General features: G+C 55.1%; 54 protein-coding genes (2 of these 54 running past the window's edge). 16 read left to right on the top strand and 38 right to left on the bottom strand.

The window, feature by feature from the left end; all coding sequences use genetic code 11:
* The 7 genes from ACR0DT_RS16115 to pobA form a co-directional block, all read right to left on the bottom strand.
* On the bottom strand, positions 1–29 hold the start of the coding sequence (locus ACR0DT_RS16115) for a 3-carboxy-cis,cis-muconate cycloisomerase (protein WP_480711739.1). It extends 1,027 nt beyond the left edge of the window; the window shows 29 of its 1,056 coding nt (coding positions 1–29); its start codon is at positions 27–29; its stop codon lies beyond the left edge, outside the window.
* 39 nt (positions 30–68) lie between these two features.
* A complete protein-coding gene (locus ACR0DT_RS16120) occupies positions 69–899 on the bottom strand; it encodes a 3-oxoadipate:acetyl-CoA acetyltransferase (RefSeq protein WP_480711740.1) in 831 nt (276 codons plus the stop codon).
* A gap of 66 nt (positions 900–965) precedes the next feature.
* Positions 966–1,586 (bottom strand): protocatechuate 3,4-dioxygenase subunit alpha, encoded by a 621-nt coding sequence (gene pcaG, locus ACR0DT_RS16125; protein WP_480711741.1) that lies wholly within the window; start codon positions 1,584–1,586, stop codon positions 966–968.
* A 4-nt stretch (positions 1,587–1,590) separates the two neighbouring features.
* The gene (pcaH, locus tag ACR0DT_RS16130) at positions 1,591–2,319 is read right to left on the bottom strand and encodes a protocatechuate 3,4-dioxygenase subunit beta (protein WP_480711742.1); all 729 of its coding nucleotides are present in this window, start codon (positions 2,317–2,319) and stop codon (positions 1,591–1,593) included.
* Positions 2,320–2,366: 47 nt separating this feature from the next.
* Positions 2,367–2,744 (bottom strand): 4-carboxymuconolactone decarboxylase, encoded by a 378-nt coding sequence (pcaC, locus tag ACR0DT_RS16135; RefSeq protein ID WP_480711743.1) that lies wholly within the window; start codon positions 2,742–2,744, stop codon positions 2,367–2,369.
* Positions 2,737–3,525, bottom strand: coding sequence for a 3-oxoadipate enol-lactonase (gene pcaD, locus ACR0DT_RS16140; RefSeq protein ID WP_480711744.1), 789 nt, complete (start codon positions 3,523–3,525; stop codon positions 2,737–2,739). The genes pcaC and pcaD overlap by 8 nt, the downstream gene beginning before the upstream one ends.
* A complete protein-coding gene (gene pobA, locus ACR0DT_RS16145; protein WP_480711745.1) occupies positions 3,525–4,694 on the bottom strand; it encodes a 4-hydroxybenzoate 3-monooxygenase in 1,170 nt (389 codons plus the stop codon). The genes pcaD and pobA overlap by 1 nt, the downstream gene beginning before the upstream one ends.
* Before the next feature lie 89 nt (positions 4,695–4,783).
* Between pobA and pcaQ the strand changes: the two genes are divergently transcribed.
* Positions 4,784–5,692 carry a pca operon transcription factor PcaQ gene (gene pcaQ, locus ACR0DT_RS16150; protein WP_480711746.1) on the top strand — a complete coding sequence of 303 codons (909 nt, stop codon included), beginning with the start codon at positions 4,784–4,786 and terminating at the stop codon, positions 5,690–5,692.
* 173 nt (positions 5,693–5,865) lie between these two features.
* Here pcaQ and ACR0DT_RS16155 read toward each other — a convergent pair whose 3' ends face one another.
* The 7 genes from ACR0DT_RS16155 to ACR0DT_RS16185 all read right to left on the bottom strand — a co-directional run bounded on the left by ACR0DT_RS16155 (position 5,866) and on the right by ACR0DT_RS16185 (position 14,347).
* Positions 5,866–6,267, bottom strand: coding sequence for a universal stress protein (locus ACR0DT_RS16155; protein WP_480711747.1), 402 nt, complete (start codon positions 6,265–6,267; stop codon positions 5,866–5,868).
* Positions 6,268–6,277: 10 nt separating this feature from the next.
* Complete coding sequence (locus ACR0DT_RS16160; RefSeq protein WP_480711748.1) at positions 6,278–7,585, bottom strand: TRAP transporter large permease; 1,308 nt, start codon at positions 7,583–7,585, stop codon at positions 6,278–6,280.
* Between the two features lie 154 nt (positions 7,586–7,739).
* Positions 7,740–8,789: a TRAP transporter substrate-binding protein gene (locus ACR0DT_RS16165; RefSeq protein WP_480711749.1), complete on the bottom strand. Its 1,050-nt coding sequence runs from the start codon at positions 8,787–8,789 to the stop codon at positions 7,740–7,742.
* 75 nt (positions 8,790–8,864) lie between these two features.
* Entirely contained in the window at positions 8,865–9,371 is a 507-nt protein-coding gene (locus ACR0DT_RS16170; RefSeq protein WP_480711750.1) for a TRAP transporter small permease subunit, read from the bottom strand.
* A 482-nt stretch (positions 9,372–9,853) separates the two neighbouring features.
* Positions 9,854–11,356: a CoA-acylating methylmalonate-semialdehyde dehydrogenase gene (locus ACR0DT_RS16175; protein WP_480711751.1), complete on the bottom strand. Its 1,503-nt coding sequence runs from the start codon at positions 11,354–11,356 to the stop codon at positions 9,854–9,856.
* A 180-nt stretch (positions 11,357–11,536) separates the two neighbouring features.
* On the bottom strand, positions 11,537–13,060 hold the full coding sequence (locus ACR0DT_RS16180; protein WP_480711752.1) for an aminotransferase-like domain-containing protein: 1,524 nt from the start codon (positions 13,058–13,060) through the stop codon (positions 11,537–11,539).
* A 417-nt stretch (positions 13,061–13,477) separates the two neighbouring features.
* A complete protein-coding gene (locus tag ACR0DT_RS16185) occupies positions 13,478–14,347 on the bottom strand; it encodes a LysR family transcriptional regulator (RefSeq protein WP_480711753.1) in 870 nt (289 codons plus the stop codon).
* Between the two features lie 129 nt (positions 14,348–14,476).
* Between ACR0DT_RS16185 and ACR0DT_RS16190 the strand changes: the two genes are divergently transcribed.
* Positions 14,477–15,337, top strand: a complete 861-nt coding sequence (locus tag ACR0DT_RS16190) for a HalD/BesD family halogenase (RefSeq protein ID WP_480711754.1) — start codon at positions 14,477–14,479, stop codon at positions 15,335–15,337.
* A 12-nt stretch (positions 15,338–15,349) separates the two neighbouring features.
* Positions 15,350–15,898, top strand: coding sequence for an isochorismatase family protein (locus tag ACR0DT_RS16195; protein WP_480711755.1), 549 nt, complete (start codon positions 15,350–15,352; stop codon positions 15,896–15,898).
* Positions 15,899–16,122: 224 nt separating this feature from the next.
* On the opposite strand, the gene ACR0DT_RS16200 is transcribed toward ACR0DT_RS16195, so the two are convergent.
* Positions 16,123–17,019, bottom strand: coding sequence for a LysR family transcriptional regulator (locus ACR0DT_RS16200; RefSeq protein ID WP_480711756.1), 897 nt, complete (start codon positions 17,017–17,019; stop codon positions 16,123–16,125).
* Positions 17,020–17,126: 107 nt separating this feature from the next.
* Between ACR0DT_RS16200 and ACR0DT_RS16205 the strand changes: the two genes are divergently transcribed.
* The 6 genes from ACR0DT_RS16205 (at position 17,127) to ACR0DT_RS16230 (ending at position 24,916) form a co-directional block, all read left to right on the top strand.
* Entirely contained in the window at positions 17,127–18,578 is a 1,452-nt protein-coding gene (locus ACR0DT_RS16205) for an aldehyde dehydrogenase family protein (protein ID WP_480711757.1), read from the top strand.
* On the top strand, positions 18,578–19,555 hold the full coding sequence (locus tag ACR0DT_RS16210; RefSeq protein ID WP_480711758.1) for a membrane dipeptidase: 978 nt from the start codon (positions 18,578–18,580) through the stop codon (positions 19,553–19,555). The genes ACR0DT_RS16205 and ACR0DT_RS16210 overlap by 1 nt, the downstream gene beginning before the upstream one ends.
* Positions 19,556–19,569: 14 nt before the next feature.
* Positions 19,570–21,261, top strand: a complete 1,692-nt coding sequence (locus tag ACR0DT_RS16215) for a hypothetical protein (RefSeq protein ID WP_480711759.1) — start codon at positions 19,570–19,572, stop codon at positions 21,259–21,261.
* Entirely contained in the window at positions 21,258–21,908 is a 651-nt protein-coding gene (locus tag ACR0DT_RS16220) for a DUF3726 domain-containing protein (protein WP_480711760.1), read from the top strand. Before ACR0DT_RS16215 ends, ACR0DT_RS16220 begins: the two co-directional genes overlap by 4 nt.
* A 51-nt stretch (positions 21,909–21,959) precedes the next feature.
* Complete coding sequence (locus ACR0DT_RS16225; protein WP_480711826.1) at positions 21,960–22,967, top strand: Ldh family oxidoreductase; 1,008 nt, start codon at positions 21,960–21,962, stop codon at positions 22,965–22,967.
* A gap of 122 nt (positions 22,968–23,089) precedes the next feature.
* Positions 23,090–24,916, top strand: a complete 1,827-nt coding sequence (locus ACR0DT_RS16230) for a BCCT family transporter (RefSeq protein ID WP_480711761.1) — start codon at positions 23,090–23,092, stop codon at positions 24,914–24,916.
* A 1,162-nt stretch (positions 24,917–26,078) separates the two neighbouring features.
* On the opposite strand, the gene ACR0DT_RS16235 is transcribed toward ACR0DT_RS16230, so the two are convergent.
* The 7 genes from ACR0DT_RS16235 to ACR0DT_RS16265 all read right to left on the bottom strand — a co-directional run bounded on the left by ACR0DT_RS16235 (position 26,079) and on the right by ACR0DT_RS16265 (position 31,503).
* Positions 26,079–26,633, bottom strand: a complete 555-nt coding sequence (locus ACR0DT_RS16235; RefSeq protein ID WP_480711762.1) for a redoxin family protein — start codon at positions 26,631–26,633, stop codon at positions 26,079–26,081.
* A 3-nt stretch (positions 26,634–26,636) separates the two neighbouring features.
* Positions 26,637–27,461 carry a formate/nitrite transporter family protein gene (locus ACR0DT_RS16240; RefSeq protein WP_480711763.1) on the bottom strand — a complete coding sequence of 275 codons (825 nt, stop codon included), beginning with the start codon at positions 27,459–27,461 and terminating at the stop codon, positions 26,637–26,639.
* 14 nt (positions 27,462–27,475) lie between these two features.
* Entirely contained in the window at positions 27,476–28,840 is a 1,365-nt protein-coding gene (locus ACR0DT_RS16245) for a TRAP transporter large permease (protein ID WP_480711764.1), read from the bottom strand.
* A 29-nt stretch (positions 28,841–28,869) separates the two neighbouring features.
* Entirely contained in the window at positions 28,870–29,472 is a 603-nt protein-coding gene (locus ACR0DT_RS16250) for a TRAP transporter small permease subunit (RefSeq protein ID WP_480711765.1), read from the bottom strand.
* Positions 29,473–29,531: 59 nt separating this feature from the next.
* Positions 29,532–30,581, bottom strand: coding sequence for a TRAP transporter substrate-binding protein (locus tag ACR0DT_RS16255; RefSeq protein WP_480711766.1), 1,050 nt, complete (start codon positions 30,579–30,581; stop codon positions 29,532–29,534).
* Positions 30,582–30,667: 86 nt separating this feature from the next.
* Positions 30,668–31,009: a ferredoxin FdxA gene (fdxA, locus tag ACR0DT_RS16260; protein ID WP_480711767.1), complete on the bottom strand. Its 342-nt coding sequence runs from the start codon at positions 31,007–31,009 to the stop codon at positions 30,668–30,670.
* Between the two features lie 71 nt (positions 31,010–31,080).
* Entirely contained in the window at positions 31,081–31,503 is a 423-nt protein-coding gene (locus ACR0DT_RS16265; protein WP_480711768.1) for a cupin domain-containing protein, read from the bottom strand.
* A 300-nt stretch (positions 31,504–31,803) separates the two neighbouring features.
* Here ACR0DT_RS16265 and ACR0DT_RS16270 point away from each other — a divergent pair, with 300 nt between their 5' ends.
* From ACR0DT_RS16270 to pcaF, 3 genes are all read left to right on the top strand, one after another.
* A complete protein-coding gene (locus ACR0DT_RS16270) occupies positions 31,804–32,466 on the top strand; it encodes a helix-turn-helix domain-containing protein (RefSeq protein WP_480711769.1) in 663 nt (220 codons plus the stop codon).
* Positions 32,467–32,490: 24 nt separating this feature from the next.
* The gene (locus tag ACR0DT_RS16275) at positions 32,491–33,120 is read left to right on the top strand and encodes a DJ-1/PfpI family protein (RefSeq protein ID WP_480711770.1); all 630 of its coding nucleotides are present in this window, start codon (positions 32,491–32,493) and stop codon (positions 33,118–33,120) included.
* Positions 33,121–33,475: 355 nt separating this feature from the next.
* Entirely contained in the window at positions 33,476–34,678 is a 1,203-nt protein-coding gene (pcaF, locus tag ACR0DT_RS16280; protein ID WP_480711771.1) for a 3-oxoadipyl-CoA thiolase, read from the top strand.
* A gap of 90 nt (positions 34,679–34,768) precedes the next feature.
* Here pcaF and ACR0DT_RS16285 read toward each other — a convergent pair whose 3' ends face one another.
* The 13 genes from ACR0DT_RS16285 to ACR0DT_RS16345 form a co-directional block, all read right to left on the bottom strand.
* Positions 34,769–35,989 carry a pyridoxal phosphate-dependent aminotransferase gene (locus tag ACR0DT_RS16285; RefSeq protein ID WP_480711772.1) on the bottom strand — a complete coding sequence of 407 codons (1,221 nt, stop codon included), beginning with the start codon at positions 35,987–35,989 and terminating at the stop codon, positions 34,769–34,771.
* Positions 35,990–36,006: 17 nt separating this feature from the next.
* Positions 36,007–37,428, bottom strand: a complete 1,422-nt coding sequence (locus tag ACR0DT_RS16290) for an FAD-binding oxidoreductase (RefSeq protein WP_480711773.1) — start codon at positions 37,426–37,428, stop codon at positions 36,007–36,009.
* Positions 37,429–37,430: 2 nt separating this feature from the next.
* Positions 37,431–38,819: a 2-oxoadipate dioxygenase/decarboxylase HglS gene (gene hglS, locus ACR0DT_RS16295; RefSeq protein WP_480711774.1), complete on the bottom strand. Its 1,389-nt coding sequence runs from the start codon at positions 38,817–38,819 to the stop codon at positions 37,431–37,433.
* A 92-nt stretch (positions 38,820–38,911) separates the two neighbouring features.
* On the bottom strand, positions 38,912–39,820 hold the full coding sequence (locus ACR0DT_RS16300; RefSeq protein ID WP_480711775.1) for a LysR substrate-binding domain-containing protein: 909 nt from the start codon (positions 39,818–39,820) through the stop codon (positions 38,912–38,914).
* A gap of 23 nt (positions 39,821–39,843) precedes the next feature.
* Positions 39,844–40,668, bottom strand: a complete 825-nt coding sequence (locus ACR0DT_RS16305; RefSeq protein WP_480711776.1) for a sulfite exporter TauE/SafE family protein — start codon at positions 40,666–40,668, stop codon at positions 39,844–39,846.
* 29 nt (positions 40,669–40,697) lie between these two features.
* A complete protein-coding gene (locus tag ACR0DT_RS16310) occupies positions 40,698–41,738 on the bottom strand; it encodes a 2-dehydropantoate 2-reductase (RefSeq protein WP_480711777.1) in 1,041 nt (346 codons plus the stop codon).
* Positions 41,735–43,267, bottom strand: a complete 1,533-nt coding sequence (locus ACR0DT_RS16315) for an acyl--CoA ligase (RefSeq protein WP_480711778.1) — start codon at positions 43,265–43,267, stop codon at positions 41,735–41,737. Before ACR0DT_RS16315 ends, ACR0DT_RS16310 begins: the two co-directional genes overlap by 4 nt.
* 22 nt (positions 43,268–43,289) lie before the next feature.
* Complete coding sequence (locus ACR0DT_RS16320) at positions 43,290–44,033, bottom strand: maleate cis-trans isomerase family protein (protein ID WP_480711779.1); 744 nt, start codon at positions 44,031–44,033, stop codon at positions 43,290–43,292.
* Between the two features lie 4 nt (positions 44,034–44,037).
* The gene (locus ACR0DT_RS16325; protein ID WP_480711780.1) at positions 44,038–44,466 is read right to left on the bottom strand and encodes a universal stress protein; all 429 of its coding nucleotides are present in this window, start codon (positions 44,464–44,466) and stop codon (positions 44,038–44,040) included.
* Between the two features lie 16 nt (positions 44,467–44,482).
* Positions 44,483–45,790 carry a TRAP transporter large permease gene (locus tag ACR0DT_RS16330; protein WP_480711781.1) on the bottom strand — a complete coding sequence of 436 codons (1,308 nt, stop codon included), beginning with the start codon at positions 45,788–45,790 and terminating at the stop codon, positions 44,483–44,485.
* A 9-nt stretch (positions 45,791–45,799) separates the two neighbouring features.
* Positions 45,800–46,330 carry a TRAP transporter small permease gene (locus tag ACR0DT_RS16335; RefSeq protein ID WP_480711782.1) on the bottom strand — a complete coding sequence of 177 codons (531 nt, stop codon included), beginning with the start codon at positions 46,328–46,330 and terminating at the stop codon, positions 45,800–45,802.
* 66 nt (positions 46,331–46,396) lie between these two features.
* Positions 46,397–47,362 carry a TRAP transporter substrate-binding protein gene (locus tag ACR0DT_RS16340; RefSeq protein WP_480711783.1) on the bottom strand — a complete coding sequence of 322 codons (966 nt, stop codon included), beginning with the start codon at positions 47,360–47,362 and terminating at the stop codon, positions 46,397–46,399.
* A gap of 22 nt (positions 47,363–47,384) precedes the next feature.
* Positions 47,385–48,584, bottom strand: coding sequence for a M24 family metallopeptidase (locus ACR0DT_RS16345; RefSeq protein WP_480711784.1), 1,200 nt, complete (start codon positions 48,582–48,584; stop codon positions 47,385–47,387).
* Between the two features lie 123 nt (positions 48,585–48,707).
* Here ACR0DT_RS16345 and ACR0DT_RS16350 point away from each other — a divergent pair, with 123 nt between their 5' ends.
* From ACR0DT_RS16350 to ACR0DT_RS16365, 4 genes are all read left to right on the top strand, one after another.
* Complete coding sequence (locus ACR0DT_RS16350; RefSeq protein ID WP_480711785.1) at positions 48,708–49,625, top strand: LysR substrate-binding domain-containing protein; 918 nt, start codon at positions 48,708–48,710, stop codon at positions 49,623–49,625.
* Between the two features lie 114 nt (positions 49,626–49,739).
* A complete protein-coding gene (locus tag ACR0DT_RS16355) occupies positions 49,740–51,134 on the top strand; it encodes an aminotransferase (protein WP_480711786.1) in 1,395 nt (464 codons plus the stop codon).
* A gap of 12 nt (positions 51,135–51,146) precedes the next feature.
* Positions 51,147–52,580 (top strand): aldehyde dehydrogenase family protein, encoded by a 1,434-nt coding sequence (locus ACR0DT_RS16360; protein WP_480711787.1) that lies wholly within the window; start codon positions 51,147–51,149, stop codon positions 52,578–52,580.
* 7 nt (positions 52,581–52,587) lie between these two features.
* The gene (locus ACR0DT_RS16365) at positions 52,588–54,426 is read left to right on the top strand and encodes a gamma-glutamyltransferase family protein (RefSeq protein WP_480711788.1); all 1,839 of its coding nucleotides are present in this window, start codon (positions 52,588–52,590) and stop codon (positions 54,424–54,426) included.
* Positions 54,427–54,523: 97 nt separating this feature from the next.
* Here the strand turns inward: ACR0DT_RS16365 and tcuB are convergent, their stop codons facing one another.
* The 3 genes in view from tcuB to ACR0DT_RS16380 are tightly spaced (at most 11 nt apart) and all read right to left on the bottom strand, a layout consistent with a single transcriptional unit that may run on beyond the window.
* Positions 54,524–55,639, bottom strand: coding sequence for a tricarballylate utilization 4Fe-4S protein TcuB (gene tcuB / locus ACR0DT_RS16370; protein ID WP_480711789.1), 1,116 nt, complete (start codon positions 55,637–55,639; stop codon positions 54,524–54,526).
* A complete protein-coding gene (gene tcuA, locus ACR0DT_RS16375; RefSeq protein WP_480711790.1) occupies positions 55,629–57,023 on the bottom strand; it encodes an FAD-dependent tricarballylate dehydrogenase TcuA in 1,395 nt (464 codons plus the stop codon). Before tcuA ends, tcuB begins: the two co-directional genes overlap by 11 nt.
* Before the next feature lie 11 nt (positions 57,024–57,034).
* A protein-coding gene (locus ACR0DT_RS16380; RefSeq protein ID WP_480711791.1) for a GntR family transcriptional regulator crosses the window boundary here: on the bottom strand, positions 57,035–57,671 show its 3' portion. It continues 44 nt past the right edge of the window; only the last 637 of its 681 coding nucleotides appear in the window; the start codon falls outside the window, past its right edge; the stop codon is at positions 57,035–57,037.

Raw genomic sequence — 57,671 nt, forward strand, 5'->3', positions numbered from 1 at the left:
AGCCAGGGGTGATCGAAAACGTCACTCATACTTCACCCGGCACGAAATTGGCGGTCATCAATCCCTCCTCAGGCAGCACCTAACCCTAGGATTTTACGGGCCTCACTGGGATTGGCAACGGGTCGCTCGTATTTGTCGCACAGGTCCACCGCTCGTTTCACCAGCGCGGCATTCGAGGGGGCTAGCGTGGTTTGATCCATCCTGACGTTGTCTTCCAGCCCAGTGCGGGTATGCCCGCCCGCCGCGATAGCCCATTCATTGACGACGATCTGGTTCGGGCCGATGCCGGCGGCACACCACTCGGCTTCTGGTGCTCTGTCTTGCATGGATTTGACGTAGAAATCAAAAACGGCCTTATCGGCAGGCATGGCGTTTTTTACACCCATCACGAATTGAACATACAGTTTGGCAGACAGTTTGCCGTCTTCGTGCATACGGATCGCCTGAAGGATGTGGGATAGGTCAAACGCCTCAATCTCAGGCATCACGCCATAGGTTTGCATCTCAGACGCCAGCCAATTCACGAGGTCAGGAGCGTTTTCGTACACCCGTGTCGGGAAGTTGTTCGATCCAACGGAAAGGGATGCCATGTCAGGCCGAAGCGGCAACATCCCGCCCCGTTCCTTTCCCGACCCTGACCGACCGCCAGTCGACAGCTGGATAATCATGCCCGGGCAGTGTTCCTTTAGCCCTTCGATCAGCTTGGCAAACCGCTCCGGATCGCTGGTTGGCGTGCCATCATCATTGCGGACATGGCAATGGGCGATCGAGGCCCCCGCCTCAAAGGCTTCATGCGTACTTTCAACCTGCTCTTCGATGCTGATTGGAACAGCGGGGTTGTTCGCCTTGGTCGGCAAGGAGCCAGTAATGGCGACACAGAGGATGCATGGTTTGTTCATGACGCACTCTTTCCGATTAGCTTGCCTGCCCCAAAGCCTGGAAAGGGTTAGGGACTGAGCGAAAGCTCAGATATCAAAAAACACGGTCTCGTTTTCGCCCTGAAGACGAACGTCAAACCGATAAACAGCTTGACCATCCCGTTCGCTACGCTGAGCTATCAATGTTTGGCGGCGGCTTTCCCATTCTATCAGGTTGATGACCGGATCAGCGGCGTTGGCCGCTTTTTCGTCACTGAAATAGAGGCGTGTATTGAGGCCAACATTGATGCCCCGCGCTACGATCCACAGGTTGATATGAGGGGCCATTATCGTGCCCGATCGACCGGGAACCGTGCCGGGTTTTATCGTATCAAATCCCCATTCGCCGGTTTCGAAATCGGTGATCACACGGCCCCAGCCGCGAAACCCGTCCTCGACGTCACCAGCATGTTCCGGGTGTGCGTAATTGCCATCGGCATTGGCTTGCCACGCCTCGATCAGCACATCCTTGATCGGGTTTCCCGTCCCGTCGATGACCAGACCTTCGATCCGAATGCGCTCACCTTTGGCATTGGGACCGGAAATGTCCCAGCCCAACTCGTTTTCATAGATGTCGAACCCGGCCGCGCCAGGGGCAAGACCAATATGTACGAATGGGCCAGCGGTCTGAAACGGGGTTTCCTTGAGATAGTTTAGCTTTTGAGGCATCGGATCAGTTCCCCTCCAGTCGGTTCTCGAACAGGGTGGACCGGCGCCCCCGCAGCACGATGTCAAACTTATAGGCAATGGTATCGAGAGGGATCGTCGCGTTCATATCCAGTGCCGCAATCAGTTGCTCAATCGCATTTGGATCGGGAATGGTTTGCACGATGGGGCAAAGGTCGATCAACGGATCCCCCTCAAAATAGCATTGCGTGATCAGACGTTGTGCAAAGGCCGTGCCAAAGACGGAAAAATGAACATGCGCGGGACGCCAGTTGTTGACCCAGTTGCGCCAGGGGTAGGCGCCAGGTTTCACGGTGCGGAAATAATAATATCCGTTCTCATCCGTGATCGCGCGTCCGCAACCGCCAAAATTCGGATCGATAGGGGCAAGATAAGTGTCTTTCTTATGGCGATAACGCCCACCGGCATTTGCCTGCCACATTTCCACAAGCGTGTTAGGCACTGGGCGGCTGTTTTCATCCAGAACCCGTCCGTGCAGAATGATCCGCTCGCCAATCGGGCTTTCGCCGGGTTTGGCATAATTCGACAGCAAATCCTTATCTATCGGATCAACATCTTCATGACCAAAAACCGGTCCAGTGATCTCGCTCATTGAGTTTTGCAAGCTTATCAACGCTTGTTTTGGCGAACGGGACACCGAGGTCTTATATCCTTGAACATAAGCGGGGGGATGCCAGTCACGGTCACGCTGGTAGAATTCGCCGGGTTTCACCATGTCGACATTTTCCTTTTTGCTACGGAAACGTTCGCGCGTCTCTCGTGTCAGTCCTGTTCCATTTCTTCATAGGTCTGTTTAGCAAGCTTCAGCGCATGGTTGGCGCGCGGAACACCTGCGTAAACGGCTACGTGTTGAAAGGCCTCCAAAACGTCTTGTTTGCTTGTACCCGTATTGACGGTGGCGCGAATATGCATCGGGATTTCCTCAAAATTACCAAGTGCGGCCAACAGCGCTAGTGTCAGCATCGAGCGTTCCCGATCCGAAATCCCGTCCGACGCCCAAACCGTTCCCCAGGCCCCTTCGGTAATCAAGGTCTGAAACGGCTCATCAAAGGATGTTTTGCAACCCTCGGCATGATCGACATGGGTATCACCTAAAATCGATCGCCTCACGTCCATGCCTTGTTGATAACGGTCAGCCATTCAATGTCTCCTCGATAAAATCGCCGATCAAAGTGGCAAATTGTTCCGGGGCTTCGACACATGGTAAGTGTCCTGCGCCCTGTATTTCTTTGTATTGCGCGCCGGGTATCAGGGCAGCTGTGTTGCGCACCAGTTCAGGAGGGCTGGCCAGATCTTCCGAACCGCCAATAGCCAGAACCCGAAGGCGCAAGCCCGCGTTAGTGGTGCTCAGATCAGTGTCGGCGATGGCGGCGCAACAACCGATATATCCGTCCGAGGGTGTTCTGTTCAGCATGTTGCGCCAAGCCGTCAGTTCCGCAGATTCCTGGAATGCTGCGCTGAACCAGCGCTCTAGAATGGGTTCAGCCAAAGCTGCAATTCCACCCGCGCGCACAGCGTTGATCCGATCTTGCCACATCTCGGCCTCGCCCATTTTCGCAGCCGTGTTTGACAAAACAAGCGCATGTACAAGATCAGGACGGCGCGCGGCCAGAGACTGCCCAATCATACCACCGATTGACAGACCAACAAAAACGCAATCGGAAACGCCAAGATGATCAAGCAGACCTTCGGCATCGCGCGACAAATCTTCTATTGAGTAAGGCGCGGGAGGGCAGGAAGACAGGCCGTGTCCACGTTTGTCAAACCGGATCAGCCGAACACCATTCGGCATCAGCGGAATGATCTTATCCCACACCCGTAAATCCGTTCCCAGTGAATTGGCGAACACAACCGGAAATCCGTCCGGGTCCCCATCTTCGCGCCAATGCAGGCTTGCGTTATCCAACTGGGTCATCCGCATCAGTAGGGCAGGCCAACATAGTTCTGCGCAAAGACTGATTGAGCCTCTCGATTTTCTCTAAGGAAATCGACGTCGGCTTGCTGCATTTTAAGATCAAACTCATTCTGTTTTGGAAAACGATGCAACAGGTTGGTTGTTGCCCAACTGAAGCGTTCGGCTTTCCAAATACGCGCCAATGCTTTTTCCGAATATCGGTCGATACCTTCGCTGTCGCCTTCCTCGAAATATTGCACTAGCCCGTTGTAAAGATAGTGAATATCGCTGGCGGCCGTATTCAGGCCCTTGGCCCCAGTCGGCGGAACAATATGGGCAGCGTCACCGCACAAAAACAGCCGCCCCCAACGCATTGGCTCGGTCACGAAAGACCGCAGCGGTGCGATGGATTTCTCAATCGAAGGCCCTGTCACCAGCTTTTCGGCGAACTCCTCGGGAATGCGACGTTTCAGTTCCCGCCAAAACGCGTCGTCGGTCCAGTCTTCGGGTGAGTCCGACAGCGAGCACTGGATATAATAACGGCTCAGGTTTTCGTTGCGCATCGAGCACAAAGCAAACCCTCTATCCGAGCCCGAATAGATAAGTTCGTCATGGACCGGAGGGGTCTCCGACAGAACGCCCAGCCAGCCGAACGGATAAAGCTTTTCGTATTCCTTGCGGATCGTCAGCGGAATGGTCTGGCGGCTGACGCCGTGGAACCCGTCACACCCAGCGACAAAATCACAGCCGATCCGGTGTGTCGTGCCGTCCACCGAATAGGTTACATAAGGCGCGTCGCTGTCGGCATCGTAAATTGTTACATCTTCGGTGTTGAAGATAATTTTCCCACCCATCGCCTCGCGCGCTTCGTATAGATCACGCGTGACTTCGGTCTGGCCGTATACGACCACATGACTGCCAGTATGTTCTTTGAAGTTAATCTCGAACAGAGTGTCGCCATACGAGATGATGGTGCCGTCATGTACAAAACACTCTTCGTCCATTCGTCCGGCAACGCCGGCCTCGCGCATCAAATTCACAAAGCCCGTTTCGAGGATGCCAGCCCGGATACGCCCAAGGACATACTCCTTAGTCTTTCGTTCCAGCACGATGCTATCGATGCCTTTTCGGTGCAATAGCTGGCCAAGCAGTAAACCCGATGGGCCACCGCCAATAATAAGAACTTTTGTTTTCATACTGGGGTCTCCTGCCTGCAGATTGATGTATTGAAACTGAAATGTAAAATGAGTTATCGGTTGGTTTAGTTGCCTAGAGAGATAAGAAAATGATCGACCGACGCATCAAATTCCGCCACATTCAATCATTTGTGGAAATCGCGCGGGAAAAGAGCCTGAAACGCGCCGCAGCCAAGCTGTTTCTGACCCAGCCAGCGATTTCAAAGACGCTCAAGGAACTTGAAGAGATTGTCGAAGCCCCTTTGATGACGCGCAGCCGTTCGGGCGTGGCACTGACCGAGGAAGGACAGGTTTTCCTGCATTTTGCACAGATGTCTCTGGCCAGCCTTCAGCAAGGTCTGGACGGGGTGGAACGTGCCGGTCGAAAAGAAAAGGAAAAGCTTACAATTGGTGCGCTCCCCAGCGTCGCCGCCTGGATAATGCCCAAAGTCGTCAGAGAGTTTGATGCGCTTGCCCCTGATGCAGCCCTGCAGATCGTCGACGGGCCACATGGGTATTTGGTAGATCGGCTGCGTCTTGGGGAACTTGACATGGTTATAGGACGGCTAGGGCGTCCTGAAACGATGCAGGGTATTTCATTTACGCAACTCTACAACGAGCAGGTGGAATTCGTGGTTCGACCAGGCCACCCAATGCTGACAGATCCTAATCTGCACAGGATTGCCGACTGGCAGGTCATATTCCCGCCGGAAGGGTCCGCAATTCGTCCACTGGTGGAGCGCTTTCTGATTGCCTGTGGTGTTGGAGAGATTCCCAATCGGCTGGAAACAGTTTCGGGTGCTTTTGGTCGCGTCTATACCCGCCAAACCGATGCGATCTGGATCATCTCCGGTGGTGTGGTTGCAAATGAAATTGCCGATGGGCGGCTGGTCAAGCTGCCAATCAATACCGAGTTAACGCAGGGGCCAGTGGGTTTGATGACACGGCCAGATATCACGCCAACACCAATTCAGCAGGTCTTTCGACTTGCGATACAGAATGTGACTAAATCCGCATAGGGAATATTATGGTAAAATGTTCTTTCTAGATTAACGCACTTCGTCGATCCTTACGGGTGACCTGACTATGATATGACGAGAGTTCCGGTCATCTTCGACCCTTGTCGTCGAAGATGAACCAAAACCCTTTAGTTTTTAATAAGCCCAATTGCCAAGCTTGCTAGGTTTAGAGCTTATCTCAGGACCACGACACTGCAATTTGAGTGCCGTACGACTCTGGCAGCCGTAGACCCCAACAGCAGATCAGACAGCCCAGGGCGGTGCGATGAAACGACAACGCAATCTGCCTTGTGCTTTTCCTGCCAGTTAAGGATCGCGTTTGTCGTGTGTCCGGACACCACATGGATATCGACGTCCGATCCGAATTCTTCCTTCAAAGTGCCCGACAATTCCTCGCCAGCCTTCTTAAACTGATCTTTGGGAAAGTAAGAGACCATGTAAGAAGGTAGTTCTTCCATAATGGACAGGACTGAAATCCGACCACCTTCCGCCAAAAGTTTACGTGCGGCTTCGATGGATGCCGAATATTCCTTTTCGTGCCCGGGTGCGACTGGAACAAGTATGTGTTTGAACATTTGATATCCTCTATTTCAGCGCATTGGGCAGCCAAGTGGCGATTTCCGGGAATATGAAGATCAAGGTCAGGCCGACAAATTGCAGGACAACGAAGGGTCCAACCGAGTTATACACATCTCCCATGCTTACGTCCTTGGGTAGCACACCCTTAATCCAGAACAGAACGAAACCGAACGGAGGGGTCAGATATGCGATCTGGATGTTCACGATGAACAGGGCACCGAACCACAGTTTGTCGATCCCCAGCTCGTCAATGATCGGAATGAACAGAGGCGTGCAGAGCAGGATGATGGCCCAGTCATCCATGACCATACCCAGGATCAGGATAATCAGCATCATCATCAGCAGTATACCGGTGCTGCCACCAGGCATAGAAAGAACCAGATTGGTCAGAAGGTCCTGGCTGCCCAATGTGTTGAAAACGTTGAGATAGACGGTCGCGCCAATCAGGATCCACAGACCCATACCGCTGAGTTTCACTGTCGACACCAGAGATTCAACCAGAACAGCCTTGGTCAGCTTGCCATAGATAAAGTTGATGACGAACGCACCGGCGGCACCAAAGGCAGCTGCCTCTGCGGGCGTGGCGATGCCACCCCAGATAACGCCCAGCACGATCACGATCAAAAGCGCGAAAGGCCAGATGCTCAGAACGGCGCTGAGCTTTTCCCCAGCCGTGAATTTCTGATCTGACGGCAGAGCGGGCCCAAGTTCCGGCTGAATGCGGCAACGGACGCCGATGTAGATGGTGTAGAACATGGCGAGCATCAGGCCCGGCATCAGACCAGCCATGAACAGGTCGCCAATGGATACTTTTGCCAACAGACCATAGAAAATAAACGGAACGCTTGGCGGGATCAGCGCACCCAAGGCACCGCCTGCTGCGATACAGCCGATGGCGATCTTGCGGTCATAGTTATACCGCATCATGGATGGGTATGCGATCTGTCCCATGGTCGTGGTCGCGGGCGGTGTGATGCCTGTAATGGCAGCGAAAACGGTACAAACCTGAACCGTGCCCATCGCCAATCCGCCGTGAACATGCCCAATCAGCTTATAAACAGCGTCATAGGCGGCTTCGGCTATTCCGGAAAATCGTATCAAGGACCCCATGAAGAGGAAGAGCGGTACTGTTACCAGGATCGAACTCCACGGAGTCGAATAGAATGCACTGGGCACCGACAACAGAGCGCGGGGTTCAATGATCAGCGCGAACAAAACAGCTGTACCGCCAAGGCCAAACGAGACCGGCAAACCCATGAAAAGAATGGCGAATAGCACTATGAAGTACAGCGCTGTGATAAGTTCAAGGCTCATTTTTTGTCTTTCCTTAGCACGTGGCAGCCTGAGAACGTCGGCGTATGCGCGGTTCCAAATGCCATATCGTTGGCGGCATTTTTCGGTGTGCCGCTGGCTCGAGAAACGAGCCAGCGGTCATTTTTTGCGTCACGTATGACGAATTTTGGGTGGATTAGTTCCCTGCAGCTTTATCTTCGAGGAACTTCTTGTAGATTTCGACGCCCTTGGCGTTTCCTTTCGACGCGGCAGCAACTTGCGGCCAAACTTCAGCGATGGATTTTTCGCGCATTCTTGCAACTTCTTCGTCGCTCAGCATGATCACTTCGCCACCGGCATCGCGGAGGATTTGCAGCGCTTCTTCAACGCCTTCCGCGTGCATGCGGCTGGTTTCGAAGTATGTTTCTTCGAAAATTCCGTCGATTTGCTCACGCTGCCAGTCTGTCAGGGCATTCCAGCTTTGCAGGTTGATGAAGATTTCCTGATGCTGTGCAGGGTTCCAACCGGGCATGATCGCGTAGTCGATCACTTCCTGGAAGGACATGTCGTCGATCCCACCGGTATCCCAGTAGGTGCCTTCGATCGTTCCAAGTTTGATGGCGGTATAGATTTCACCACCGTTCATGGAAACCGGTGCACCGCCCATGGTCGAGTGGAAGATCGCCTGAGGACCACCTGCGCGCATTTTGTGGCCTTCCAGGTCTTCCATTTTTTCGACCCGGAATTTGGTGAACATTGCGTTCGGACCCTGGTTGGTCCAGCCAGCCCAGTGCAGGTTACGCGCATGTGCAGCTTCCTGAACAATATCGCCAACGCGATAATCAGGGTTACCCCACATCACTTCCCATGCTTCTTCGGTGTTGTTGGCACCCATTGCCATACCGAACGCCAGCATACCTTCAGGCATGTCACCGCCATAAACGGATCCCCAACCGGCATAGCCGTCGGTTTGACCAGCAGCTGCAGCGGCAAAAGCCTCGGCGCCGCTAACCAGTGCACCCGCAGGCTCAACACGGATTTTGACAGTACCCTGAGTTGCTTCTTCTACAGCTTCGACCCATGGGATCAGACCGTTGTCCCAACCGGCGTCGGTTTGGTCAAATGCTGGCTGGAAAACCCATTCGGTAACCTCGTCTGGCGGGCCGTCCGCAGCAAAGGCAACACTTGCGCTGGTGGCAAGAGCACCGGCCCAAAAGGCTGTCTTTATGGATTTATCTAGTTTCATTTGTATCCTCCTTGTTTACAGAGATGATTTTTATGTTTTGAACTTGTTAGGATGAAGACGAAGCCGGATTCCGGCTTACGCCTCATCGGGTTCGCCGCCGAAGATTGTTTGCAGATCCACCAAAAGCTTCTTTATGACGATCAGAAGAACAAAGAAGCCACTGAGGGGGATCGCAAATTTGATGGGATAGATCGGGATCGGAACCGATGTCGGCGTCCACTGGTTGAGCATCAGCGAAAGTGCGCCCGCTTCATACCCCTTCCAGATAAGCGTAACCAGAAAGAGGATTGCAATCGGCGCGGTCAGAACGTCCAGGATCGCCTTTTTCCGCGTCGTTGCATTTGCGTAGAAGAGATCGAGCTTCACAAAACTATCATGCTGAAGCGAGTAGATGCCGCCCACACATGCCAACAGCACCATTGCTGCCTGCAATGTTGTGCCAATCCACTGCGATGGGTTGTTAAGCAGGTAACGCATGAAAACGTCTGAGACGCCAAACGCCATGCAATACAAAATCAGAAACCATCCGATCCAACCCGCGAATTCGGATATGCCCCTGGTTAGAGCATCTAGTCCTCGCATCAGCACGCTGTGTCCTCCCCGTGAAAATGCCTATTTTGAACAAGGCGCTACAACGCTTCCGCAGGCCCGGCTCTGTCCTCCTAGAAGGAATATGATGCGTTCCATACGTGAGCAGGCGCAACCCCTCATTTCGCAGAAGGCTTGCATCGTCCCCCTTGCGTCAAGTTAAGTTTATGCGGGGTTGCAAACGAAAGGCACAGATCGATGAAAATATGGGCACAGATCAATGTAACAATTAAGATTATGATAAATAGAGAAAAAACATGTTTTTGAATTGGTATCAAGCTGATAATTCAAGTGTTGATAGGTACAGATGAACGACAAACCATTGCCGGCGACCAATAACACTTTCCAGCAATGTTTGTCTTGAGCCGTACTCACGTGCAATATCAACATCGGCGTAAAATACTAATTTTACACCAATTTCTTATAGGTTAGTTTCTGGTAATTTGCCGAAAGCGCCGGGTCGACTAACGTTTGAATCAGGTGTCTTTGCCAGCGGTAAAGTTAAACTCTGCCCCAGTGCGAATTCCAGATGGCCAACTGGTGGTTATGGTCTTGAGACGGGTGTTGAATCGCACCCCTTCCATACCGTGAATGTGATGATCGCCGAACAGAGACCGCTTCCACCCGCCAAAGGAATGGTAGGCCACTGGAACTGGGATTGAAACGTTTACACCGACCATACCTATGCGCGCCCGCGCCCAAAAATCCCGCGCTGTGTCGCCATCGCGAGTGAAAATTGCCGTGCCGTTTCCATATTCATGATCGTTAATCAGGCTGACCGCGTCTTCGTAGTTTGCAGCGCGAACCACGGAAAGAACCGGGCCAAAGATCTCATCCTTGTAGATAGGCATATCCGGCGTCACGCGATCAAAAAGGCATCCGCCGATGAAATAACCTTCTTCGTAGCCCTGCAACGAGATATCCCGCCCGTCGACAACAAGCTGCGCGCCTTTTTCAATGCCCTGCTCTATATAGGAATGGATGCGCTCGTAACTTTGCTTGCTAATCACAGGACCAAGTTCCGAAGACGGATCGGTAAATGGAGCGGCTTTCAATGCTCGTACTCTGGGCTCCAGGGTTTCGACCAAACGGTCTGCGGTGTCTTCACCTACGGGTACGGCAACGGAAATCGCCATACATCGCTCACCCGCAGAGCCATAGGCCGAGCCAATAAGAGCATCCGTGACCTGTTCGATATCCGCATCCGGCATGACCACAAGATGATTTTTTGCACCACACAACGCCTGAACACGTTTCCCGTTCGCTGAGCCACGCTTGTATATGTACTGGCCAATCGCAGTGGAGCCGACGAAGCTGACCGCTTCGACAAGAGGATGATCCAGAAGCGCGTCGACAGCGACGTTGTCTCCGTTTACAACATTGAACACACCCGGTGGCATTCCGGCCTGTGCCAGCAATTCAGCGATGCGCATTACAACGGACGGATCTTTTTCTGAAGGTTTCAAAACGAATGTGTTCCCACAGGCAATGGAAACCGGATACATCCATAATGGAACCATCGCGGGAAAATTAAATGGGGTTATTCCAGCGACAACTCCCAAAGGCTGTCTGACAGAAAAACTATCAACATTTGTTGCAACAGATTCTGAGTACTCGCCCTTCAGAAGTTGGGGAATCCCGCAAGCAAATTCCACAACCTCAATACCACGCGCAATCTCACCTTTTGCATCCGGCAGTGTCTTGCCATGCTCAGACGACAACAGCTCAGCCAGTTCATTGGTATGACTTTTAAGAAGGTCACGAAACTCGAACATTATCGTTGCGCGCTTAGCAGGTGGTGTGGAAGCCCAGGACGGAGCCGCCTCGGCCGCCGCTTTAACGATGGTGTCCACATCTTCTAAGGATGCGAGGGCTGTCTTTCCCGTCACTGCACCGGTGGCCGGGTTTATAATTTCAGAAATCCGGTCGCTAACACCTGGCCAAAATTCGTTCGATACAAAGTGCCCCAGAATATTCATCAGTCACCTCTCTCATTTCAACCTGACAGACCTTTGGGCACGGTGAGTCAAAACAGAAAGGAACTTGCTTTCGCGGGGGCAAGTGACTTGATCAGACCAGCCCGATTGGTCTTGCCCACCAATTAGGGTGAAATTGTTGAACTGTTGGATAGATACAGATGAGTTTATTTGTGGGCACAGCTAGAGTGCATCAATGGCACTGCGCAAGGTGCGAAGTCCCTGTTCGATTTGACCTGCTGGAACGGCGGATACGCCAAGCCGGAATGTAATTTCGCCCTTGTTTTTATCAGAAAAACAGACGCTCGACGGCTCGATTATTACACCCCTTTGACGCGCGGCTTCAGCGATCTGGTGCGCGCTAAGCCCCTGCGTACTGCAGAAAAAAAAGTTCGTACTGCCATATTCATATTGCAACTCAAAGTCAGGGAACAGCTCCTGAATGACCTGTGATGTAACGTGCCAGCGTTCGTTGAAAATCTGATGTAACTTTGCCCGATGAGTCTCGTGATGGCCAAAACGCAGGAATAGAGATGCGGTATGTTGAATCACGTGCGGGGGATGGCGGATCATCATGCCACGCAGGGCGCGCGCTTCCTGAACCAAAGATTCCTGAGCAACCAGATAACCCAGCCGCAAACCCGGAGCCAGGCTTTTGGATAGGCTGCCAGTATAGATGACACGCCCCTGAGAATGGCCGCTATACAGCGGAAGCAGACTGTTCTCATCAAAGTCCATATCCCCTTCGTAATCGTCTTCGATAATCAGAAAATCTTCTTTCTTTGCCATTTCCAGCAGTTGACGTTTTCGCGTCTGGGACATGGACAGCACTGTCGGCATTTGACGGTTTGGCGTCACATAGACCAGATCGCATCCGGCCAGCCGGTCATCCACGACAAGGCCCTCGCTATCGACGGGTATGTACCTGACTTCGTCGAAAGTCTGCTCGAATATATTGCGCGCATCCGCGTACCCCGGATCTTCGATAGCAACTACGCGGCCAAAGCCCCGAAGCAAGGCTGCCACAATATAGATGGCCTGCTGGGCGCCCATGGTTACCAGCACGTTTTCAGGTTTCGCGACGATCCCTCTTTGCGGCAATAATCGACTGCAAATTTGCTCTATAAAGGTATCGGAATCCCGATACTGGTTGTCACCCGTCCAATTGCTCAGATCACGCATGTTCAGTGCAAGACGGGAACATTCGCGCCATTCTGCTAAGGGAAATCTGTTCGAAGCGGCTTGGTTACACACAAACGGAAACTGGTAATCCGGCCAGTCCGCAGGCCGTGTGATACACCCCGCTTCTGATGGCAATCGCCTTCTGGTTATTCTCTCGACGATGTTTGGAAATTCCGCGCTGCTTTCCCGATCCGCTGTGGTCTGGGTTCGGTTCAGATTGAGCGAGACGTAGTAGCCAGATTTAGGCTTCGAAATGATCGTGCCTTCGTCAACCAACCGGGAATATGCGCCCAATACAGAATTCACCGAAACACTGAGATCCCGCGCAAGCGCCCTGCAGGACGGTAATTTCGCCCCGTTTTGCAGCACACCGCTTGAAATCAAATAGGCCAATTCCGCACGTATCTGATCACGAATACCAAGTGTGTCATCGCGGTCGATGTTCATCACGTTGACCAGGGTTGACGCTGGGCGCTGTGTTTCAAGCGTCTCTGGGCGACTTTTTATGGAGAGTTTCTTGCTCATCATGAACTGGCCGTTTGGTAACACACTGGTCCCACTATCAAAGCGACACCGGATCTACGTGAATTGTGCACGGATCCTGGAATAAGGGAAATCTTTGGGCTATCCATTCTCATCACCGACACCTGATGGGGATAAAGCGCTGCTGCTTTACCTTGCAACTTTCAGCACCATTGATTTTGGCCGCCTTAGACAAGGAAAGGCACGGCGTCAAATCAGCCGTTTTGCTTCCCCAGAAATTTGGAGATAGCCTGAGATCGCCTTGGCACATGAACGCCCCTCGATTGCATGTTGGCTCGGACTTTACCCCGATCGTCTCACGCTATCATCTACGGGGCAAGAATTGACCTCCTAAAGATCAGTGGGAAAACACGGGGATTGTCCCAATGTTTTATCAATCTCTGCATTTGGGCTCAAAACTCAGAATTGTTGCCGAAGCCACGACTTGAAGGCATCGACTTGCGGGCGATTGGCTGCGCAATGTTCTTTGCGGAGAAGGTAGTGTGATTGCTCCAGGGCCACTGCCTCACCGACGATACAAATGTTCTGCCCGGTCTCAATCGCCTGCTGCGCAAACCGTTCAATAACTACGGCACTGCCCAACCCGGCAGCAACCATCCCGATTGCAGCGGTCGACGTGTCGGTGACCAACCGCACCGCAGGGTTTTTCGGTTCCAGTGAGAATGTGGACAGGTAGCGCGTCCAGTGATCGTCAAAACCTAGAATATGAATTGAAGGGTGCTGCAACAAATCTTCAGGGCGCTTTGTCTCGATGTCGGATGTGGCATTGAAAATCGGCACGATTGCTTCTTCGGAAAGCGGCTCATGGTTAGCGCCTGCATAATCTTTGGATGCCAATATGATATCGACATCGACCGGGTGTATATCCGATGAATCCTTCCAGATTGAGGTCATTAGTTTGACGCCGGTATTGGGATGATCGCGCAAAAATCCGTCCAACCGTGGAGAGATCCACATGATGAAGGCCATTGAGGCCCGTACTGTAATCGTTACCGCCTTTCGGGGGCCGAACAGGCCGGTGGTCGACATTTCAATCGTGCTCAGGGCCTCGCGGACAGACAGCAGATAGGCTTTACCCACATCGGTCAGTTGCAGGCTTTTGGGGCGACGCACAAATAGCTTGTCACCAAGCTGTGCCTCCAATGCTTTGATATGCTGGCTTACGGCGGTCTGGGTCAGGCCAACTTCGTGGCTCGCCGATGTAAAGCTCTGCAATCGCGCGGCAGCTTCGAAGCTTCGCAGCCAGTTAAGGTTCAAGTTGTGGCGCATTCACTTTCCATAAATTTTTTATGTTCATGGGGGCATATTCTTTCGTTTTATCTGACCCTGAAGTCTCTGCATAGTATCGGGTTAGGTCACTGCCCATTGACCGGTCGTGTTTTCTTGAAGGAGGTCATCATGAATGACGCCAGCCAAACCCAACGGGATGTTGCACTGGATTTCATAGACCTCGACCGTTACCCGTTAGCCGATCTGGAAAATGATCCGGGCGCAGCGTTTCTGGCCGAATGTCAGCGCAGCATCGAAACCAATGGCTGGTGTAATCTGAAAGGTTTTCTGCGCACTGATGCTTTGCGTAAGGTAAACGCAGAAGCGAATGCGCTGCTGCCGACCGCTGAAGTCCTGCATGTAAAGCGAAATATCTATCAAGGTGCGATCGACCCTTCGCTGCCTGATAATGATCCACGCCGGAAGGAGTTCATCCATAGCGCGGTGCAGCTTGCAGATGATCAGATACCGGCGGAGACAGGCCTCAAGCAGCTTTACCATTCGGATCTTTTGACCGAGTTTGTGCGGCGAGTGCAGATGAAAGATCAGCTGTATCGCTGCGCTGACGAGTTCCAAGCGCTCAACGTCGTCGCCCTGCAACCCGGAAGCGGTCACGCCTGGCATTATGATACGAGCGAGTGCACGGTGACATTGCTGTTGCAAACCGCCGAAAAAGGAGGCGAGTTCACCTTTCTTCCGAACTCCCGAACAGATGAGGACGAAGACCGTGAGGCCGTAGACCGGTTGCTGGACGGCGACATGTCCCATGCGCAGTCATTCTCGCGCGGGGCGGGGACATTGACTTTGTTCCGCGGTGGATACTCGTTGCATGGTGTGACCAAAGTTGAAGGCAAGCACCCGCGCATTACAGCCACCATGACTTATGACGAACAGCCTGGCACTGTCATCGACGACGAGATCAGCATTCGTATTTATGGCAAGCGGGTGGAAGACATACTGGCCAGCCGCAAGGCTGCAACAACAGGTTAAGGACGGGTAAATATGAAAACCGCACTTCTGGTGATTGATGTACAGATGGCGCTTGCGCATGAGGATGCATCGGGTGCGGAACGGTCTTGCCCCGAAGCAGAAAGCAACATTGCTCAGCTGCTGGAAAAATTTCGCAGTGACGGCAACACAGTCGTTCATGTGCACCATCATGGTACAGATCCCGACGATCTGTTTCACCCCGACGCCCCGGGATGTGCCGCTCAACCGTTCGCGGCTCCGGCTACAAACGAGCCGACTGTCGTTAAAACGGGAAGCAGTGGGTTTGTGGGAACTCCATTGCAGACAATTCTGCAAGACGCTGGAATCGAGCGCGTCGTGCTCTGCGGCGCGACCGCCAATCATTGTGTTGAATCGACCACGCGCAGTGCGGCTGATCTTGGGTATCAACCCATCTATGCGGCCGATGCGGTCTGGACCTACGGGCTTACCGGACCGGATGGGCAGTCCCACAGCGCGAGCAAGGTTCACTCGGTCAGTATGGCAACGCTTGAAGGCGAGATCGCGGATGTGAAATCTACAAAAGACGTTCTGGCCTTGTAATATCCGCTGCTGTGGCAAGCGCAATTTGGCTCACAGTTGCGCGACAAAGCCCGATGCGGACCTCTTTTGAAAAACAGTGTAATTTTAGCCCCTTTTTTGATCTATGAAGTGTTGCCTTTGTTCATTCGGAACACTCCGATGCCACAGACAGCCCCTTACCCTCAGCTATCCATGTCGCTTGACGTCTTGGTAGCTGTGTTTCTCTGAAGGCTTCTGGCTGACCGTCAATATTGATGCTCTCGCGTCAATGCCTCAACCGTTTCAATAATATCATTCTCCAGTTTGCGTGCTGCGGGTGACAATGCCGAACCCGCTTTGCGCAAGAGGTGAATTTGGCGTTTCGCGATCTCATCTGCCAATGGGCGGAACACAAGCTCGCTTGGACCAAATGAGATTGCGGCCATTTCAGGCAGAATTGTTACGCCAATACCGGCCCGGACCATCCCCAGAATAGACGTAAGGTTGTGGGCCGAAATGCGCGATTTGGCATGCAGGTTTTCTGCTTCTTGGCCCGGTATGCTTTCTGAAAGGCTGTTGGCAATCAGACGTTCTCCTTCCAGCGCGCGCCAATCAACGGGGCCGGTGTCTTTCGCCAGCGGATGATCAGGGGCAACCAGAACGCCGAACCGGTCTGTCAACAGAAGTCGGCTGTGCAGGCTTGACCCGTTAACACTCAGTGTTGCGATTCCGATATCAATTCGCCCGCGCGACAATTCATGCAGGACAGATTTGGAGTCCATATCCCGCAGGTCAATTCGGACTTTGTCATAAGTTTCTATTTTACGGGCAAAAACCTGTGGAATGATCGTACCGGCCACTGAGGGCACCGTTGCAATTCGAACATGACCCAGGCTGGCGTCGGCGAAGTTTTCGATAGAACGAACCGTATTGTCGAAATGCTGAACCTCTTGCTCGGATTGCTCGAGCACGAACTCTCCCAACGCAGTGAGTTTGTTTTTCCGGTCCGTTTCGAACAGCGGTTCTCCAAGATGGGTTTCCAGTTGCTTCATCATCATCGACACGGCTGACGGGGTCCGTTTCAGGACCAAAGCCGCGTCTGTCAGGTTTCCACAACGTGCGACTGCAACAAATCCGCGAAGCATTTCGATTTTAAGCGTCATCCGACCATTTCAATTCAACTGAAGTAATGTTCAATAATTTTAGTTTGATTGATAGCTCCAAAGAGGTCCATACCTAATCAACACTTTCTGAATGAGGCGACACAGCTATGGCTGACATCCAAAAGAACCTGATCGCTGGCGAATGGCTGACAGGTGAAAGCGAAATCGAGAACCGCAATCCATCTGATCTGAGCGACCTGGTTGGCATGTTTGCGCAAGCCAGCGCCGATCAGCTTGAGGCAACGCTGGATCAGGCGCGCGTGGCGCAGGCGGAATGGGCCGCATATGGGCTTGAGCGTAAGCAGGCGGTTCTGAACGCAATCGGCAACGAGTTGATGGCCCGTACCGAGGAACTGGGCACCCTGCTCAGCCGGGAAGAGGGCAAACCGCTGGCTGAAGGTAAGGGCGAAGTGTATCGCGCCGGTCAGTTCTTCACTTATTACGCCGCTGAATGTCTGCGCCAGATTGGCGAGAACGCCGATTCCGTGCGACCCGACATCGAAGTTGATGTGCGCCGCGAGGCTGTGGGCGTCGTCGCCATCATCAGCCCGTGGAACTTCCCCACGGCGACCGCTTCTTGGAAGATCGCTCCGGCGCTGTGCTATGGCAATGCAGTTGTATGGAAGCCCGCCAACATCACGCCAGCCTCGGCGGTGGCTTTGACTGAGATTATCAACCGTCAGGACATCCCCAAGGGTCTGTTCAGCCTTGTGATGGGATCGGGCCGCTCGATCGGTCAGCGCCTTGTCGAAAGCTCCAAGGTTAACGCAATTTCTTTCACCGGTTCGGTTCCGGTCGGCAAGGGAATTGCGGCGGCGGCCATCCAGAACCTGACCAAGGTTCAGATGGAAATGGGGTCGAAGAACGCTCTGGCGGTCATGGACGACGCCGATCTGGATCTGGCAGTAACACTGGCCCTTGGTGGGGCATTCGGTGGCACAGGGCAAAAATGCACGGCCTCCTCCCGCCTCGTGGTTCACGCTGGCATTCACGACGCGTTTGTAGAAAAGCTGGTCGCGGGTGCGCAGGCGATGAAAGTGGGCCACGCGCTGGAGGAAGGGGTTCAGATGGGGCCCGTCGTCAGCCAGCAGCAGTTGGCCGAGAATCTGGCCTATGTCGATCTGGGCAAATCCGAAGGCGCGGAACTGGCTTGCGGCGGTCAGCGTTTGGAAATGCCGCATGACGGTTTCTACATGAACCCCGGCGTGTTCCTGAACACTAACAACGACATGCGCATCAACCGTGAAGAAATGTTCGCACCGCTGACCAGCGTCATCAAGGTCGGCAGCTATGATGAAGCGTTGAGCGTCGTCAACGACACCAATTTTGGCCTGACCTCGGGAATTGTGACCAAATCGCTGGCCCGGGCCACGCATTTCCGACGCAACGCACGCACCGGCGTTGTCACAGTGAACTTGCCCACCGCTGGCACCGACTATCACGTACCTTTCGGCGGTCGCGGCGACAGCTCGTACGGCCCGCGCGAGCAGGGCAAGGCTGCGGCCGAGTTCTACACCGCGGTCAAGACCGCCTACATTAGCGCCGGAAAGCCGGATTGATGCTGGTCGATTGCCTGCAATATGCGAACTGGTCGGAAAAGATTTTCCGCCAACTGCGCGAAGGAGGCGTGGATGCGATCCACGTCACCATCGCCTATCACGAGAACTTTCGTGAAACGGTACTGAACTTTGAGCGGTGGAATCGCTGGTTCGAGCAATACCCCGACCTCATCATGAAGGGCCGTTGGGCCAGCGACATTAACGTTGCGCGCGAAACCGGCCGGACGGCGGTGTTTTTTGGCTTCCAGAACCCCTCACCTATCGAAGACGATATCGGGCTGGTAGAAATCCTGCACGATCTGGGCGCGCGGTTCATGCAGCTGACCTATAACAACCAATCGCTACTGGCGACGGGTTGTTACGAGGCCGAAGACACCGGCATCACCCGCATGGGCAAGCAGGTCATCAAAGAGATGAACCGAGTTGGCCTTGTTGTGGACATGAGTCACTCGGCAGATCGTTCAACAATCGAGGCGGCAGAGATTTCCGAACGTCCCATCGCCATCACCCATGCCAACCCGCACGAATGGTGCCCCGCCCTTCGCAATAAGCGGGACACGGTGATCCGGGCCGTGACCGAAAACGGTGGTATGCTGGGCTTTTCGGTCTACCCTCACCACCTCAAGAACAAATCTGACTGCACGCTTGAGAGTTTCTGCGAAATGATCGCGCGAACCGCGGACAAATACGGTGTGGAGCAATTGGGGATCGGCACGGATCTGTGTCAGGATCAGCCCGACAGCATAGTGGAATGGATGCGCGTCGGTCGCTGGACCAAAGAGATCGACTATGGCGAAGGCTCTGCGTCGGCCCCCGGGTTCCCGCGCATGCCTGATTGGTTCCAGGACAACCGTGATTTCGGGAATATCAAGGACGGCTTGCTTAAAACCGGCCTAAACACCGACGAAGTCGCCGGGATCATGGGCGGTAATTGGTATCGCTTCTTCGATAAGAACTTCGGGCCATCGGAAAGCTGAGGAGGCAAAACCGAATGACTGACGTTTCCAAACGCGACCCAAAACTGGTGATGCGCCTAGCGCGGCTGGGATCAATGCACCAGTCGCGCCTGTCATTCATGCGCATTCTGACACGGCGGTTGGCCCGCGAAAACTGGCGGTTTGAACAGACCGCGTTCGAGATTGACGAAAACGGTGTCGGTCATGCCGTTTATACCGCCCACGGGCCGGACGCATCATATTCGCTGATCGCTTATGCCCATGACCTGCCGCCCGAGAAACGTTCAGACCGGGTGATTGCCGAGGCCTGGGACGCCACTTTCACATTGTTCGATGGTGTCCCAACTGCGGGCGACATCGAACGCCTGTCGCACAATATCCCGGTGCAGGAAGCCGGGCGTGTGACTGGAACCGAATTGTCGGTCTCACGCGCAAATCGGTCCGTGCGTCTGTGGGAACATGTCGTCAGCGAACTGGCTGAGGGACGTCAGCCATCAGTCTCGAAAATCCAAGACGTCGGTTACCTGATGCGCACGACTGCCGTTTACGGCTCGGGAAAACTGGGGGCCGCAGACCGCGAGATGATCGCCGACCGCCCTGAATTTCGCGTGCCGTTCCAGGTCGAAATGCTCTCGGTCTATTTGACGCGCTGGTTCATAACCGATCTGGTGCAACACATGGCCGACGCGCGTGCGGCCAAAACCGGAAGCCAAGCTGCGCAGCTGGACCCCGGGATTGCCCGTTCGATCGGTATTGGCAATTCGACAGGTCTGGGCATGGCGCCGTTCCTGCTGAACCACCCGGTGCTGTTCAACAACTGGATGGCGGCACGCGAGCGGGCCATTCAGGCCGTGCGTTCGGTTGAAAAGGCAACTGAGGCGGAGATCACTCTGTTTCGGGAAATGTTGGCGCGCAACACGCAGATCGTTGAAACGTGGCATTCCGAACACCCGATCCAGATTGAAAAACTGGTTGCTCTCCGTGGTGACGTCTCCAAGGTCACCAACTATTTGGCCAGCGCTGATCTTGGCGCGAATTATCCTTGGAACGCGCTGTATTTGTGGGCCGAGACGAACCTGACCCTGGAAGGGCAGGAATGGATCGCTTCGCTGATCCTGGAACCATACGGAGTACTGGTGGACGGGTTCGCCGAAAGCATGGCGGCAGACAACACCGCGACCTTCCGAATTTCGGGCGCCATGAAGATCGGCGACCTGCGGGCTCTGCTAAAGGATATCTACGGCTGGGCAATCGAGACGGATTGGACGACCCCGGCCAGCAAGGCCCGTGCCTGGTACGTTTCGGAAGAAAAGTTGGAACCGCGCTTGGGCGAACGTTTCGAGGAACCCATTGAAGAATACGAGCAGCCTCTGGCCCCCGGACGGGATGCGGCGCTGTTGTATCAGGCCATCGCCCATTGGTCGGGCGACGCGCAGGTTGCGGATTTCCTTCTGCACCATCCTGAACACCGCCATGTTCTGCGTCGCGTCCAAATTGTGGGTCGCGCGCCCTATGCGGAAATCCGAGACAATACGATCTCGGACCGGGTGCTGCCCATCGACATGTTGCGCTGCAAGCTGTCCTTCTTCGGGGCGACCAAGTTTGATCCCCGCTCAGATCGTTGGGTCCGGATTTGCATGTATGGAAATGCCCCCCTGCCCTACGAATTGACGTCGGAAAATGCCGATTTCTGGGTCTTCCCCGAACTTGAAGGGACCGCGGCATGAGCCATTCTCTGAACGAAATCGAAGCCATGAGCAAACGCGCCGCGCGTGGTGCGGGCCTGTCCTGGGGGCTGGCCGAAGAGGCCGCCAAGGGCACGCGCTGGCTGTCGGCCTTCGGGTTTTCCGGAGCCGGGATGCTGGCCGATCTGCTAGAAATGAACGACCGCATCCCATCGATTGACGTGTCGCCCGTATCGCTCAGCGCCGAAATTTGGCGCGCCCCCACCCGACGGATGAGCCCGCTGATCGCCGGGGCATCGCTGAGCGATTGCGCCGTGCGCCTGATGGATCGGGGCTCGATTACTATGGAAAACGTCAGCCTGCCCTTGTTGGCGGTGCCGTTCATGGGCGCCGCCGCACTGCGTCTGGGTGTACCGGTAGCAGCCGAATGGCAGGGCGCACGGCTGGCAACCGACGGGCGGCAGGTTTGTGTTCAAGCAACGCTCGAAGCGTTGGACGCGCGCCACGCGGAGAGGTTGGTCTTTTCCGCCCCTGCCGAGATGACCGGGCGTCGAGAACCGGTGTTGCGCGCCGATGTGTCCGAGCAGAACTGGAACAGACTCAGCGCCTTTGCCCACCGCACTTTCGCCCCCGCGACCGAGGAAAGCCGCCTGCGCGGAGCCGGTGCGGGCCTGAGTGACAACGACTGAAATGCGGCCCCGCCCCAAGGGGTGCACAACACACACGAACGGGAACACATGATGATCGCCACCGAAACCCTGTCTCTGTCCGAAATCGAAGATCTGGCCTTTCGCGCGCTGGTCAATGCCGGCACATCCGAGGAAAACGCGCGCCCTCTGGCGGTCGCTACTGCGATGACCGAAGCGGATGGGGTGGCGTCGCATGGGCTGGCCTATATTCCGATCTACGCCCAGCATGTTGAATGCGGTAAGGTGGATGGCACCGCAAAACCGGTGGTCGCGCAACCGCGCCCCGCTGTCGTCACGGTGGACGCCGCCACGGGTTTCGCCCACAGCGCGATTGATCAGGGTTTTGAAAAACTGATCCCGCTGGCGCGCGAACAGGGTGTTGCGGTTCTTGCAGTCAACAACTCATACAATTGCGGTGTTCTGGGCGTGCATACGCAGCGTCTGGCACAAGCCGGTCTGCTGGGTATTGGCTTTACCAATGCTCCGGCCTCGATTGCGCCTTCGGGGGGTGCGAAGCCCGTTGTTGGCACCAATCCTTTCTCTATCTCCGCCCCCGATGCCGACGGCAATGCTGCGCTGCTGATTGATCAATCCGCCAGCACAATCGCGAAAAGCGAGGTGATGAAACACGCCCGCGAAGGTCAACCCGTTCCCGAAGGCTGGGTGCTGGATGTCGATGGGCAACCAACCACCAACCCCGAGGCTGGCCTGAAAGGCTCGATGGTGCCCTCGGGCGGCTACAAAGGCGTGGGCATTGCGCTGACGGTCGAGCTGATGGCCGCTGCAATGGCAGGTGCTGCGCTGGGGTCAGTGGCAAGCCCGTTCTCGGGCACGGCGGGCGGCCCGCCGAAAACCGGTCAGTTCTTCATCGCAATTGATCCGCAGGCGACGTCGGGCGGGCTGTTTCAGGACAAGCTGTCTGCGCTGATCGACTCGGTTCGCTCGCAAGACGGCGCTCGCTTGCCGGGTGACGGTCGCAAGAAATTCCGGGAGAGTGCCGCAAAAGAAGGTGTCGCTGTCAACGCCGCCCTTCTGGAAAAGGTCCGCGCGCTTCTGTGACGCGAAGAAGCGAAAAACGGACGGAGAAGGACAAACTGAACTGCGCCCCACCTGTAAACTTCGCCGGAATGGCGCACTTCCAAAGAAAATAACAAGCCATATACCGACAAGGGAGAACAGAGATGTCGATAAAGGAACCGTTTACGGACTTAGAGATAAAAACCGCGGATGATGGTTTTTATGAGAACTACAGCGTTCCAATTGCGCTGATAAGTAAGGCGATCATGGTTGCGCTAGTGCTTTGGGCTTTGGTCTTTCCGGCCAATGCCAATGGCACGCTGGGCAGCTGGAACGGCAAACTTCTGGAAAGCTTCAACGGCTTCTACGTCATCATCGTGGGGCTGTTTTTCTTTTTCCTGGCGGTGGTGGCCATCCTCCCAGGTACGGGCAAGCGGATCATGGGTACGCCTGGCGAAAAGCCCGAATTTTCGAACTTTTCGTGGTTCTCGATGATGTTCGGCGCCGGTCTGGGCGTGGGCTTGATGGTGTTTGCAACGGCCGAACCGCTGGGTCTGTGGGGCTCGAACCCCGTGGTGGTTGCTGGCCATGTTCCGGGCAATGAGCCCGAGGCGGTTCAGTCGGCCTATCGCTATACCTATCTGCATTACGGCTTTCACGCCTGGGCAATCTATGTGGTGACCGGCCTGTCGCTGGCCTACTACGCCTATACGCGCAACATGCCACTGACGATCCGGTCTGCGCTTACGCCGCTGTTTGGCAAGCTGATGAACGGCTTTCTGGGTCATGTGGTTGATGTGCTGGGTGTGGTTGCCACCATTCTGGGTGTGTCGGTCACCATCGGCTATGGTGTTAGCCAATTTATCGACGGGGTCTATGCAATTACCGGAATGCAATGGGTGATGGACCTGAGCGGTGAGGTGCCGGCGCCATCCAAGGTGGGCCTGATTGCGGGTCTGGTCGTCATTATGATGCTGTCGATCATCTCGGCTGTGTCCGGTGTTGGCCGCGGGGTCAAGTATCTGTCGAACCTGAACCTTGTGCTGTCGATTATCCTACTGGGTACGTTTGTGGTGTTTGGCTCATTTGTCTTCGCCATGACCACGTACGGCTCAGCGATGGTTGATTATATCTTCCACTTCCTCTCGCTTAGCTTTGGTGCCTACGGTCCGCTTTCGGCTGAGGCCTTTGCAGCAGCTCTGCCTGTCGAGGCTCAGGCACACGCCAATGACCTGATGGGTGGCGCAACCAACGCCTGGGGCAGCTTTGACGGCTTCAAAAGCGGTCTGGAAGGCGCAGCCGCCGAACTGGACGAAGCAACCCTGGCCGCTGCGTATGCCGCGGGTGAGCAGGGCCGTCAGTTTGGCTGGCAGTCGGGCTGGACCACGTTCTACTGGGCATGGTGGATTGCGTTCTCGCCATTTGTGGGCCTCTTCCTGGCTCGCATTTCAAAGGGCCGCACCGTGCGCGAATTCATCCTGGGCTGCGTGTTCGCTCCGGCGCTGGTCTGCTTTGCTTGGATGACCGTTTTGGGCGGCACTGCAATTGATCTGGAACTGGCCGGCGCGGCAGAGGGTGCGATCATCGGCGCATCGAACACCAACAAGCTGTTCGTGACCCTGTCTTACATGATCGACGGTGGTCTGTTGTCTATGCTGAACGTGATGTGCGTGATCTTGATCATGACCTTCCTGGTGACCTCTGCGGACTCGGGAATTCTGGTGATGAACACAATCATGTCGGGCGGCAGCCAGGAGACCGGCGTTAAGCATCGCATCATCTGGGGTGTGATCCTGACCGCTGTGATCGGCGCGTTGATCCTTGCGGCGGGTGAGAATAACCCGATGGACGCACTGCGCAACGCCATGATTATCGGTGCTCTGCCGTTCACCATGGTGATGGGCCTGATGTGCATCTCTCTGGCCAAGGCGCTTTATCGCGACGGACAACGCGAAAAGCACGAGGGTGCCGGAGCGCAAGCGGCCGAGTAGTCCCTTATCATCAAATCAACATCAATGACGCCGCCTGTACAGGCGGCGTTTTTCTTCGTACCTCTGTGGCACTAATCATGAAGTGAGCCCTCTAGGCTCACTTCGGTCCGGCGTTGATCCGAACGGGCTGAGGTACTTTCCGCAGGTTCTTGATGACGAGAGTAGGTGCACCGCCCACTCCAAAACGTCATAGAGCGCCGATCTGTTTCACTCATGAGCCGCTTCAGTTTTTCATCATTGGAACATCCGTCCTAAACAACATGTTCATAATTGCTGTAGGTTTGGGAAGCCAAGATTTGCAAGTCATCGGGAAGGGTGGCTGTACGGTTCCAATTCGCAATCAGGATTGGAAGTTTCATGCTTTACGTCAAAATTATACTTGGAAGACGGCCGGCTTAATACCCAGTTTTCATCTACTATCCACGTAACCGAATTTCTGTCCACTTGTGCTTTTTGCCCCACAGTTTCTGTCGCCACTGACAGAATCATCGAATGCGCATCAAAGCTGTGCGCAGTGATTTGTCACACTTCAAAACCCCCGATTAGTCGTTGAAGTATTTGGACCCGTAGCTGCTGCAGTGAGGGTTGTTCCGCATCAAAAAATAAACGTTTTTCCCGGGCCGAGCTAAAACAAGTAATTCGAATACATCTGCTGCTTCAGTCGGGTAACGGCTATGCAAAATTGGTAATCCTACTTTACCAATCTAGTAGCTACCTTGGGTGCACAAACACAAGGAGAAAAACTATGCTCAGCAACACACAGTATTTCGAACTGATCAACAACGCTCGGAAAGAACGTGGTGCGTCCCTGTTCCGTTTCCTCTTCCGTTCGAATTTCTTTTCGTTCAAAGCGCCCCAACCCGCAACGAAAACGAGTTGAACGTCGCCCGATTGATGTGAATGGGGTTAGCTAAGTAGCATCCAGGAAATTCAGGTATTGAAATCCATAATGGTCCTGCTGACCAACAAAGATGTGCCACTCGCCAGACCCGCATCCTTAGTCAACGCTCGCGCAACGCAGTGGCAACCCGTTGCGCCAAGGGGGTCAACGACCCCTTCTTGCAATCTCCAGATTGGAAATCACACTAACAACGGTCGGCTATCTGGCATAGATGAACGCCGGCAGAAAATAATCCTGCCGACGCTTCTTGCCGTTCACGGCCTATGCAATCTGCAAGAACGGATTTTCTTGCTTTAGAGCATCAAGAATATTTTCGGGGCTGCTCGCCCCGTACGGATCTGTCTGACAATTGTCTTCAAATCCGGGTTCCTCGAACCACCCAGCGATTGTTCCGTCCATGACCAAGGCAGCGTAACGCCAGGATCGCATGCCAAATCCAAGATTGTCTTTTGACACCAGCATGCCAAATTTCCGCGTGAATTCACCCGATCCATCTGGAATGACTTTTACGTTCGAGAGGTCCTGATCCTGTGCCCATTTGTTCATGACAAATGAATCGTTCACGGACATGCAGTAAATGTCCGTCACGCCATGTTCACGGAACTCTGGCATCAGCTTTTCGAAATTGGGAAGCTGATAGGTCGAACAGGTGGGCGTGAAGGCTCCGGGCAGCGAAAACAGGATCGCACGTTTGCCGCCGAACAGATCAGAAGTGGTCGGGTGGACCCATTTGAACGGGTTGTCACCGCCAATGGTTTCATCCCGTTCTCTGACCTGGAATGTAACCTCCGGCAGTTTCATACCAATTCTGGACATAGATTATTTCTCCTCAAGTTCGCCTGTTTCAGGAATGATATTTTCGCGCGGCTCTTCACGCATTTGCGCCGCAACCACCCAGTATCCCATCCCCATGATGACCGACCCGGCGATGATGTTGCCGAAGGTCACAAAAAGCAGGTTGCGTACGGCATCCATGACGGAAACCGAACCGGGTGCATCGGCAAGGATGGATACCGAAAAGACTGTCATGTTGGCGACGGAATGTTCAAAACCTGCCGCAATGAATGCCAACAGACACCAAAAGATGATGGCGCATTTCGCCATATCATTTTGCGTACGTTGCGAGCACCAGATCGCCAGGCACACCAGCCAGTTGCAAAGGATTGCACGGCAAATCAATTCCAGTGCAGGAGCATTTGCTTTCTTCTCGGCCACTGCCATCAGAACGGAAGTGGATTCATTGCTAAGAACCAGCCCCCCGCCTCCGGCGACGAACAGAACGCTAAGTAGGAATGCACCCAGAAGGTTGCCGCCCCAGCTCATCGACCAGGTCCGAGCCAGTGCGCCCATATCCGTGCGATTTTCGAGACGACCGATGGTCATATACATAGTGTGGCCAGTGAACAGCTCAGCACCGGCAAAGATCACCAGGGTAAGTGCAATGCCGAAACACGCGCCCATAATCAGCGGACGTAGCTCGAGCAGTGCGGCCTGACCGACCGAAAAGATCAGCAGGATGCCGAAACCGATAAACGCGCCGGCTTTGGCTGCAAGAATGGCGAAGGCCAGAGGGTGATTTCTGGCCAGCCTTGCTTTTGCCTCCGCGGTGGAGGCAAAAGCGTTGATTGTGTCTTGATAGGACAAGGTTTCAGACCCTTTTAGTCAAACACGACACCGGGCAACCACAGCGCAATCTGTGGGAAGGAGATCACCAGCGCCAGACCCACCAACTGGATCAGAACGAACGGGATGATGCCCTTGTAGATATGCGTCATGGTCACGCCAACCGGGGCAATCCCTTTCATGTAGAACAGGGTGATCCCGAAAGGTGGTGTCAGGAACGATGTCTGCAGGTTGATCGCTACAAGAAGCGCGAACCAGGTCAGCATGTCTTTCGACTGCACGTGATCTCCGAAATCCAGGCCAGCGATGATCGGGGCAAAGATCGGGATAACGATCAGGGTGATCTCGATCCATTCCAGGAAGAAGCCCAGAATAAACACGATCCCCATCACCGCGAACAGCGCAACCCACGGACCCAGACCAATCGCGTGCACGAAGTCCTCGAACAGGAAGTCGCCACCCAGCGAACGGAACACATAGGCAAACGCGGTCGCACCCACAAAGATAAGGAACAGCATCGCGTTCGTCATCATCGAGCGGCGCAGAACGTCAGCTAACACTTTCATGTTCAGACGCTTGTTGAACAAGGCCAGCAAAGTTGCACCAAAGGCGCCAACACCGGATGCTTCGGTCGGTGTGGCCCAGCCAAAGCCGATGGAACCCAGAACCAGCAACATCAGCGCGATCGGCGGCACAAAACTGCGCAAGACCAGCTTGATCAGTTCAACCGTGTTTTCCGGGCCTTCGTCCACGCCGATCGAGGGCGCGGCGGTAGGATTGAAATAGCCGACACAGAAGATGTAGACCATGAACAACCCGGCCAGCATCAGACCTGGCAGCAAGGCGGCGACGAACAGGGTGCCAACCGAAGTCGACAACAGGTCAGCCATGATAACCAGCATGATGCTTGGAGGAATCAGGATACCCAGCGTCCCCGCAGCACCGATCGTGCCGGTGGCCAGTGACTTGGAATAACCACGCTCCAACATGACGGGCAGAGCCATCAGCGTCATCATGATAACACTGGCGCCCACGATGCCGGTTGTTGCGGCCATGATCGTTCCCATCATGGTAACGGCCAGAGCCAACCCGCCAGGCATGCGACGCAGCAGGATCTGCAGGCAGTAGAGCAGATCGTTAGCCACGTTACTGCGTTCCAGCATTGTGCCCATCAGGATGAACATCGGGATCGCGGTCAGGATCAGGTTCTCACCCACACCGCCGTAGATACGGATGTAGATGTTGAAGAACTCACCCAGCGAAAACACATCCAGGAAGTAGCCGAAGCCAGCGAACAGCAGGCCAACTCCACCCAGAACGAAGCCCACGGGAAAGCCGGTAAACAGCAGTACAGCGAGCACAGCAAACATGAATGCTGGCAGTAGATCAATGAAGGTCATTTTCTTTTCCGATTTCTTGGCGGGCCAGCTTAGTGTGCCGCGCTCTCGGGGGTGCTTTGGTCAAGGCCGACTGACTCACGCAGTCGCTCAGCGATCAGCTGTTGCTGTTCTTCGCTGCCAAACAGCCAGATGATACGTCGCATGATGACGGCCAAGCCACTCAGCAACAGGGTCAGCATTCCAAGCATCAAAAGTGTTTTGATGATCCAGCGGTCCGACAGACCGGTACCGGCTGACGAAATTTCTCCGGTAACGTAGGATTCCCACGCGAAGAGAACGCCGCAATACACCAGAATGGCGCAGTAGGGTACGACGATGAGTGTACAGCCGATTAGTTCGACCCAGTGTTGTGCGCGTTCAGACAGTGAACCGCGGAACAGGTCGATCCTGACATGTGCTTCTGCGAGATAGCCATAGCCAAGGCAAAAAGCGAACAGGATAATATGAAAATGCCATTCAAGTTCCTGCAGTTTTGTCGACCCGAGTACAAAGAACCGGCGTGACACAACGTCGAACATGATGACCCCCATCAATGCCAGCGCAGCCCAGTTAGACGCACGGCCTATCTTGCAGATGAGGTGATTCAACCAAACGCAGAGGTTCGTTAAGGTTTGCATCGGAAACCCTTTCATTGGGTAGAAACTCCCCGGAACACCTGTCAGTGCTCCGGGGCAATTACAGGTTTCTTACTTTAGCGGTCGAGGTAACCGACGTCGTTCCAGGTCTTATGCTGATCGTGCCATGTACGGTACGAGTCATATGCACGTTTGAACGTTTCGTCCTGTTCAGACAGTTCGTTCGCGACCTCGACCCAAGTTGCTTCCAGATCCGCCAGAATTTCTGGTGACCACTGGTGGATGGTGACACCTTGTTCAACCATTTTCGCCAGTGCTTCAGGCTGAGCGCCTTCACCTTCGGCAATGGCCTGACGTACGTTGTCGCCACAAACCATTTCCAACTGAGCCTGCTGCGTATCGCTCAACGCATCCCATTTGTCTTTGTTGATCATGAGATCGTAGATAGTTGCAGGCTGGTGCCAGCCCGGGAAATAGTAGTTTTGAACGATCTGGTAGAAGCCCAGGTTCCAATCCACCGACGGTGCCGCAAATTCGGTGGCGTCGATGGTGCCCAGTTCCAGCGCCGGGAAGATGTCTCCACCTGCCAGCAACTGAGTCGAAGCACCCAGCTTGTCGAGCACCAGAGCGCCCAGACCCAGGAAGCGGATTTTCAGGCCTTCGAAGTCTTCAACCGAGTTGATTTCTTCTTTGAACCAACCGGATGCTTCCGGGATCATGCCACCGCAGTGAATGCCGTGCATGTTGTGCTTGGCGTACAGCTCTTCATAGATTTCCTTGCCGCCGTGATTGTTGAACCACGCCAACATACCCGGCCAATCGGGACCGAATGGAATGGCTGAGAAGAGTGCGAACGCAGGTTCGCGACCATACCAATAGGCAGGCGTCGAATAGCACAGATCGATAGAGCCCGCCTTGACTGCATCAAAGCATTCGGATGGTGGGATCAGTGCGCCTGGTTCAAAAAAGCGGATTTGGAAGTTGCCGCCTGAAACCCGCTTGATCTTGTCTTGTAGATCGCGACCAACAGTACCCGCATGTGGGGCCTTGCTGGGGAACCAGCTTTGCATTTTCCAGCGGACTGGCTTGTCTTCTGCCATTGCCGCACCGGCGATCAACGCACCAACGGACAGCGCCGCGATGGTTTTGATTGTCTTTCCTAGCATTTTATCCTCCTGCTGGGTTTAGATGTATTTTTTGTGCATTTTTTTGGGGCAATGAGCCCGGTTGAAACGTGAAAACGCCCACTGGCTTAACCAGTGGAGGCCCTCTTTGCGCCTTTTCTGGACAAAAGGTCGAACTTGTCTTTTACGTCCGCCCACATTTCAGCGTCCGCAGGCACTTCGCCCTTGGTTGTGATGTTCGGCCAGACTTTGGAGGCCGCAACATTGATGCTGACCCATTTCTTTTCACACTCAGTGTGCTGCATGATGGCGTCCACCGGGCATTCGCTTTCGCAAATCCCGCAGTCGATGCACTCATTCGGGTTAATAACGAGAAAGTTCTCGCCCTCGTAGAAGCAGTCCACCGGACATACTTCGACACAATCCTGATGCTTGCAGTTGATGCAACTTTCCGTAACGATATATGCCATTTTTGTATTCCGAATTGAGCGTCGTAATGTGACTTTGCCCGCACCAAAGGTGCGGGCAGAATCAGGATTTTTTAGGCTTCGAACTCTTCGCCCCAACCTTTGGCGTCGTCGTCTTCGTAGAAGCCAGCAGTTTCTTCGAACATGTTGGGCTTACGGTAGACGGCCAGCAGGACGCAGCCTTCGTCCGAATAGGTCTGATGGTACGAACCCGGATGGCGCCATACGAACTCACCGGCGCGGCAGATACCGTCGTGGTCGTAGAACGAGCCTTCCAGAACATAAGACTGCTCTAGCTCAGGGTGCTTGTGAAACGGCAGGGTTGCGCCCGGCTCCCACTTCAGAAGGCAGGTCATTTCGCCTTCTTCTTTGTTTTCGTACAGAACCTTTACCTGAATACCTTCGAACTGGCTCGGACCCCATTCGATTCCTTTCGGATCGACGTAAACAGATCCACCAATTGTCGGTTCAACCTTGGGCTTGCGTTTCTCGGTCATTGCTCACTCCTTGATGCGACTGGAAACCATGTTTCCTGCGTGAAAACTAGTTTCCAGAATTACGTGAGTCAACAAGTTATGTTTCCAAATAGTCACCTCACTGGAAAATTGCGCTTAATACACGCGGTGCCTAGATCCACTTAAAGTCTATTAAAATAATGTCTTAGACATCATCACTGTTGGCAGATCTGAAAGTGAAAATATTTTTCAATTAACTGGTTAAGTTGCCATACAGGCAACTTTGTTTCCGATTCCACTTGCGAAATTGACTATCTATTATTAAAAGTGAGACCACGTTTGGTGAGAGAAGCGCCCGCATCCGGCGTGCGCTACGAGCAACAAATCGAGGTTGAAGAAGCAGTAATGGAGGCATTGGAACAATCCATTGGGCGCAAGCTCAAGGAGCTGCGCCTAGCACGTGGGGCAACCCTTGCAGACGTCACTGAAATGACCGGACTGACTAAGGGATACCTGTCAAAGATCGAAAACGGGCGTCAGATGCCCCCCATCGAGACGCTGGCAAAAATATCTGCAGGGCTGAATGCTGACATCGCGTATTTCTTTCAGAAAGATGACAGCGATGATGAGCAAAATGACTTGATTTCCATTGTCAAAGCACATGAACGCAAACGTGTCGTCCGTGGTGCTTCGGCATTTGGTTATAATTATGAGGCGCTCGCCTACAAGAAGAGCAACAAATCCTTTGAACCTTTCATCTTCACTTTCCCAAGCGATGAAGATGAAAGCGAAACCCCTTCATTTACGCATGAAGGTGAGGAGATGCTGTATATTCTCGAAGGCACAGTTCGGCTCATCCTGGACGGTGTTGAACACATCCTGACTGCGGGTGACTGCGCGTACATAGATTCGACAGTTCCCCATCGCGGCAGCGCTGTGAACGGAACCGCCAGAGCATTGGTTGTCATCTATCGGGACAAATCCGACGAGTCCGACGACCACTAGAACATTCCACCCAGGGAGAACGATATGAACTATGGGATTCTAATCTACGATGGAGTTGAGCCGATCGATATCGGCGCAACTTTCGGAGTATTGTCTATGGCGAAGCGCATTGCCCCTGAGATTAATGCAATTGGCATCGCCAAGAATGTCGGTGAAGTCATATGCTCCAATGGTTTGAAGTGCATCGCCGATATGTCCTTCGAAACTGCGGCTGACGCAGATATTGATGAACTGATCGTAACCGGCGGACCCGGTTGGGTTGAGGCAAGCAAGGACCTTGCGACACAGGATTACATTCGCGGATTTCACAGAAAGCCAAAGGGACAACTTTCGGCGATCTGCACCGGTGCGATGATTCTTGAAACCTCGGGCGTTCTGGGCGGTCATACCACGACTAAGACGCGCGTATATGAAGGTGAAAAGCCTCCCTCTGAAATGCTTGAGGAAAAGGGTTTCTCGATCAAAGAGGCGGCGCTGGTCAAATCCGACGGTATTCTGACAAGCGGTGGTGTGACACTGGGGATCGACGCGCTGTTTCATCTGCTTGAGCGGAACCACGGTGAAAAGGTTGCCCAGGAAGTGGCCTATGTCATGGAATACGACCGCGCGCTGGCTGCGAACCGTGAACACAGAGGCTATGCGTTCTCCCATTAACGCGCTGAATGTGTGACCGAGTGGCCCAAAGCCCTGAAACTTTTGGGTCCCTCTCTCAGTAGATGCAAACGTCATGTAATGGCCTGCACCCGCCAATCGGAGCAGGCCATTTGGCGTTCTTTGGTGTTTTGGACGAGTACTGGTCGCAACTGTTCTGAGCTTTTCATGGCATGCCGCTTGTGGCCAGGCATTAGTGGTTCAAGTTGCCGGTATGATCGAAATCTCAGACTAAAAATACGACTTGATCCAAATTTGGGATTTTCCATTTTCAAACTGTTTTTACAATGTACCTAAGCCCAGCCTTCGAAAGGCCGGGTTCGCAGGTCGCTATGGCCCAAGCAAGAAAGCAGAACCAATGACCGAAGCCTATATTTGCGACTACATACGAACACCCATTGGCCGCTTCGGCGGCGCTCTGGCCCCGGTACGCCCAGACGACCTGGGCGCGTTTCCACTGCGTGCGCTGATGGCGCGTAATCCACAAGTCGACTGGGAGGCCGTCGACGACGTAATCTTCGGTTGCACAAACCAGGCTGGTGAAGACAACCGCAACGTTGCGCGTATGTCGCTGCTGTTGGCGGGTCTGCCCGAGGCGGTACCTGGAACCACCATCAATCGCCTTTGCGGGTCGGGCATGGACGCGGTGATCAACGCCGCGCGTGCGATCCGCGCTGGTGATGCGAATCTGGTGGTGGCTGGCGGCGTCGAAAGTATGTCACGCGCGCCATTTGTAATGCCCAAGGCCGAGAGCGCTTTTTCTCGCTCGAACGCGATATACGACACGACAATCGGCTGGCGCTTCATCAACCCGCTGATGAAAAAGCAATACGGTGTCGAATCCATGCCGGAAACTGCTGAGAATGTTGCCGAGGATTTCGACATCACGCGTGAGGCGCAGGATGCATTCGCCCTGCGTAGCCAGGAACGTGCGGCCGTAGCTATCGCCTCGGGCCGGATGGCGCAGGAAATCACTCCGGTCGAGGTGCCGCAGCGCAAGGGCAGTCCGGTTCTTTTCGAAACCGATGAACATCCCCGCGCCACGACATCAGAGAAGCTCGCCAGCTTGCCTACGCCTTTCCGCGATGGCGGGACAGTCACCGCTGGCAACGCCTCGGGCATCAACGATGGTGCAGCCGCGTTGATCATCGCCTCGGCTGAGGCCGTCGGGAAATACGGCCTTTCACCGCTAGCCCGCATAATGGGCGGTGCGTCGGCGGGTGTGGCTCCTCGGATCATGGGCATTGGCCCGGTTCCGGCGACGCAAAAGTTGTGCGACCGGCTGGACTTAATACCAAAGGATTTCGATGTGATCGAACTGAACGAGGCTTTTGCCGCGCAGGGTATCGCGGTTCTGCGCGGTTTGGGCTTGCCCGAAGATAGCGCGCAAGTGAACCCCAACGGCGGGGCCATCGCTTTGGGGCACCCGCTGGGCATGACAGGGGCCCGGATCACCGGGACGGCGGCGTTGGAATTGTCCCTTAGCGGCAAGAAACACGCGCTGGCCACCATGTGCGTTGGCATTGGTCAGGGCATCGCCATCGCGCTGGAAGCAGTGTGATCTGAATCACCGGCAAAGACCGAGAGCTGGCACTGGATCATTGTAACCCTGCACTGTCATACCCGCGTTGTTCGAACGCCCCGGAAGCCTTTAGCTGACTGGCTCCTTCAGCGATGCGACTGCTTTTTCAATTCTGCGCAGAGCTTCCTGCAGTTCCTCGCTGGATGTGGCATATGAAATCCTGAAGAACGGCGAAAGACCAAACGCTGAACCGGGAACGATTGCTACATCGTGTTCTTCCAGTAAATAGGCGCAGAAGTCAGCGTCTGATTCCAGCACCTTACCTGATGGGGTCTTTTGCCCAAGAACACCACCGCAATTTGCGAAGGTATAGAAGGCGCCTTCCGGCGTCCGGCAGGTGATTCCGTCGATTGCATTCAACCCGTCCACGACCATGTCGCGGCGTTTGCAAAAATCAGCGGCGCGCTCGGCCAGTACGTCTTGCGGACCGTTCAAGGCCTCAACCGATGCTGCCTGCGAAACCGAAGATGGGTTCGACGTTGATTGGCTCTGAATGACAGCCATGGCCTTGATCAGTTCAAGCGGACCACCGGCATATCCAATGCGCCAGCCCGTCATCGCGTATGCTTTAGATACACCGTTGATGGTCAGCGTTCTGTCTTTCAGACGCGGCTCGACCTGTGCGGGGGTGACGAATTCGAACCCATCATAGACAATGTGTTCGTACATATCGTCTGCCATGATCCAGATGCTTGGGAATTCCAGCAGCACATCCAGCAAGGGGCGGAAATCTTCAGCGCGGTAAGCGACCCCGGACGGGTTAGAGGGAGAGTTGAACAAAACCCAGCGGGTTTTATCCGTAATGGCTGCGCGTAGGGCATCCGCCGTCAGGCGAAATCCGTTTTCGTCACCACAAGGCACAAGTACCGGGACGCCGCCTGCGACCGCGACGATATCGGAATACGAGGTCCAATACGGCGTGGGAATGATGACTTCATCGCCGGGCTCGAGGCTGGCCATGAAAGCGTTGAACAAAACCTGTTTGGCACCGGTTGAAACAGTGATCTGGTTGAGATCGAACTCTAGATCGTTGTCGCGTTTGAATTTGGCCTGAACGGCCTGCTTCATCGCAATTGTGCCATCCAGCGCAGTGTATTTGGTATCACCCGCGCGGATCGCCGCGATTGCCGCGTCTTTGATATTGTCCGGTGTATCAAAATCGGGTTCGCCCGCACCCAAGATGATGACTGGGCGGCCTGCGCGCTTCATCTCGGCAGCCTTCATACCTATCTGCAGGATCGTGGAAACGCCGATTGACTCAATTCGGCTGGCTTTGTGAAATTTGGCCATGAAGGGCTCCCCGCGTTTTATCCGAAATGTGCCGCACCAAGCGGACCAGGTGAAGTTGTTCTTTTCAGGTCGGCAGACATCCGACGGATCGTTTCTGGCGTGTATTGCGTAAAGTACGCCTGATTTTTGCGGCCAACGCCATGTTCAGCGCTGAAGCTACCACCAAATTGCGTGACGCAAATACCGATAACCTCATCGCGCAGGCGCTTTTCATAAGCTTCTAGATCATCTGGCGGGCCACCTGGATGTGACAGGTTAAAATGAACGCCGCCATCACCGTAATGCCCGAAATCGCATATCTCTAATTCGGGAAATAGGGATGGCAGATGGTCCTGCATAAAGGACAGAAAATCCATCAGCGTGCCGCGTTCAAAGGCCAGATCAAAGGCAAAGAGATATCCGGCATGCTTCACCCCTTCGGACAACGCATGACGCAGCGCCCAGATTTCCTCGGGGCGTCCGACCAATGCGTCCAAAAGGGGTTCTTCAGGTGATTCCCAAACCTCGGCCAGACAGGTTTCTAGCAGCTCATCGACAGACAGCTCGCCTTCACGCGGGGCCCAGGTTCGGGTTGCCTCCACTAAAATGGCAAACTCTGGAACCTGGCCACCAGCGAACGGGTTACGTAGGCTTGAGGTATGCGCAAAGGCATGGCGCATTGCATTGCCTGACATGCCCTCATAGGCCGAAAGCTGCGGGCCAAGTTTCCGTTCCAGCGCGGCCAGAGTGTCAAAGACGGCATCTTCGGACGACGGAACAAGCAACGCGGTGGCTGTTTGCTGAGGTCGCGGCTCCAGGTTCAGGGTCGCCTCGGTCACGACACCGTATGAACCGACTGTGCCGATGAATAGTTGCTTCCAGTCCACGCCGATGTTGTTTTTGCGCAGGCCCGCTGTCAGGTCCAGCACGGTGCCGTCCTCATCCGCTAGCACAACCTTCAGCCCCAGCGTGTTCTGACGCACGTCCCCATAACGCAGGAATCGTCCTCCGCCGGTATTGGTGGCCACCATGCCGCCGATCATGGGGTCCGCGCTGAGATCAACGGGAAAGAACAACCCATGCTCTTCAAGACGGGCGTTCAACTCGGACAGGCGCATACCAGCGCCTACCCGCACACTGCGATTGCGCAAGTTCAGGTCGAATGTGTCTTTCATCCGATCCAGGCTGAGAACCGCCTGTTTGCCCGAATTATCCGGAGTAGACCCGGAGACGACACCGGTGTTGCCCGATTGCGGGATCACGGAAATGTCCTGCGCCACGCAGCCGGCCAGCATCCGCGAAAGTTCTTCGGTGCTGGCCGGCCGCATGACAAAGGCGGCCTGGCCGACATCGTGGCGCGCACCGATTTCGTATCCCGACAAATCATCCTGTGGTCCGAGGAGGGATTTTTCGGACCCGGCCAAGTCTGCCAGTATTTTCAGGTGATCGCCGCCAGCCATGATCAGGCCGCAACCGCTTTGGCAAAGTGTTCCAGAACCACGTCCTTGGATGCGGCTTCGATTTCAGCATAATGCTTGAACTCGTCCAGAACAGCTGCGCCCAGAGCATTTTCGAACAGGCGCTGATTTGGGCTGCGCTGGAAGGTTTTGGTTTCATCATCACCCAGGTTGGACTGGAATATACCCGCTGCAGAAACCGGCAGGAAGTCTTCGTAGACAACCGGTGCAAAGCCGACCAGCCCACCTTCGATCAGAGCGTCGATGTCCTGGGCCGCATCCGCAACGGCAGATGCGCCTTCTTCGGTCAGGTAGTATTGGAAATACGCCAGCCCCTGCTCACGGATTTCCGACCAAGTGTCCGGGAATTTGGCGAATACTTTTTCCAGCACGGCCATGTATTCTGCGGTGTTCGACCCGTCCGGATTGGGGCGGATTTCAGCGCGCACTTCCTCTAGCAACGCATCGTACAACGCGCGACCTTTTGGGGTCAGCGCAGCACCGCGCTGTTCGATTTCACCAAAGCGCGCAGTATGGTGGCCTTCGGTCCATTCGCCGTTTTCACCTTTGAACAGAACCGCTTCGTTCAGGGCTTTGAACGATGTCTGACGCAGCAGGATCGGGCAGTTCCGTGCAGGCGGGCCTTCGATCACGGCTTTGGGGTCGATACCGTGTTTGGGCATGGCAGTCTGTACCGCGTCGATATCCAGCGTGCGCGGTGTCAGGTGGTTGATGTGAGGGCCGCGGAACGAAACCGCATCCGCAATCAGACGGTGTGCGCTCAGCAGACGGTCAAACAGGTCTTGATCTACCCGCGCGCGCGAATGCCAGCGGAAGGTTTCCAGTGCTTCCTTGACGAATTCTATTGCTTCATCCTCAGTCAGACCGCCTTCGGATTCGGCTTTGGCAACCAGTTCCAGTGCTCGGTCAGTAAAGATCTGACGATCTGTAAGGATTGCTGCCGCCTCGCTGCGCAGATCAACGTCTGCAATGAGGTCCAGTCGCAACAGCGATGTGAAAATCCGAAAGGGGTTCACTGTCAGCGCGTCACCACCAACCGGGCGAAATGCGGTCGAGTGGACAGGGATGCTTGCTACCGAAAGATCGTAGTAGCCCACCGGTTCCATTCCCATCACCGCAAACAACCTGCGCATGGTGTGCAGTTCTTGTTCAGTGCCTAAACGAATGGCCCCGTGACGTTCTTCGGTGATCCGGTCGATCCCGTCGGTATTGCCGAGTTCATTCTTCAGCGCATCGCTTTCTTGCAGCGCAGTTTTGTTGACGCCCTCAACGATATCTACAAGCGTGCCATAGGCAGGAACTTCGTCGCGAAACATGTCGGACATTGCGCGCGCAAATTGGCTGCGGATGGTATTTGGTGTGGCAAAGCTCATATTCAATCTCCTGGATTGACGCCATTTATCGCGGCGTCAGTTGACCGAAGATGTAAGAGGCTAACTCAGTCGGAAAAACACCAAATTCAGACTTAATTCATTCCATTTCGTTCTGTATTTTGGGCTTGCTTTCGAAGCCAATTTTCGAACTTGCGCGCAGGCTCAGATTGCGGACCGTGGGGCCTGACAAGGAAATAGCTTTTCTCAGAGGTAAGCGGCGGCCCTTCCACACGGACCAGTATTTTCGAACCTAATTCCCGAACGACCATGCTGGCCGGGACAATCGCCACACCCAGCCCAGCCAAAGCTGCGGAAATGACCATTGAATACTGATCCAATCGCAGCCCATGCCGCAATGGGACGTCACTTTGCCCAAGCTTTTTAAGCCAATCCTCCCACGCGAATGGGCGGCTTTTGAGGTGTAGCAACGGCGCTGCTGTCAGCCGACTTAGATCAGAAAGACCGTATTTTTCGAAGAAATCGGGTGAACATACCGGAATCATGATTTCGCCAAACAGGCGGGTCATTCTGGTATTTGGCCAATTCTCCAGACCGTAGTGAATGGCAAGCTCACACGGGTCTGTATCAAAGTCGAAAGGCTCCATTCTTGTGTTCAGATGAACCTCGACATCAGGATGGTCTGCGGTGAAGGACGGTAAAATTGGGATAAGCCAGAGGTTGGCGAATGTCGGCAAAGTGGCGATCGAAAGAACCTCTTTGCCCTGCTCGGCCGCAATGGCTTTGTCGACCGAATTCTGAATGTTTGCCAAATCGGAACCGATGGTGCGGGCCAAAGCCTCGCCAGCTGCGGTAAGCGCCACACCCCGGCCTACCCGGACAAACAGCGTGACACCGATGAGGGTTTCAAGCTCTCTTACTTTTTTACTGACCGCACTTTGCGTGATGCGTAGCTCTTCCGCCGCTGACGTAAAACTCAGATGCCGTGCGGCACTTTCAAAACAGCGAAGCGTCGATAGTCCGGGGAGGGCTGGGTATCTCATCTGCTAGTCCAGTCATTGCGTCGTCACCAACCCAACGCTTTGCGCAACATGTTCAGTGCGACCAAAAGCAGGAAAGCGGCGAACACGCGGCGCAGCGGTTTGGGGTCAAGCTTATGGGCGAGTTTTGCTCCGTAAGGCGTTGTCAGGATCGTCATGCATATCACGATTGCAAATGCAGGCAAGTTGACGGCGCCAAGGGTAATTGGCGGCCTTGAGGCCTCGTCGATGCTGAGCAAAAGAAATCCCGGCGCTGAAGGTACGGCGATGGCGAGTCCGAAACCGGCCGCAGTTGCCACGGCCCGGTGAATGGCGACATTGCACAGACTCATCAAAGGCACGCCCAGACTACCACCGCCAATGCCCATCAGCACTGACAAAAGGCCAAGAATGGAGGAAAGCCCTGTGCGCAACACGCTTTGCGGCATTTGTTGGGCCAACCGCCAATGTTCTTTGCCAAGGCCCAGATACAGCGAAACTATAATGCCCAGACTACCAAACAGGGCCTGCAAGTAGATTGAACGAAGCATGGACGCGACCAGCACACCCACAATCGCCCCAAAGACGATGCCGGGGGCCCATTTGCGGATAATTTTCCAATCCACCGCACCATTTTTGTGATGGCTTTGCAGCGACCTGGCCGAGGTGACGATGATTGTTGCCAGAGATGTGCCCAGACAAACCTGCATCAACTGATCGCCGCCATATCCCAGGCTGTCAAAAATGAAATAAAACGCAGGCACCAATACGATGCCGCCACCAACGCCCAAAAGGCCGGCGATAACACCGGCCAGCGCACCTGTCGCAAGCAAAAACAAGAGAAGTGGCAGCAACTCGGACAAAGAAGCCATCTGATAGTCTTTCTAGTGATGTAGTCGTGTTAGTCTGTGGCTGGAACGTAATCACCGGTGATCTGCGCCTCGACATCGGGGCGGCGCTGATACAGGCCCAGAACCTGCCCTTGCATACGAACAAGCGCAGCGATGGTATCAAGTGTCGGCGTCTTGATATCCAGACGCCGGGCCAGCTCCAGAACGGTGCAAACCAATGCATCCAGCTCCATGGGACGGTTTTGTTCGACGTCGTGACGGGTCGAGGGTTTGTGCCCGATGATGTCAGCCCCACCCTGAATGCGGCGCTCGATCGAGACCGTAAAGCGCGCGCCTGCGGCCTCGCCCACCTTTCGGCATTCGGTCATTGCATCACGGATAACAGTTCGGCACGCAGGGTCCGCGCCGATCAGGTCAAGGCTGGCACCTGTGAGGGCGGAAACCGGGTTGAACGAACAGTTCCCCCATAGCTTAATCCACAGCTCATCCCGAATGCGAGGCTTGACCGGAGCGCGCAGCCCCCCTTCGCGCATCAGTTTGGACAACAACATTGCTCGGTCGCTGCGTGATCCATCAGGTTCCCCAAGCGTGAATCTGTCACCGCTTTTGTGATTGACTACGCCGGGTTCCAGGATTTCGCAGGCTGGATAGACCACACATCCGATGGCGCGTTCGGGGCCAAACGCCTTCCACTGTGCGCCATTGGGGTCGACGGTTTCGACCCATTTGTCATTCATCTCTGAACCGGTATTTGCCTTGTGGAAATACCACCAGGGAATTCCATTTACCGCCGAAACGACGGCGGTGTCGTCGGTCAAAAGTGGTTTGAACTGATCGACAATCGCGGGCACCGAATGCGCCTTTAGCGCGATGATGACGTAATCCTGCGGCCCCAGATCGACCGGATTGTCGCTGGCCGCGACCCTAATGGTGTTACGCTTCCCGTCCTTGATGAAGGTCAGACCGTTCTCTTGAATGGCTTTCAAATGCGGGCCGCGGGCGACAAGGCTGACCTTGGCCCCCGCCTTATGCAGAGCGTGCGCCAAATATCCGCCAATGGCCCCAGCGCCGAAGATGCAGATTTTGGTCATGCGTCCTCTCCTAGCCCAAGTTTTTTGTGCAGACCAATACGTTGCAACTTACCGGTGGCGCCTTTGGGGATTTCTTCCAGGATCAGCACCTGACGTGGCACTTTGAACCCGGCCAAACGTTCCGAGGCAAAGCCCCGGATTTCGGCTGGCTGAGCGTCATGCCCTTCGCGCAGTACGACGGCGGCTGCGACCTCTTCGCCCAGTTGCTTATGCGGCACGGCAAAGGTCACGGCTTGGGACACTGCGGGATGATCCATCAGAACCTCATCGACCTCGCGCGGGGAGATTTTTTCACCGCCACGGTTGATGATCTCCTTTAAACGTCCGGTGATCGAGAGATAGCCGTCCTCGTCGAACTGCCCCTGATCACCCGTGCGAAACCAGGTGCCATTCCCTTCCGGATCGGCAAAGAAGTTTTCGGCGTTTGCCTTTTCGTTGGCCTCATAACCCGCAGTGACATTGCGCCCGCGGATAACGATCTCACCCAATTGCCCCGCCTCGCTTGTCAGACCGGTTTGCGTCATCAGGCGCACATCGGGACCCGCTGCTATACCGACCGACCCGGGCCGTTGCGCGCCAGGCGCAATGGGGTTGGCCGTCATCTGGTGGGCCGCTTCGGTCATGCCATAGGCCTCAACCACCGGGCAGTCGAACGTTTCGTTCAACTCAGCCATCACCTGCGGGGGCAGCGACGACGATGATGACCGGATCAGCCGCAGCTTGGCACTCTTTACAACTTCGGCATTGCGCCCGGCACGGGACAGGATCGCCTGATGCATGGTGGGGACGGCCGTGTACCAGCTAGGGGCGGCGTCTTCCATCCAGCCAAACACTTTCAGGGCATTGAAGCCCGGTGTGCAATAGATGGATGCGCCGGTGTGCAACGAAGACAGCACGGCCGCAATCAGACCATGAATGTGGAACAACGGCATGATGTTCAAGCATACGTCGTCTTGGGTCAGTTCCAGCGACGCCGCGACATTGGCGGCAGAAGCAGAGACATTTTCTTGACTGAGCGGTACGATCTTGGGCCTGGACGTGGTGCCCGAGGTGTGCAGCACAAGCGCCTCATCCCGCGGGTTAGCGTCATCCAGCGGCAGCGGAGTGCCGTCCGCAAGCGACAGGTTAAAAAGCCCCGCGGCGGAATCGTCAGCAGAGGTCGCCACTGCGATATCCACATTCAACGCTCTAGCCGCTTGGGCGGCAGGACCGTCGGCGTCATCGGTGATCAGTAGCTTGGCGCTCAGATCCTCGATGTAGAATTTGAACTCGTCCTCTTTGTAAGCCGGGTTTAAGGGAGCCGCGACACAAGCGTTCCCAACGGCCAGAAACGCGGTAGCCATAGGAGCTCCGTTCGGCAACACGATAGCAACTCGGTCCGAGCGCTGAACCCCCGCCCGTCGCAACGCGCCGCCAATTCTGGCAACAAATTCCGTCAGGTCCGCATAGCTGAGCGCTTGCTTCTCTGGTGCTTGAAATGCAGTGGCAGCGGGATTGGCATTCGCAAGCAGTTGCCCAATCGTAGACATTGGCATTTCCCTTCTATTGCGTTTAGAAATCGCGCAGCAGCGATCCGTAGCCTTCAACTTTGTCTTCGATCCCGGCCAGACGCAAACAGTGCCACATGCTAGTCTGGTTCGAAGACAGCACGGGTTTCCCAAGCAACTTTTCAGCCTGATCCAGAATTTCGATGGACCTGAGTGCACCGCAACTCAGGAAAACGGCCTCGGCATCTTTACGGTCCACGTATTGCGCAAACTCCAGCAGGCTTTGCGGTGTCACCAAATTCATTTCCGCATCGGTCATCAGAGAAAGGCCTTCGACGGAGACACAAGTAATGCCCTGGGTAGCAAAATACTCGGCTTCCATCTGATTGATGTCATCGGTGTAGGCCGTGCCCATGGCGATCCGGCTGATACCCATGGCCTTCATCGCTTTGACTGCCCCGGTCAGCAGCGTTGTGGGTTTAACCCTGGGGCGTTTGGCTTGCATCTTTCGGGTGATGTTATCCTCTCCGATAACAAAACTGCCCGACGTGCAGTTGTAGCAGATGACATCGGTATCTTCGCGCGCGGGCATCAGGGTGTCGATTGCGTCGTCCAGCCCCTCTTCCATCGAGGCCAAGCTGTCCACTGTGCAGGTTTCTGGCATCCGAACCCGGGTGAAGTGAACACCCACACCTTCGGGTTTCATAAGGAACATGTCGCGTTCGGTCAGATCGGCATTTGCCACAGCGATAAAGCCGATTTGCGCCCGAGCATGCGGTCCGTCATCGAATTGCGGTGCGAATGTCATCGCCCTACCTCACGATCAGCGTTGAGCAAGTTGCGTGCCGCATGATGCGCGCGGCGCTGGGACCCAGAAGAAAGTTCTTCAGCTCAGGTTTGCTTGATCCCAGCACGATCAGATCGGCGGAAATCTTTTCAGCCACATCCAGAACTTCGACATACACATTGCCACTTTGGACATGGCATTCGCTGCAACTAAAATCAGCGTTGATGGTCGCCGCTAAGTCAGCCAGTTTCTGCCGGGCAACCTCGGCCTGAGTTTCCTCAAACCCTTCGGGGATAAACTGTGAAAGAACTCCCAGACTTTCGTCATGGGGCAGGACAGAGATCAGGTGAAGGTTCACTTGATCCCCGGCAAAATGCTTGGACACAGTGTCCAGAATTTTACCATTCCCCTCGGTGCTGTTCAGATCCAGCGGAACCAGAATATTGCGATACATTGTCGATCTCCTCGTCTCAGTTCCGCTGGGTCATGACTTCGGGCAACCACAAGGCAATCTGCGGGAAGGCTGTCAGAAGGATCACACCGACTACCATCAGCAGGAACATCGGGACTGCTGATTTTGCGATGAAGCCGATGTCGCGCCCGGTCATGGATTGCACCAGGAACAGGTTGAACCCGACCGGAGGCGTAATCATGGCCATTTCGCCGACCAGCACCACGAAGATACCGAACCAGATCATGTCGATCCCTGCGCCGCGTACCAGTGGCTCGATCACCGCCATGGTCAGAACGATCGCCGAGATACCGTCGAGGAACATGCCCAGAATGATATAGAACACCATCAACGCGGCGATCAGCATCCAGGGCGAAAGGTTCATTGCTCCGATCCAATCGGCCAGCGCGCGAGGCAGGCCCGTAAATCCCATGGCCAGCGTCAGGAACGCGGACCCTGCCAACAACAGCATGATCATTGACGTGGTCTTGGTTGCCCCCATCAAGGATTCAGTGAAGCTGCCCCAAGTTAAAGAGCGTTGCATGGCCGACAGGATCAGAGCGCCGACCACACCAAGGGTTGCGGCCTCGGTTGGGGAAGCGATCCCGATATAGATTGAGCCGATGACCGCGATGATCAGACCGACAACCGGGGCAAGTTCTTTGATGCCGACCAGCTTCTCTTTCCACGATGCCCGGGCTTCGCGATGCTTGCGCCCGTCTTCCGTGACCAAGCCCCAGACCATCACATAACCCATGAACAGCAGCGCCAGCATGATGCCAGGTAGGATACCGGCAATGAAAAGGCGACCGATAGATTCCTGAACCGTTACCCCGTAAACGATCATGGTGATTGAGGGCGGGATCAGCAGGCCCAAGGTGCCCGCGCCAGCTAGGGTACCGTAGGCCATTTTATCCGGGTATCCGCGTTTCTGCAGTTCGGGCACAGTGATTTTGCCAATAGTCGCCAGCGTGGCGGCTGATGAGCCGGAAATTGCGGCGAATGTCGCGCAGCCAACGATGTTGACGTGCAGCAAGCCACCCGGCATCCGGCGCATCAGCGGGCCAAGGCCGTTGAACAGGCTTTGTGAAAGTTTTGTTCGGAATAATATCTCACCCATCCAGATAAACACGGGTAGTGAGGCGAGACCCCAAAGCGATGTGTGTGACCAGATTACGGTTGCCATTGCGTCTCCGACAGGGCGTGTAGTGAAGGCCGCCATCGCCAGTAGGCCGACCCCCAGCAACGAAAGGCCAATCCACATACCGGCGCCCAAGAACACCAGCAGAGAAACGACCAGAAGGATTGATAAGGCTATTTCATACATGGTCGCTTCCTAGTGGCCCGCTGTGCCTTTGTGTTCCAGATACCCAAGTGATTTGGTCGCCAGAGCGCGAACAAGGGTGTGGAACAGGCAGATTGCGAAAAGGGTGAAACCGAGAGCGAAGGGCGCTTGCGGTATCGCCAAAAGGATCTCATCGGATTTCGAACTTATGTCGTGATACAGGTATGAGACATAGGCCAGTCTGACCGTGTAGTATGCCAGATAAGCAGCAAAGGCGGTGGCAACTACCAGCACGCCAATTTCAAACTTGAACCGCGTGGTCCGACGCAATCTTTCGATCAGCATCTCGACCCGTATGTGGCCGTGTTCGCCGAAAGTGTAGGCAAGCCCAAGTGAACCGGCCAGGGCCAAACAATACCCTGAATATTCGCTGAGACCCGCAATATAGATGCCTGACAGCCGCGATCCGATCCGGATTGCTACCAGTATGACAATCAAGACGATGCAGCAGGCTGCCAAAAGTCCACACAACTTGTAGATCTTGGTGAGCAAGCCATCGATCATATGGAAAACGGATGACATAGCATTCTCCTCGGTCAAAAAGCACCCCACCCGCTGTGCACAGGTGGGGCGAAGTCGGGGTAGAGGTTATTCAGCTTTGTACGCGTCCATTGCGGCCTTACCGGCATCGCTGGCGTCTTCGGCCCATTCGGCGGACATGGTTGCGCCAATTTCCAAAAACTCATTCATCAGCTGATCGGACGGCGCTTGGACGTTCATACCGTTCTCCGCCAGTGTAGTGTTGTAGCCTGCGGCAACGTCGGTGACTTTGGCCCAGACATTTGCCTCGGCAGCTTCAGCAGCGGCCAGAACCACGGCCTGAGTTTCCGGGCTCAACCCGTCGAAAGCGTCTGCATTCACGATCACTGCGGATTTCGGAATCCAGGCGTTCACAGTGTAGAAGTTGTCAACGTAGTCCCACAGTTTCTGGAACACGCCGATCGCACCAGAACCAACCATCGAATCCGCGACACCAGTCGAGAAGGCCTGGCTGATTTCCGTGGCTTCGGTTGTGGTCGGAACCGCACCCATCAGGCCCGCCAGACGCGAGGTCGACGCGTCGTATGCGCGGAACTTCTTGCCTTCCATATCCGCGATCGAATTCACTTCGTCGGTCACGAACAGACCTTGCGGCGGCCAGGGTGCCATGAACAGCAACTTCATACCGCGTTCTTCCAAAGCCGCTTCGATTGCGGGTTTTGACGCCTGATACAGCTTCCAAGCCTGATCGAAATCGGTTGCCAGGAACGGAACCGTGTCCAAACCGAAAATGGAATCTTCTTTGGCGTGTGCGCCCATGTAACGGCCGCCAATGGGTACCTGACCCGAGCGAACCGCGCGAAGGATCTCACCACCGGCATACAGAGAACCCGATGGGTGAACGATGATTTCCAGTTCACCGTTTGAGTTGGCCGTCACCTGCTCGGCAAAGTCGATATAGGCTGCCGAAACGTGGTTTTTGGCCGAGTATGCCGCTGGCAAATCCCAAGTTTCTGCGGATGCTGCACCAGCCGCGATCACTGCGGCGGTTGCAGTTGCGAGTAGTTTCTTCATTGTGTCCTCCCTCTGAAGCTGTTTAGTCCACGACCACCAGATCGCGTGGGTACTTGGTGAGTAATTCACATCCAGTGTCGGTCACTCGGACACTGTCGCTGATCGCCATTCCAAAGCCCTTGCGGAACATCGTTGGAATGACGTGGAACGTCATGTTCGGCTGAATGATCATCGGGTCATCCGGGCGGATCGAATAGATATGCCCTTCGGCCCAGTTCGGTGGAAAACCGATGCCAATGCCGTAAGCTGTCCGGCTTTTGAAGTACTTGCCCAGACCCTTGGCCTCGACCCGGGACCGGCACATCCGGTCAACCTCGCCAGCCGTCAGTCCGGGCTTGATGTTATCTACAGCGGTTTCCAGAATCTCGATCAAAGCATCAGCAGTGGCTTTGTGTTCATCCGTGGGCTTACCCACAACGGCAGAACGCGACATCAGCGCATGATAGCGATCCACTACGCCTGCCCCTTCCAATAGTACAACATCACCTCTCTGAATGGTGTTGCGACGCCACAAGGCAAAACACAGCTCGCTTCGCGGGCCGGATACGACCATGGGCGGATGACCGAAATACTCACTGCCAGCACGGGTCGAGCCACCAATCAAGGCTGCAGCTAGATCATTGTCCGTCTTGCCCGGGGCGATTTCCTTCAGGGCGGCGTCAATCCCTGCTTCAACAGCACGAGCGGCCGCTCTCATACGATCCAGCTGAGCTTCACTTTTCACCGCTCGAAATGGTTCAATGACACCATTCCAGTCAGAGAAAGTCGCCTGAGTACTTGCAGTAAGACGTCGATGATCACTGATATTCAGATAGCGGCTGATAGTCTCGACGCCGATTTTTTCCCCGGCTGCATAATTGTTCAAAAACGCCGAGAGTTTTTCGATGTGATCCTGAGTGTCAAAGACCGGTATGGCATCCGCGATTGTGGGCAGTGCAAGGGCCATATCCCTGTTCACGACGCGAGTAATGATGACCGGTTTACCACTTGCTGGGATAAACATCGCCTGAAAGGTAAAATACCCGATAGTCTGATATCCGGTCAGCCAGAACATGTTTTCCGGATCAAAAATCAGCGCACCTGCCAGACCTTTGTCGGAAACATCGGCCTGAACGCGGGCAAGGCGTTCTGCAAAATCTTCTTCGGAGAAGGCCAGCTCACCCGGCCAGATTTGGCGCTCGGCGTTAACAATCTCCAGTTGGCTTCGTGTCAGTGCAGCCATTTTCCTCACCACGTTTAGCGTCAGATCAATCGCGACTTTTATTTTTGGTAGGAAGCTTGCACTAAATGCAGAATAGCTAATAATACATATTTTAGGCGCTAGGCGAAAAAAAAGGAATACTCAATGAACATCCGTCAGGTTGAGGTGTTCAAGGCCATTATGGATTGCGGTTCGGTCACCGAGGCCGCGGAACAGCTTCACATAACCCAACCCTCAGTTTCCAAGCATTTGCGACTGCTTGAATTTGATCTTGGGTTAAAGCTGTTTTCACGCACTGGAAACCGCCTGTACGCAACACCCGAAGGGCTTGCTCTCTATGATCAGGTTGGGCGTGTTTATACAGGGCTGAGCCAGCTGAGGGGATTTGCCGAGGATCTCAAACATAACCGCCACGGAGAAGTGTCGGTGGCGGCGATGCCGCTTTTGGCCCAATTCTGGCTGCCCGAGCAGATGTCCGAATTCATGATCGAACACGATCGTGTGTCCTTTTCCCTGCCGGTGCGCAGTTCAAGATGGATCACCCAGTCTGTTGCCGCGCGTCGCGTCGATTTCGGGCTTGGCCTGCAAACCGACGACGCGTCGCCGGGCGTCGACATGCAGCCGTTGATGTCGTTGCCGTTAGTGTGCGTAATGCGTAGCGATCATCCATTGGTCGATAAGAAAACAGTAAGCGCGGCTGATCTTGAAAATGAAGATGTCATTTCCCTCAAGAATTTTGATCGCTGGAGGTTGGCGCTTGAAAGCGTTTTGGAAGATCGGAAATTCAAGCCGAAGCGCTATATTGATACATTCTCCACCCATGTAGCCTGCCAGTTGGCGCTCAACGGGGTGGGCATTGCGCTCGTGGATATCTTGTCTGCGTCAAACCAACTTCACTCGGGTCTAGTATTGCGAGGGTTTGATCCCGAAGTGACTTTTGACACATGCATAATGACTCCGGAACACTGGCCCCAGTCACGGTTGGCAGCTCATCTGATTGAGCATCTCATGGTACAGGCCGAGCGTACAAAGCGCCAAATGGATGAACTGATTTCAGCATAGCTTTTTTTTTATCTGGGATAAAAAATCGCGATTTGACGCTATGGCGGCTCCTTCCATAGTTTGAGCGCAACCCGGGCGAGCCCCGGATTCCCCGAACTTTAAGGAGCTGGCGCCATGACCTATCCGTCAAATATCGATACCAATTCAGCCCGCGACGTCGCCTATCACCTGCACCCTCAAACCAACCCCAACGCACATGAGGCCCAGGGCCCGCTGATCGTTGCACAGGGCGATGGTGCCTATGTGACAGACGAAAATGGCAAACGTTATATCGAAGCCGCTTCCGGCCTGTGGTGTGCCTCGCTTGGCTTTTCTGAAGAACGTCTGGTCAAAGCCGCTGCGGATCAGATGCGCGCGTTGCCTTACTATCAGGCTTTCCACCACAAAGTGGCCTCGCCCATCCCGGAACTGTCCGAGCGACTGATCAAAATTGCTCCGGTGCCGATGTCCAAGGTGATGTTCCAGTGCTCGGGTTCGGAATCGAACGACACCGCCGTCAAGATCATCTGGTACTACCACAACTCCATCGGCAAGCCGGAGAAGAAGAAAATCATCACCCGGCTCAAGGGCTATCACGGCACAGGCGTCATCGGCGCTTCGCTGACTGGTTTGCCCAACTTTTACAAAGGATTCGACCTGCCCCTGCCCGGTTTCCTGCACACGGAAACCGCCCCTCAATACACAGGCAACCAACTGGAAGGTGAAACCGAAGAGCAGTTCTCGCAGCGTCAGGCTGATGAGCTTGAGGCAATGATCCTGGCCGAAGGCCCCGACACCATCGCCGCCTTCTTCGCCGAGCCCTTGATCGGCGCGGGTGGTGTGATCCTGCCGCCAAAAGGCTATTTCCCGGCTATCCAGAAAGTGCTGAAGAAATATGACATCCTTCTGGTTGCAGACGAAGTCATCTGTGGCTTTGGTCGGACCGGCGATATGTGGGGTTCGACTACTTTCGGGATGGAGCCTGACATTCTGTCCTGCGCCAAGCAGTTGACCTCGGGCTATGTTCCGATGTCCGCGACCATGATCAACGAAAAGGTCTATGACGCGATCAAGTCGCAATCGGCCGAGTTCGGCATGTTCGCCCATGGCTACACTTATGGCGCGCATCCCGTGTCCGCGGCTGTCGCGCTGGAAGTGCTGAACATCATGGAAGAGCGCAACATTCTGGACAACGTCAAAACAGTTGGCGCCAAGTTCCAGGAAGGCCTGCAAGGCTTGGCAGATCACCCGATGGTTGCCGAGGTGCGCGGCGTTGGTCTGGTTGCCGGGATGGATTTCATCCTGAACAAGGAACCCGGTGCGCGCTTCCAACCCGAACATGGCCTGCCGGCCATGTTGAACGCCAAAGCGGCCGAAAACGGTATTCTGCTGCGCGCTCTGCGCGAGACCATCTGCCTGTCTCCACCGCTGATCATCAACGAAGCCGAAGCGGCCGAAATCGTCGACAAGGTGCGCGCAACCATTGACGACACCTATGCCGAATACAAGGCCCAGGGTCTGGCAGCGTAACTGGGGGCCGGTATGTCACTTTTTAAAAACCTGATTGATGGCGAATGGATCGCTGGCGCTGGTGAAAACGTCAACATCAACCCTTCGGACATCACCGACACCGTTGGCGTTTACGCCAATGGAGATGAGGCACAGATGGAAGCGGCGGTTGACGCTGCTGCACAAGCCTTTCCAGCTTGGCGGGCCACCAATGTCGCTAAGCGCGCCGAGATCCTGTACGCGGTGTCGGCCGAGCTGTTCGCCCGCAAGGCCGAACTGGGCGAGTTGCTTGCACGCGAAGAAGGCAAAACGCTGGCCGACGGCACTGGCGAAGTCACCCGCGCCGCGCAGCTGTTTCGTTTTTATGCAGGTGAATGCCTGCGGGATCGTGGTGACAAGCTCGATTCCATTCGCGAAGGGGCCGAGGTCGAAGTGATCCGTGAACCCATCGGCGTGGTCGGTATTATTACCCCCTGGAACTTCCCGATTGCTATTCCTGCCTGGAAAATTGCACCTGCTTTGGCCTACGGGAATACGGTTGTTTTCAAACCGGCCTCTTTGGTTCCGGGCAGCGCCTGGGCCCTGGTGGACATCCTGCACCGTAATGGTGTGCCCAAAGGCGTGATCAATCTGGTAGTCTCACCCGGACGTGTCGCCAACTCGATGGTGACCGACAAACGCGTCAAAGGCATCTCGTTCACAGGCTCGACCGGCGTAGGTCATCATATCGCGCGTGAAGCCATCGGTCACTTTGCCAAAATCCAGCTGGAACTGGGCGGCAAAAGCCCGATGGTTGTTCTGGATGATGCGGATATGGATGCTGCTATCGCCGGGGCATTTTCGGGGCTGTACATTGGCACCGGGCAGAAATGCACTGCCTCAAGCCGCTATATCGTCACCAAAGGCGTCTACGACGAGTTTGTCTCCCGTCTGACCGAAAAAGTGAAATCGGCCAAAGTGGGTCACGCTCTGGCCCCCGATACCGTGATCGGTCCGGTTGTGGACGAAGGTCAGATGCGCACCAACGAACACTACATGGAAGAGGGCAAAAAGGTGGGAGCCACGCTGATGACCGGTGAAGGCAGGGTCGAGCGTGAGCATAACGGTTTCTATTTCTCTCCTGCCGTTTTTGCTGATGTGACCAACGACATGCCCATCGCGCAGGAAGAGATCTTTGGCCCTATTGGCAGTGTCATCAAGGCAGATGATTATGATCACGCGTTGGCTATGGCCAATGACACCGATTTCGGTCTGGTCGCCGCGATCTATACTAAATCCCTGAAGCATGCTCAGCATTTCAAGCGTCATTCCGACACTGGTATGGTCACCGTGAACCTGCCAACAGCTGGTGGCGACTATCGCGCCGCTTTCGGTGGGCGCAAGGCTTCCGGATACGGGCCCAAAGAACAGGGTCCCTATGTTCAGGAATTCTATACACAAATGAAATGCACACATACGTTGGGATAACCTAACCATGATCGACCCCTTTAATCCGCCTTTTACCACTCGCCCCGATGTGCGGGGACACTTCGGCGTCGCGGGGTCGACACACTGGCTTGCGGCCCAGACCGCCATGCGAATGCTGGAACTGGGCGGCAATGCCTTCGATGGCGCTGCTGCCGCAGGGCTGGTCCTTCAGGTGGCAGAACCCCATCTGAACGGCCCGCTGGGTGAAGTGCCGATTATGATCCACGATGCGTCCAAATTGCAGACACGGGTCATCTGCGGTCAGGCCCCTGCCCCGGCTGCTGCCACGATCGAAAAATTCCACGATCTAGGCATTGATCAGATCCCAGGCACCGGTTTGCTGGCACCTGCCATCCCCGGCGCGTTCGACGCCTGGATGTTGATGCTACGTGACTACGGCACCCTGCCGCTGGAAGCCATCATGGAACCCGCGATTGGCTATGCCCTGAACGGGGTGCCCTGTGTGCCCCGTTTGGCCAAGGCAATCCGGCTGATGGAGCACCTGTTCCGTACCGAATGGACGACAAACGCCGAGATTTACTTGCCCGGAGGGCACCTGCCCGAAGTTGGGGCTTTCCTGAAAAACCCGGCCCTTGGCGCGACATGGCAGCGCCTGCTGGCTGAGGCCAAAGCTGCCAGCACAGACCGAACCGAACAGGTAGATGCCGCAAGGGAAAGCTGGAAAGCAGGGTTTGTCGCTGAAGCCATCGAAAAATTCTGCGCCACGCAATCCTATCTGGACATCACCGGTAATCGAAACGGTGGCCTGATCACCGGTGACGATATGGCCGGATGGTCGGCGCATTACGAGGATCCGATCTCTGTCACGCTGAACGGGTACAGCATCAACAAATGCGGCCCTTGGAGCCAAGGCCCCGCAATGTTGCAGGCTATTCAGCTGCTCAAGGTCAAAGGGCTGGATAACCTAGCTGACGAAACGCAGTTCTATCACCTCTTGGTCGAGGCAATGAAACTGTCCTACGCCGACCGCGAGGTCTATTACGGCGATCCGGACTTCGTGAAGGTACCGACAGAGCAGCTAATCAGCGAAGAATACGCGCGCCAACGCGCCGCCTTGATTGGTGAGTCCGCTAATAACAGTTGGAATCCCGGTGAAATGGACGGGTACGGCTATCCGGTGGACTATGAAGCGGCCTGTAATATCAAGGTAGATACCGCCACACTTGCCGCCGCCGGCATCGGTGAGCCGACAGTGGCCAAGGACGATCTGCCGGTCGAAAGCGACAATGGTGTCGTTCGCGGGGACACCTGCCACATCAACGTAGCGGATCGCTGGGGCAATTTGGTGGCTGCTACGCCTTCTGGTGGATGGATGAAATCCTCTCCCGTAATTCCGGAACTGGGCGTCTGTCTGGGCACCCGTCTACAAATGATGCGTCTGGACCCCAATGCGCCAGATGCACTGGTGCCGGGGAAACGCCCCCGGACCACGCTGACCCCAACCATCGTTCATCATGACGACGGAAGCGGATATCTGGCCTGCGGCACACCGGGTGGTGACAAACAGGACCAATGGCAACTGGCGTTCCTGATCCGACATCTGGTGCTCGGCATGTCGCCGCAAGCCGCGATTGATGCGCCGGGTTTTCACACTCTGCATTGGCCGAACTCTTTCTTTCCGAGGCAAGCTTACCCCGGAAAGGTCAATATTGAAGACCGGGTTGACCCGCAAATCGCGCAGCAATTGCGCGAGAAGGGGCATGACCTGGGACTCTCCGATTCCTGGAGCGAGGGATATCTCTCGTGCAGCTATCGTGACAAAGATGGTGCCTTGGGCGGAGCCTCCAGCCCCCGTGGACTTCAAGGTCTAGCAGTCGCCAGATAGGCAGGTGCTAGTGGGCTATTGCCGCCCGGAGTATGCTCTCTATCCGGGCGGCAAAAGCACTGATTCAGATCCATTTGCAACCAGTAGCATAGCAAGCTCAGACAGATGTGCCCCGTAGCGTTCGGGATAGTGCGGTCTGCATCTCGTCAGCCTCTCGCTTTCTTTGCGCATCACGAATGAGCGCGGCGAGACGGTAAAATCCGTGGGCCATTTTGGTGAAGGGCATCAGCAAAAAGAACGTCAGCACGGCACCGAGATGAAGCGCTAGAAGTGTCGGCATCGCTGCGGTTGAGCTCAGAGCATACAGAAGCAACCCGCTTAGGGCTACAAACCCGAGCAACAGAATGAACCCGATATCTCCACCCCACGCCGAAGGGTCGCCCAGCTCTCGATCTGATTTCCGTTTCAACATAACCATGGCCACGCAGCCGATGGTTAAAAGCAAGCCACCCGATATGCCAAACAGTTTCGGCAGGGAGAACAGACTGTAAGGCGCGTGCAACCCGAACCCGTAGTGCATAACTGTGGCTACCGAAGTGGAGGCTATGCACAGCAAGAATCCATACAAGATAGCTTGGTGCACATGGCGCCGCGCCTGACTGAACCTGTCGGTGTCTTCAAAATTGCATCCCTCGCCATGTCCGGCCGCCAAGTCCTGCATCTTGCCCGCGCGTGAAAACGCTGCGATCAGGTCGATCATCTGGATGGGCCTGCCACCCACAGCATGCCAATACCGTCTTAGGCTGACCCCGATACTGACCAGCGGCAGCAGAAAAGCAGGTGCAAAGATCGCCACCATCGCATTGTGCGAAAGCACAGCATAAAACCCCACGCCACCGGTCGAACCGACGGCCCGGATCGCAAGGAACAGCAGTGCAAACCCAATGACCAACGCAAGAGCGATAGCGCCGCCATGGGTATGAAATCGCCGCGCCAAGGGTTGCGGCCAGGCAAAGCTTTCCCAACTGTCCCTCCGCACTTCAGCAAGCGCCTTGGGCAGGTTCAGATCGAACTCGTGCGGGGCTGTAAACTGACAAGCATAGTAACAGCCTCGGCAGTTATGACAGAGGTTGGCCAACTGCGTGATGTCCCCATCCGAGAACGCGCGTTGGGCATGCAGCGACGGGAAGACGGAACAATACCCCTCACAATACCTGCAGGCATTGCAGATTTCGGCCTGACGGCGGGCTTCCTGTGTCAATTCAGTTTGCATAAGCTGCGGCCTCATGTCCTGCGATGCGTCCGAAAACGGTTCCGATGGTCATACCGAACCCGGCAAGATACCCCTGCCCCAGAATGGATCCGGCCATGGTCTCGCCAGCGGCCCAAAGGTTTTTGATCTTGCCGCTTGGTGTCGAGCATTGCGCCTGTTCGTCGACCTTTAACCCCAAATAGGTAAAGGTCACGCCCGTGCGCAGTGTATAGCCGTAAAAGGGTGGCTCGGTGATCTGGCGGGCCCAGTTAGTCTTGGGGGGTGTCAGTCCGGTGGTCGAAACACCGTCCAGCTCAGTCGGGTGGAAATCGCCGCCGTTACCACAGGCGGCATTGAACGTTGCAACGGTTTCGTTGAGCTTCTTTGCGGGCAGGCCCATCATGTCAGCCAATTCATCCAGAGTGTCAGCCTTGAGCGGTGGAAACACTGACGGCATGAACAGGTTCAACGATTTGGCGTCGATGATCACATACCCCACCTGATCCGGCTGCCCAGCCACAAGACGCCCCCAGATCGCATAGCGTTTGGGCCAGACGTCTTCGCCCTCGTCATAAAACCGCTCGGCGTTTTTGTTCACGACAATCGAAAACGGCACGCAGTCCAGCCGAGTGACAATGCCACCGTCAAATTTGGGCGCGCGCCCGTCAATAGCAACGGCATGGCATTGGGTCGGGTCACCAACACTCTCAACCCCCTGGTCCAGCAGGTCGGCTAAAACCACCCCGCGATTATAAGGCGTGCCACGGATCAGGAAGTTTTGGGCGGCGGGTCCCCAGGCTCGGGTCAACCAGTCGGTATCTGCCTGAAACCCACCCGAGGCGACTATAACAGCCTTGGGTGAGATGCGATGGGTTTGGCCCTCATGAGTGTAGTCAACCCATTCAATCCGGTCTCCAAGCAGTTCCAGATGGGTCACCCCGGCCTCATAAAGGATGTCGACACCTAGGTTTTCAGCCCGGCGATAATAGGCGTTAACCAAAGACTTTCCGCCCCCCATGAAAAACGCATTGGTCCGTGCAAGTGACAGAGTCCCGGACAGCGATGGTTGGAAACGCACCCCGTGTTCTTCCATCCATGGCAAGCATTCCTCAGAGGTGCGGATCGCCAGGCGCGCCAGATTTTCATCAGTTTTGCCGCTGGTAACCTTCATCAGGTCTGAAAAGTATTCTTCTTCGGTGTATTCTTCGACCAATGGGCCCAAAGGAGCCCCATGCATGCAGCGAAAATTTCGGGTGTGGCGCGAATTGCCTCCGCGATAAGGTTTCGGTGCAGTTTCCAGAATGAGAACCCGCGCGCCGGTCTCTGCTGCGGTCATCGCGGCACAGAGGGCAGCGTTTCCACCGCCGATTACCGTAATATCATAGGCTTCCGTTTGGGTGGCCATGTTCTATCTACCTATTGGTTTTGATCGCTGGTTCGATCACGTTCCTGTAACGAGCGGATGCGCATGCGCTGAGCCGCCTGAATATGCGCGCGCATCTCGGTCTCGGCCGCTGCGCTGTCGCGGGCCTTCAAAGCAACCATGATGCGCCGGTGTTCGGCCACCGCAGCCTCAGCCCGATCACTGTCCAGCAATTGCGAGGGCCCAAGGATCAGCAGCGCTTTGTGCAGGGACAACATGGATTTTGCCAGAAACCGGTTCTTGGCTGCATCCAGCAGCGTCGCATGAAAAATTCGGTTGATCTGTGCTGCATCCGGGCCAGTGCCTATCTCGGCCAGCCTGTCATTGAGCACTTCCAGCTCGTCCAGTTCGATGTCCGAAGCGGCCCGGGCAGCAAGCCCTGCCGCCGTCCCCTCAAGCACCGCGCGCATTTCATACAGCTCCATCACCTCGGCATAATCCAGACTGCGGACAGTGGCCCCCAATCTTGGAACGTGAGAGACCAGTCCGTCAGCCTCAAGCTGTCGGATCGCCTCACGCACCGGCGTGCGACTGACACCCAGCCGCTCGGACAGCTCGATCTCGCGCAGGCGGTCACCGGGCAAAAGCGTTCCCCCCCGAATCTCGTCCAGCAGTCGTTGATACGCCGAA

It is taken from the genome of Ruegeria sp. BI11, from assembly GCF_056538005.1.

Bases quoted from the DNA above. Each gene is read 5' to 3' on its own strand.
- ACR0DT_RS16190 (WP_480711754.1), top strand. From the start codon at position 14,477: ATGAATGACGCCAGCCAAACCCAACGGGATGTTGCACTGGATTTCATA.
- ACR0DT_RS16235 (WP_480711762.1), bottom strand. From the start codon at position 26,633: ATGTCCAGAATTGGTATGAAACTGCCGGAGGTTACATTCCAGGTCAGA.
- ACR0DT_RS16230 (WP_480711761.1), top strand. From the start codon at position 23,090: ATGTCGATAAAGGAACCGTTTACGGACTTAGAGATAAAAACCGCGGAT.
- pcaH (WP_480711742.1), bottom strand. From the start codon at position 2,319: ATGGTGAAACCCGGCGAATTCTACCAGCGTGACCGTGACTGGCATCCC.
- ACR0DT_RS16335 (WP_480711782.1), bottom strand. From the start codon at position 46,330: ATGTCATCCGTTTTCCATATGATCGATGGCTTGCTCACCAAGATCTAC.
- ACR0DT_RS16170 (WP_480711750.1), bottom strand. From the start codon at position 9,371: ATGCGAGGACTAGATGCTCTAACCAGGGGCATATCCGAATTCGCGGGT.
- pcaF (WP_480711771.1), top strand. From the start codon at position 33,476: ATGACCGAAGCCTATATTTGCGACTACATACGAACACCCATTGGCCGC.
- ACR0DT_RS16340 (WP_480711783.1), bottom strand. From the start codon at position 47,362: ATGAAGAAACTACTCGCAACTGCAACCGCCGCAGTGATCGCGGCTGGT.
- ACR0DT_RS16185 (WP_480711753.1), bottom strand. From the start codon at position 14,347: ATGCGCCACAACTTGAACCTTAACTGGCTGCGAAGCTTCGAAGCTGCC.
- ACR0DT_RS16255 (WP_480711766.1), bottom strand. From the start codon at position 30,581: ATGCTAGGAAAGACAATCAAAACCATCGCGGCGCTGTCCGTTGGTGCG.
- ACR0DT_RS16290 (WP_480711773.1), bottom strand. From the start codon at position 37,428: ATGGCTGGCGGCGATCACCTGAAAATACTGGCAGACTTGGCCGGGTCC.
- ACR0DT_RS16250 (WP_480711765.1), bottom strand. From the start codon at position 29,472: ATGAAAGGGTTTCCGATGCAAACCTTAACGAACCTCTGCGTTTGGTTG.
- ACR0DT_RS16160 (WP_480711748.1), bottom strand. From the start codon at position 7,585: ATGAGCCTTGAACTTATCACAGCGCTGTACTTCATAGTGCTATTCGCC.
- ACR0DT_RS16350 (WP_480711785.1), top strand. From the start codon at position 48,708: ATGAACATCCGTCAGGTTGAGGTGTTCAAGGCCATTATGGATTGCGGT.
- ACR0DT_RS16205 (WP_480711757.1), top strand. From the start codon at position 17,127: ATGGCTGACATCCAAAAGAACCTGATCGCTGGCGAATGGCTGACAGGT.
- ACR0DT_RS16200 (WP_480711756.1), bottom strand. From the start codon at position 17,019: ATGACGCTTAAAATCGAAATGCTTCGCGGATTTGTTGCAGTCGCACGT.
- ACR0DT_RS16275 (WP_480711770.1), top strand. From the start codon at position 32,491: ATGAACTATGGGATTCTAATCTACGATGGAGTTGAGCCGATCGATATC.
- ACR0DT_RS16210 (WP_480711758.1), top strand. From the start codon at position 18,578: ATGCTGGTCGATTGCCTGCAATATGCGAACTGGTCGGAAAAGATTTTC.
- ACR0DT_RS16320 (WP_480711779.1), bottom strand. From the start codon at position 44,033: ATGACATTCGCACCGCAATTCGATGACGGACCGCATGCTCGGGCGCAA.
- pcaG (WP_480711741.1), bottom strand. From the start codon at position 1,586: ATGCCTCAAAAGCTAAACTATCTCAAGGAAACCCCGTTTCAGACCGCT.
- pcaQ (WP_480711746.1), top strand. From the start codon at position 4,784: ATGATCGACCGACGCATCAAATTCCGCCACATTCAATCATTTGTGGAA.
- pobA (WP_480711745.1), bottom strand. From the start codon at position 4,694: ATGAAAACAAAAGTTCTTATTATTGGCGGTGGCCCATCGGGTTTACTG.
- ACR0DT_RS16155 (WP_480711747.1), bottom strand. From the start codon at position 6,267: ATGTTCAAACACATACTTGTTCCAGTCGCACCCGGGCACGAAAAGGAA.
- ACR0DT_RS16195 (WP_480711755.1), top strand. From the start codon at position 15,350: ATGAAAACCGCACTTCTGGTGATTGATGTACAGATGGCGCTTGCGCAT.
- ACR0DT_RS16265 (WP_480711768.1), bottom strand. From the start codon at position 31,503: ATGACCGAGAAACGCAAGCCCAAGGTTGAACCGACAATTGGTGGATCT.
- ACR0DT_RS16225 (WP_480711826.1), top strand. From the start codon at position 21,960: ATGATCGCCACCGAAACCCTGTCTCTGTCCGAAATCGAAGATCTGGCC.
- ACR0DT_RS16345 (WP_480711784.1), bottom strand. From the start codon at position 48,584: ATGGCTGCACTGACACGAAGCCAACTGGAGATTGTTAACGCCGAGCGC.
- ACR0DT_RS16165 (WP_480711749.1), bottom strand. From the start codon at position 8,789: ATGAAACTAGATAAATCCATAAAGACAGCCTTTTGGGCCGGTGCTCTT.
- ACR0DT_RS16245 (WP_480711764.1), bottom strand. From the start codon at position 28,840: ATGACCTTCATTGATCTACTGCCAGCATTCATGTTTGCTGTGCTCGCT.
- ACR0DT_RS16220 (WP_480711760.1), top strand. From the start codon at position 21,258: ATGAGCCATTCTCTGAACGAAATCGAAGCCATGAGCAAACGCGCCGCG.
- ACR0DT_RS16305 (WP_480711776.1), bottom strand. From the start codon at position 40,668: ATGGCTTCTTTGTCCGAGTTGCTGCCACTTCTCTTGTTTTTGCTTGCG.
- ACR0DT_RS16355 (WP_480711786.1), top strand. From the start codon at position 49,740: ATGACCTATCCGTCAAATATCGATACCAATTCAGCCCGCGACGTCGCC.
- pcaC (WP_480711743.1), bottom strand. From the start codon at position 2,744: ATGGCTGACCGTTATCAACAAGGCATGGACGTGAGGCGATCGATTTTA.
- ACR0DT_RS16330 (WP_480711781.1), bottom strand. From the start codon at position 45,790: ATGTATGAAATAGCCTTATCAATCCTTCTGGTCGTTTCTCTGCTGGTG.
- tcuB (WP_480711789.1), bottom strand. From the start codon at position 55,639: ATGCAAACTGAATTGACACAGGAAGCCCGCCGTCAGGCCGAAATCTGC.
- ACR0DT_RS16300 (WP_480711775.1), bottom strand. From the start codon at position 39,820: ATGAGATACCCAGCCCTCCCCGGACTATCGACGCTTCGCTGTTTTGAA.
- ACR0DT_RS16365 (WP_480711788.1), top strand. From the start codon at position 52,588: ATGATCGACCCCTTTAATCCGCCTTTTACCACTCGCCCCGATGTGCGG.
- ACR0DT_RS16310 (WP_480711777.1), bottom strand. From the start codon at position 41,738: ATGACCAAAATCTGCATCTTCGGCGCTGGGGCCATTGGCGGATATTTG.
- ACR0DT_RS16175 (WP_480711751.1), bottom strand. From the start codon at position 11,356: ATGAATATTCTGGGGCACTTTGTATCGAACGAATTTTGGCCAGGTGTT.
- ACR0DT_RS16325 (WP_480711780.1), bottom strand. From the start codon at position 44,466: ATGTATCGCAATATTCTGGTTCCGCTGGATCTGAACAGCACCGAGGGG.
- ACR0DT_RS16315 (WP_480711778.1), bottom strand. From the start codon at position 43,267: ATGTCTACGATTGGGCAACTGCTTGCGAATGCCAATCCCGCTGCCACT.
- ACR0DT_RS16120 (WP_480711740.1), bottom strand. From the start codon at position 899: ATGAACAAACCATGCATCCTCTGTGTCGCCATTACTGGCTCCTTGCCG.
- ACR0DT_RS16285 (WP_480711772.1), bottom strand. From the start codon at position 35,989: ATGGCCAAATTTCACAAAGCCAGCCGAATTGAGTCAATCGGCGTTTCC.
- pcaD (WP_480711744.1), bottom strand. From the start codon at position 3,525: ATGCGGATGACCCAGTTGGATAACGCAAGCCTGCATTGGCGCGAAGAT.
- ACR0DT_RS16215 (WP_480711759.1), top strand. From the start codon at position 19,570: ATGACTGACGTTTCCAAACGCGACCCAAAACTGGTGATGCGCCTAGCG.
- tcuA (WP_480711790.1), bottom strand. From the start codon at position 57,023: ATGGCCACCCAAACGGAAGCCTATGATATTACGGTAATCGGCGGTGGA.
- ACR0DT_RS16360 (WP_480711787.1), top strand. From the start codon at position 51,147: ATGTCACTTTTTAAAAACCTGATTGATGGCGAATGGATCGCTGGCGCT.
- fdxA (WP_480711767.1), bottom strand. From the start codon at position 31,009: ATGGCATATATCGTTACGGAAAGTTGCATCAACTGCAAGCATCAGGAT.
- ACR0DT_RS16180 (WP_480711752.1), bottom strand. From the start codon at position 13,060: ATGAGCAAGAAACTCTCCATAAAAAGTCGCCCAGAGACGCTTGAAACA.
- hglS (WP_480711774.1), bottom strand. From the start codon at position 38,819: ATGAGCTTTGCCACACCAAATACCATCCGCAGCCAATTTGCGCGCGCA.